38 protein-coding genes are annotated in these 44,777 nt (G+C 45.7%); 15 read left to right on the plus strand and 23 right to left on the minus strand.

Going from position 1 to position 44,777, the window contains the following annotated elements:
- The 4 genes from JGK11_RS11490 to JGK11_RS11505 all read right to left on the minus strand — a co-directional run.
- A partial coding sequence (locus JGK11_RS11490; protein ID WP_293211731.1) for a DUF4347 domain-containing protein occupies nucleotides 1–2,283 on the minus strand: 2,283 nt, incomplete at its 3' end.
- 999 nt (nucleotides 2,284–3,282) lie between these two features.
- On the minus strand, nucleotides 3,283–3,822 hold the full coding sequence (locus JGK11_RS11495; protein ID WP_293190475.1) for a hypothetical protein: 540 nt from the start codon (nucleotides 3,820–3,822) through the stop codon (nucleotides 3,283–3,285).
- A 13-nt stretch (nucleotides 3,823–3,835) separates the two neighbouring features.
- Entirely contained in the window at nucleotides 3,836–4,006 is a 171-nt protein-coding gene (locus JGK11_RS11500) for a hypothetical protein (protein WP_293179102.1), read from the minus strand.
- A gap of 216 nt (nucleotides 4,007–4,222) precedes the next feature.
- Complete coding sequence (locus JGK11_RS11505) at nucleotides 4,223–5,719, minus strand: hypothetical protein (RefSeq protein WP_293211733.1); 1,497 nt, start codon at nucleotides 5,717–5,719, stop codon at nucleotides 4,223–4,225.
- A gap of 74 nt (nucleotides 5,720–5,793) precedes the next feature.
- On the opposite strand from JGK11_RS11505, the gene JGK11_RS11510 reads away from it, so the two are divergent.
- From JGK11_RS11510 to JGK11_RS11530, 5 genes are all read left to right on the plus strand, one after another.
- The gene (locus JGK11_RS11510; protein WP_293211735.1) at nucleotides 5,794–7,455 is read left to right on the plus strand and encodes a glycosyltransferase family 39 protein; all 1,662 of its coding nucleotides are present in this window, start codon (nucleotides 5,794–5,796) and stop codon (nucleotides 7,453–7,455) included.
- Between the two features lie 516 nt (nucleotides 7,456–7,971).
- The gene (locus tag JGK11_RS11515) at nucleotides 7,972–8,583 is read left to right on the plus strand and encodes a Uma2 family endonuclease (protein ID WP_293211738.1); all 612 of its coding nucleotides are present in this window, start codon (nucleotides 7,972–7,974) and stop codon (nucleotides 8,581–8,583) included.
- A gap of 170 nt (nucleotides 8,584–8,753) precedes the next feature.
- Complete coding sequence (locus JGK11_RS11520; RefSeq protein ID WP_106148181.1) at nucleotides 8,754–8,954, plus strand: hypothetical protein; 201 nt, start codon at nucleotides 8,754–8,756, stop codon at nucleotides 8,952–8,954.
- 102 nt (nucleotides 8,955–9,056) lie between these two features.
- A complete protein-coding gene (locus tag JGK11_RS11525; protein WP_293211741.1) occupies nucleotides 9,057–9,332 on the plus strand; it encodes a type II toxin-antitoxin system HigB family toxin in 276 nt (91 codons plus the stop codon).
- On the plus strand, nucleotides 9,316–9,720 hold the full coding sequence (locus JGK11_RS11530; protein WP_293196909.1) for a transcriptional regulator: 405 nt from the start codon (nucleotides 9,316–9,318) through the stop codon (nucleotides 9,718–9,720). The genes JGK11_RS11525 and JGK11_RS11530 overlap by 17 nt, the downstream gene beginning before the upstream one ends.
- Nucleotides 9,721–9,811: 91 nt before the next feature.
- Here JGK11_RS11530 and JGK11_RS11535 read toward each other — a convergent pair whose 3' ends face one another.
- From JGK11_RS11535 to JGK11_RS11545, 3 genes are all read right to left on the minus strand, one after another.
- Entirely contained in the window at nucleotides 9,812–10,108 is a 297-nt protein-coding gene (locus JGK11_RS11535; protein ID WP_293196910.1) for a hypothetical protein, read from the minus strand.
- Entirely contained in the window at nucleotides 10,108–10,518 is a 411-nt protein-coding gene (locus tag JGK11_RS11540; RefSeq protein WP_293196911.1) for a hypothetical protein, read from the minus strand. The genes JGK11_RS11535 and JGK11_RS11540 overlap by 1 nt, the downstream gene beginning before the upstream one ends.
- Before the next feature lie 257 nt (nucleotides 10,519–10,775).
- A complete protein-coding gene (locus JGK11_RS11545; RefSeq protein ID WP_293196912.1) occupies nucleotides 10,776–11,309 on the minus strand; it encodes a hypothetical protein in 534 nt (177 codons plus the stop codon).
- Nucleotides 11,310–11,321: 12 nt separating this feature from the next.
- On the opposite strand from JGK11_RS11545, the gene JGK11_RS11550 reads away from it, so the two are divergent.
- Nucleotides 11,322–11,453, plus strand: a complete 132-nt coding sequence (locus JGK11_RS11550; RefSeq protein ID WP_293196913.1) for a hypothetical protein — start codon at nucleotides 11,322–11,324, stop codon at nucleotides 11,451–11,453.
- A 40-nt stretch (nucleotides 11,454–11,493) separates the two neighbouring features.
- On the opposite strand, the gene JGK11_RS11555 is transcribed toward JGK11_RS11550, so the two are convergent.
- Nucleotides 11,494–13,668, minus strand: a complete 2,175-nt coding sequence (locus tag JGK11_RS11555; RefSeq protein WP_293211743.1) for a choice-of-anchor K domain-containing protein — start codon at nucleotides 13,666–13,668, stop codon at nucleotides 11,494–11,496.
- A gap of 370 nt (nucleotides 13,669–14,038) precedes the next feature.
- On the opposite strand from JGK11_RS11555, the gene JGK11_RS11560 reads away from it, so the two are divergent.
- Nucleotides 14,039–15,649, plus strand: coding sequence for an NB-ARC domain-containing protein (locus tag JGK11_RS11560; RefSeq protein WP_293211746.1), 1,611 nt, complete (start codon nucleotides 14,039–14,041; stop codon nucleotides 15,647–15,649).
- 395 nt (nucleotides 15,650–16,044) lie between these two features.
- Here JGK11_RS11560 and JGK11_RS11565 read toward each other — a convergent pair whose 3' ends face one another.
- A complete protein-coding gene (locus tag JGK11_RS11565; protein ID WP_293211748.1) occupies nucleotides 16,045–20,604 on the minus strand; it encodes a response regulator in 4,560 nt (1,519 codons plus the stop codon).
- 844 nt (nucleotides 20,605–21,448) lie between these two features.
- Entirely contained in the window at nucleotides 21,449–24,550 is a 3,102-nt protein-coding gene (locus JGK11_RS11570; RefSeq protein ID WP_293211750.1) for an MFS transporter, read from the minus strand.
- A 437-nt stretch (nucleotides 24,551–24,987) separates the two neighbouring features.
- Between JGK11_RS11570 and JGK11_RS11575 the strand changes: the two genes are divergently transcribed.
- Nucleotides 24,988–26,364, plus strand: a complete 1,377-nt coding sequence (locus JGK11_RS11575; protein WP_293211752.1) for an FAD-dependent monooxygenase — start codon at nucleotides 24,988–24,990, stop codon at nucleotides 26,362–26,364.
- 16 nt (nucleotides 26,365–26,380) lie between these two features.
- Here the strand turns inward: JGK11_RS11575 and JGK11_RS11580 are convergent, their stop codons facing one another.
- Nucleotides 26,381–27,235, minus strand: a complete 855-nt coding sequence (locus JGK11_RS11580; RefSeq protein WP_293211755.1) for a glycerol acyltransferase — start codon at nucleotides 27,233–27,235, stop codon at nucleotides 26,381–26,383.
- Nucleotides 27,236–27,442: 207 nt separating this feature from the next.
- On the minus strand, nucleotides 27,443–28,789 hold the full coding sequence (locus JGK11_RS11585; RefSeq protein WP_293211758.1) for an NB-ARC domain-containing protein: 1,347 nt from the start codon (nucleotides 28,787–28,789) through the stop codon (nucleotides 27,443–27,445).
- Nucleotides 28,790–29,041: 252 nt separating this feature from the next.
- Between JGK11_RS11585 and JGK11_RS11590 the strand changes: the two genes are divergently transcribed.
- Nucleotides 29,042–29,560 (plus strand): hypothetical protein, encoded by a 519-nt coding sequence (locus tag JGK11_RS11590; protein ID WP_293211761.1) that lies wholly within the window; start codon nucleotides 29,042–29,044, stop codon nucleotides 29,558–29,560.
- Complete coding sequence (locus tag JGK11_RS11595; protein ID WP_293179046.1) at nucleotides 29,547–30,131, plus strand: hypothetical protein; 585 nt, start codon at nucleotides 29,547–29,549, stop codon at nucleotides 30,129–30,131. Before JGK11_RS11590 ends, JGK11_RS11595 begins: the two co-directional genes overlap by 14 nt.
- A 260-nt stretch (nucleotides 30,132–30,391) precedes the next feature.
- On the opposite strand, the gene JGK11_RS11600 is transcribed toward JGK11_RS11595, so the two are convergent.
- From JGK11_RS11600 to JGK11_RS11620, 5 genes are all read right to left on the minus strand, one after another.
- Nucleotides 30,392–30,694: a PIN domain-containing protein gene (locus tag JGK11_RS11600; protein ID WP_366053645.1), complete on the minus strand. Its 303-nt coding sequence runs from the start codon at nucleotides 30,692–30,694 to the stop codon at nucleotides 30,392–30,394.
- A gap of 84 nt (nucleotides 30,695–30,778) precedes the next feature.
- Nucleotides 30,779–31,009 carry a type II toxin-antitoxin system Phd/YefM family antitoxin gene (locus tag JGK11_RS11605; RefSeq protein WP_293179028.1) on the minus strand — a complete coding sequence of 77 codons (231 nt, stop codon included), beginning with the start codon at nucleotides 31,007–31,009 and terminating at the stop codon, nucleotides 30,779–30,781.
- A gap of 73 nt (nucleotides 31,010–31,082) precedes the next feature.
- Entirely contained in the window at nucleotides 31,083–31,325 is a 243-nt protein-coding gene (locus JGK11_RS11610) for a type II toxin-antitoxin system prevent-host-death family antitoxin (RefSeq protein WP_293179025.1), read from the minus strand.
- 12 nt (nucleotides 31,326–31,337) lie between these two features.
- The gene (locus tag JGK11_RS11615) at nucleotides 31,338–31,478 is read right to left on the minus strand and encodes a hypothetical protein (RefSeq protein ID WP_293179022.1); all 141 of its coding nucleotides are present in this window, start codon (nucleotides 31,476–31,478) and stop codon (nucleotides 31,338–31,340) included.
- 159 nt (nucleotides 31,479–31,637) lie between these two features.
- Nucleotides 31,638–35,156, minus strand: coding sequence for a response regulator (locus JGK11_RS11620; RefSeq protein ID WP_293211764.1), 3,519 nt, complete (start codon nucleotides 35,154–35,156; stop codon nucleotides 31,638–31,640).
- Nucleotides 35,157–35,973: 817 nt separating this feature from the next.
- Here JGK11_RS11620 and JGK11_RS11625 point away from each other — a divergent pair.
- Nucleotides 35,974–36,180 carry a hypothetical protein gene (locus tag JGK11_RS11625; protein WP_293179016.1) on the plus strand — a complete coding sequence of 69 codons (207 nt, stop codon included), beginning with the start codon at nucleotides 35,974–35,976 and terminating at the stop codon, nucleotides 36,178–36,180.
- A gap of 576 nt (nucleotides 36,181–36,756) precedes the next feature.
- A complete protein-coding gene (locus JGK11_RS11630; RefSeq protein ID WP_293179013.1) occupies nucleotides 36,757–37,395 on the plus strand; it encodes a GNAT family N-acetyltransferase in 639 nt (212 codons plus the stop codon).
- A gap of 165 nt (nucleotides 37,396–37,560) precedes the next feature.
- On the opposite strand, the gene JGK11_RS11635 is transcribed toward JGK11_RS11630, so the two are convergent.
- Entirely contained in the window at nucleotides 37,561–38,220 is a 660-nt protein-coding gene (locus tag JGK11_RS11635; protein ID WP_293179010.1) for a glutathione S-transferase family protein, read from the minus strand.
- Between the two features lie 237 nt (nucleotides 38,221–38,457).
- Between JGK11_RS11635 and JGK11_RS11640 the strand changes: the two genes are divergently transcribed.
- Nucleotides 38,458–38,934, plus strand: a complete 477-nt coding sequence (locus JGK11_RS11640; protein ID WP_293179007.1) for a GNAT family N-acetyltransferase — start codon at nucleotides 38,458–38,460, stop codon at nucleotides 38,932–38,934.
- A 28-nt stretch (nucleotides 38,935–38,962) separates the two neighbouring features.
- Here JGK11_RS11640 and JGK11_RS11645 read toward each other — a convergent pair whose 3' ends face one another.
- The 5 genes from JGK11_RS11645 to groES form a co-directional block, all read right to left on the minus strand.
- Nucleotides 38,963–39,340, minus strand: coding sequence for a hypothetical protein (locus JGK11_RS11645; RefSeq protein WP_293179004.1), 378 nt, complete (start codon nucleotides 39,338–39,340; stop codon nucleotides 38,963–38,965).
- Between the two features lie 5 nt (nucleotides 39,341–39,345).
- On the minus strand, nucleotides 39,346–39,846 hold the full coding sequence (locus tag JGK11_RS11650; protein WP_293179001.1) for a hypothetical protein: 501 nt from the start codon (nucleotides 39,844–39,846) through the stop codon (nucleotides 39,346–39,348).
- The gene (locus JGK11_RS11655) at nucleotides 39,800–40,294 is read right to left on the minus strand and encodes a hypothetical protein (protein WP_293178998.1); all 495 of its coding nucleotides are present in this window, start codon (nucleotides 40,292–40,294) and stop codon (nucleotides 39,800–39,802) included. The genes JGK11_RS11650 and JGK11_RS11655 overlap by 47 nt, the downstream gene beginning before the upstream one ends.
- A 152-nt stretch (nucleotides 40,295–40,446) precedes the next feature.
- Nucleotides 40,447–42,087 (minus strand): chaperonin GroEL, encoded by a 1,641-nt coding sequence (gene groL / locus JGK11_RS11660; RefSeq protein WP_293178995.1) that lies wholly within the window; start codon nucleotides 42,085–42,087, stop codon nucleotides 40,447–40,449.
- Nucleotides 42,088–42,230: 143 nt separating this feature from the next.
- Nucleotides 42,231–42,542: a co-chaperone GroES gene (gene groES, locus JGK11_RS11665; protein ID WP_194008182.1), complete on the minus strand. Its 312-nt coding sequence runs from the start codon at nucleotides 42,540–42,542 to the stop codon at nucleotides 42,231–42,233.
- A gap of 288 nt (nucleotides 42,543–42,830) precedes the next feature.
- On the opposite strand from groES, the gene JGK11_RS11670 reads away from it, so the two are divergent.
- Complete coding sequence (locus JGK11_RS11670; protein ID WP_293178992.1) at nucleotides 42,831–43,268, plus strand: ferredoxin; 438 nt, start codon at nucleotides 42,831–42,833, stop codon at nucleotides 43,266–43,268.
- Between the two features lie 650 nt (nucleotides 43,269–43,918).
- Complete coding sequence (locus JGK11_RS11675; RefSeq protein WP_293125294.1) at nucleotides 43,919–44,566, plus strand: response regulator transcription factor; 648 nt, start codon at nucleotides 43,919–43,921, stop codon at nucleotides 44,564–44,566.
- Nucleotides 44,567–44,777 lie beyond the last annotated feature (211 nt).

The following is a 44,777-nucleotide window of genomic DNA, read 5'->3' on the forward strand; positions in this document are numbered from 1 at the left end:
AGTCGGCGCGGGTGTTGGTGTCGGCGCCGGAGTTGGTGTGGGAGTGGGAGTCGGCGCGGGTGTTGGTGTCGGCGCCGGAGTTGGTGTGGGAGTGGGAGTTGGCGCGGGTGTTGGTGTCGGCGCCGGAGTTGGTGTGGGAGTTGGAGTTGGCACGACTCCATTGGTGTATTCAAAAGAGCCGCTGTCAACGATCGCCCCTGGAATAGTATCGCCATCTTGAGGGCGAGTCACGCCGCGTTGATCCAAAGCCGGTGCGCCACTTGCAACCCCTTTATCAATTGCTGGACTTCCTAATAGCAGAGGCCTGACGAAAGCGCCGTTGATGTTTTGCAGGGGGCCGAGTTTGGGATCTGCGAGAGTCACACTTGCCGTAGCATTGACATCGCTGCCGTCATTGGGGTTTTTGGGCGGCCACTGAAAATTCCCTCCTTGATCGCTATATTGGGCGGTGACGTGTTGCTGAATTCCCCAAGGGTTTCCTCCGTTAGCCGCTGTATTGTTGGAAAGAACCGTGTTTTTGAGGGTGACATTATTGGCATCGGCGAAGATACCTCCACCAACCCAACCGGCACTATTATCGGCGATCGTCGTGTTGACAATAGTTGTGCGTGCACCAAGAGTCATGGCACCGCCCAGTTTGTTGAAATCACCAGCAGCAAACGCGGTGGAGTTGCCAGAAAACGTGCTGTTAGTAATCGTAGCAGGGGCATTTCGCATCCACAGGCCACCACCTTGATTGTTGGCTTTGTTGCCAGCAAAGCTAGTGTTGGTAATAGTCAATCCCTGGTTGGTGCTGTCGCTCAAAACCGTTACCGCACCACCGTTTCCAGGATTTCCACCGCCGGGACTGCCTGTTAGCGCCATAACTTCGTTATTTTGGAAGGTGGTGTTTTCCAAAATTACATTGTCTTGGCTGCCCGTGAACAGATAAGCTGCACCTCCTTCACCTCGACCTTTATTGTTCTGAAATACGCTATTGGTAATCTTGATTGTGCCGGAAGCTTCATTTAGACCGCTGGCTCTGTCTGTGTAAATAGCGCCACCGTTACCCCTTAAACCAGGATTACCTTGACCTGTTGCGTAAGAGGCTGCGCTGGTGTCGTTGCCGATGAATCGCGAATTGTCAATTGTTAACTTGCCCTGAAGGCTGTTAATTGCCCCACCGTTAATTCCCTTGTTGTTGGTGAAGTCGCTGTTGGTGACAGTAAAAGCTTTGGAGCTCAAAAAGCCGATCGCACCTGCACCGCGTTCGTCATTACCCCCCGTCGCGATGTTGCCGTTGAATTTACTGTTCGATACTGTCAGGGTATTGTTGAAATTACCGAAAATTGCGCCACCGCCTTTATCGGCAACGTTGTTATTGAACTGAACATTGTCTACTGTGAGCCTTACTTCGTCGGTTGTGCCGATCGCGCCACCTGTCCCAGTCGTTTTACCATTGGCAAGAGTGAGATTTTTGACTGCAAAATTTGTCGCAGTCACAACGTTTGCATTGACAAAAAAGGCACGGGATGAGTTGTTACCGCTGATGGTTAAACCCGCTGCACCGGCGCCGTCAATGGTGAGGTTTTTGCCAACGGGAATATCGATTTGACCGCTGGTAAGGGCGATGGTTTGACCAGCTAGACCAGGAGCGAAGGTAATTGTGTCCCCGGCAACAGCGGAGGCGATCGCAGCTCTCAAGGAACCTGCTCCGCTATCGCTATTACTCGTGACGACGATAGTAGCTAAATCACCTTGGTAATTTGCCATCACATCGGAGTTCAAGGCTAAGTCCGATTCAATTTGACCCTTAGAAAATTCTAAATTCCAGTCGCCGTCTTTACCAGTAATGTTGGTGGATGCGGCAACGTCAGCCCCCGTTAATTGGCTTAACTTGTCAACGAAATTAGCGCCTGTACCTGCTGCTACATCGCAGCCGTACAGCATGATGTCGGCTTCTGGAGCTAGTGAAGTCTGCCACTTTTCCAACTGGCTTTTGTATTGATCGATGTTATCTGAACCCAGAGCGGTATTACCGAGTTGCAGGCTGCCAGAACTGCCGTGAGAAATAATGTGTACCGAGTCGATCGCCCCGTTGGTAGAGGCGTAGTTTTCAATTTCAGACGTAATTTGTTGGATGCCATTTTTGGTGCTATCGAGGATTACTACCTGCTGCCCAGGTAGCACTCCCGCTGCAATTGACTCGTAATCTTCCACCCCGGAATCAATGAATACTAAGGAACGTGGGTGCAATTTTTCCAAAGAAGATTGTGAGTTGGTTTGAGCGAATGTAGAACTCATTTGTGATACTCCATTAAGGGCGTTATTGGTAGATACAGCCCAGGAGTGTTCTTATCAGTCTTATTTGAATTCATATTAACACCTATTTTGAAAATAGTGCAACATTTACTAATCAATTATTTAAATGTTTTATTTTCCGGATTGTACTTACTTCCGCTTGTAGTTACTCAATTTTTTGGTGAGGATTGTTGAAATATCTAACAAATATGTGGCGCATATTCAAAAAAATCCAGCTTTTTTGAAGCCGGACTTTTTCAGCATTATTGGCTGCAAATACCGATAATTATAGGCATTAAAAAATGGGTGCAACGGTAATTACTTACTGAGTAACCCCTCTAAATTAGATTTACTATTGTTGATTTTACTCAGATAATTTGCGTAGATAGACACGGTTTAGTCGTGTCCATACCTGTATTAGGTCAAATTTTAAAATGAATTATATAATACATTTTGAATAATTCAGCCAATTAAAACAAAGAATGCAACTTTAGGCGCGATCGAAATTACCAGAAAGAATTGGTTGAAAGCCGGAGTCCCGGGAGTAATTAAAAGAAGACTATTCATTACTCCAATCCTCGGACTTCCCGGTAGAGGTCGCCCTCAACCCAACGACCGGCTTTTCGGGCAAGCTGTCAACTGTCAACTGTCAACTGTCAACTGTCAACTGAAGAGCGACCTCAGTCATCCCCACTTTGAAAATCTAAAATTGTACGAGATAGGCTGCGTGGCTGGCTAGATTTTTGAGACACCAGAATACTGATACCAAGTAGGTTTGGTGGCATTTACTAAGCATCAAAACAGTCTGAGATTAAGTGCCGATTAATCATCGCACTTAAGTTGTTTGCGCGCGGGCACAGGAACTTTGCGGAGTTGGGCCGTCACTACACTACAAAGGCTATGAGAATTATTCAACGGGAGTTGATACGATCGATCGCAGATTCAGTCAGATCGCATCCTCGCGCCCCGTCAGGCGGTTAATGACAATTCCATTGTGGCCAATCACCGTGTTTTACGCTCCACAGCCTCAATTACATTACTCTCCTTAGCAAACAACCGATCGCGCGCGCGGCCGTTGCTGAGTGTGTCGCTATCTCGATCGGCATAACACGAACCCAGTCCGTTTTTGTCACTCAGGGAACTGTGCCATTTTAGCAATTGGCTGTCATCTGGTTCGAGGCAATCTGAACTGCCGCCAAAAATTGTGCAAACTTTGTCAATCTCTCTAATCAGGATAGAGGCATATTTTTGAAGTGCCGAGATAACTTGCTGGATCCCGTCAGACATAGACTTGACTAAAATTACTGCAAGCGTCGCGAAAATCCCAGAGACAAAATATCCGCCGTCAATGATGCTGGAGTCATTAAATGCAAAACTTCTGGATCCGGGATTTTGGTATTCCGAGGCGGGATTGGTTTCCGTCAAAGAAGTGAACATATTCCTTCCTCCAAAAGGGTGTTGGCTGGTAGATGTACCCTTGGAGTCAGAGCGTTGGAAACAGGCAGGAACTAGGTTGGTTTGGCTCGCGGCTATTGCACTCATCTATCAGTTTCGCCTATTTCTCTGGTGCTGCCATCCGCGATCGCACGGAATTTATATTTTCTGTATTTTCCCCAATTGGCGATCGGTCAGTAATTACCGATCTAATCGAGTATCCTGTAGGTGACCGCTTCAACAAAGAGTCCTCCAAACCCCCCGATTCCGATCGATCGACCCCATCTAACATCTCAAACCTCAAATGCTCGCTCGCAAGTTAGGTACGTAGTTGCGCTTCAGCGCTCTTTCAATATATAAGAGCGCCCAAGCGCAACTACATACCTTAATTACGTAGTTGCGCTTCAGCGCTCTTTCAATATATAAGAGCGCCCAAGCGCAACTACGTACCTTATGAAGTACCTTATATTTAATGTCAAAGTTGCCTCCGGCCCGACAACACCACCGTTCACGAGTCTGTAGTAGAGGGCGGTTTCTTTCCCGCATTCCGAATATTAATAATCTTGTTGAGCGCCTCGAACCAAAAACCAGCTCCCATAGAAATCGCTACGCCACTCAACATCCAACCAAACAATTTTGCCATCAAAGCCGGCAACAATACATTCCCCTGGGCGTCTAGTTCTAACCTGTTCGGTTCGCTCCAGCCAAAAGGTAGAGCTACATTATCCAAAGCTCGATCGACCTGATTTTGAACTTTTGTGAGATTGGTTAAATTATCCAATTTTGTGTTAGCATTTTTTTCCACCAATTGCTTAGCGTACAAATTAACAGTCGATCGCAACATCGAATCCTTCGACAACCGATTAACAATATTAATGCTATCAGCGTTAGCAGCCAGGGCGATCGTAGTTCCGAGCAAAATCGCCACCCCTCTAGAATTCCGCTTGTAAACCCCCGAAGCACGCTCCATCGATCGATCGAACCAACCTTCAATTTCTTTCTGAAACCGCTGCAACTGCTCTTGAGTATCTCCACCGCCTGTTTCAGCGCGCTGCGCCAAAATATAAAGACTGCGTTTCAAAGATTCTGGCATACTGTCCAAGGTTTCTTGAATTTGTTTGTAAATCGGACTCTCCTCTTTCTCATCCATAATTTGTGCTACCGTATCCTGAGTTTTCCTAACTTTCCTCACCGTATTTAACAAATTGCTCAAACTCGGTTGCAGTTGCGCCCGCAACGCCGCCCGCTCAAACTCGCTATCAAAACTCGCCTTAATAAAAGCCATCTGTCTCTGAAATTCTCTTCCTCCCTGCTCGGTTTCGGGCAGATAAACCTGAGAATCATTAATATAAAATCCCAACTTTTCCGACATTCGATCCAAACTGTTGTTCAAACTTCCCAAATCGTTTTTATAATCTTCAACAACTCTATTGAACTCCGCAGTCAGCCAGCCAAATTCTTGCTCAATAATTGGTTTAGTAGACTCCGGCAGATTCAGACCCTCTCCAATCACTTGAATTTGTGCCAACTGTAAATCTTTAAATCTTTCCAGTCTGCTTTTAGACAGCGATTCCACCAAAGGAGAAATTTTTAAAGTATCCAAAAGACTCGCAGCAAAACTATCGGCTGGAATATAAGACGGCCCTGTTGATTTATTGCCAAAAACATTCTTAGTACCAGTCATTCGGCGGTATAAATCTCCCATGCGGTGGGTAAACGAACGAAATCCCTGTGATAGAAGACCTTTCGCTCCTTGATTCAAATCCTTGATAATCGGATTGGCATAAATTGAATTTGCCAACAGTCCGACTCGCTGCAATTGCAGCGGATCTTTGGTGGCTTCGCTGCCTCCAGAAATTAGCACCTCGATCGACTTCTTTAAATGTTCCGCCCGCCACTGCAAAACAGTAGCAATCAGTTCCTGAATTTCGGAAGCTAGCAAGCTTAAAGTCAGGTAGATAAACACTAAGCCAATTATAATATCTATGATTACAGGTAAGTTCATGGTATTGCCCCGATCGCAAATAACTGCTGTATAAGTTTACCTTCTCTTTGGGACGCTAAAAACTCTCTTAAGTTATGTCAGAAATCTTTCGATTCCTAAGCCGCAAACCGAAAACTCGCTTCAATGACAGCTTGACAGACAAACTGTGGATGCTGGCTTTTCTGTTGGCTGCGGTGCTGATTTTCGCGCTGAATCTGGGCGGCGTGGCGTTGCGGGATTGGGATGAAGGGATTGCAGCCCAGGTAAGCCGCGAAATTTGGCGCGGTAATTTAAATTGGCTGTATCCGACGATCGGCTCTATGCCTTATTTAAACAAGCCGCCGCTGGTACACTGGCTGATCGGGCTGTGTTTTCGCGTCGGTGGTGTCAGCGAATTGACGGCGAGGTTGGTACCGGCAATGCTGACAGCTTCTTCTGTGCCACTTCTTTACGCCATTGGCAGGGAGTTGTTTCCCAGACGCTCGATCGCCATTTTTTCGGCTCTCGTTTATCTGACGCTGCTCCCGGTACTGCGGCACGGACGTTTGGCGATGTTAGACGGAGCAGTTTTGTGTTTTTTGCTGTTTGCGATGTGGTGTTTGGTGCGATCGCGCCGCGACTTGCGCTACGCTTTGGGCGCGGGGATTGGCTTCGGACTCATTTGCTTGACTAAAGGCGTGATGTTGGGGCTGCTACTGTGCGCGATCGGCTTTGTTTTCCTGGTTTGGGATACCCCGCGACTGCTAACTTCTGGGTATCTTTGGGGCGGATTGGCGATCGGAACTTTGCCAGTAGCTGCTTGGTATTTTGCCCAATGGCTGCACTACGGCCAAGATTTCATCAACGCTAATTTATTTAACCAATCTTTCCGGCGCATTTGGGAACCCGTAGGCAATCACAAAGGCCCGCCCTGGTATTATCTGTTAGAAATTTTAGAATCAGCATGGCCGTGGCAGTTATTTTGGCTGCAAGGGCTGCGCTTGAGTTGGGAAAATCGCAATTTTCCCGGTGCAAAATTAGTATTAGTTTGGACGGGAGTATATCTGCTGGCTATTTCTGTGATGAATACCAAATTACCTTGGTATGTTTTGCCAGTTTATCCAGCTTTTGCTTTGGCAGTTGGTAGCTATCTCGCTGAAGTTTGGGAACAAATGTCAGTCCCGGAAGAATCCGCAAAAGATGAAACAGAAGAATATTTTAATGCTATATCTCTGTTGCCTCATCCGGCAATTTTGGTAGTAATAGCCGTAGTTGGTGTCGTCGGCTGCGCGTACTTCAGTGGCTGGATACGGCTGGGCGGACAAATTGTGTCCCCCCAGGGCGATTTGCAGTTAATGCTGATGTTTGTAGCTTTGACAATGGCGCAAGCCGCCGTATTGCTCCACCGCAAAGACCGACAGTTTCTGTTAGTTTTAATTTGGGGAACTTACGTTACGCTGTTAGTATTTGTCGCTTCCGATAACTGGGTTTGGGAACTCGCGGAGGATTATCCAGTGAAGCCGATCGCCGAAATTGTCCGCCAAGGAACCCCAGCCGGCCAGCAAGTCTTTACATCTCATAAATTACCTCGTCCGTCGCTGAATTTTTATAGCGAGAGACAAGTTATTGTCGCCGACAGCCCGACGCTACAACAGAAATGGCAAACTCTCCCGCCACCTTATTTTTTGTTAGAGAAACCTGTTTTAAAACATCTAGGTTTGAAGAATGCTGAGGTTGTCAAAACAGCAGATGATTGGGTTTTAGTAACTAGAAAATAAGCGATCGTGTTGCCAAAAGATACCGTAGGAGCGGGTTTCACCAACCATATGTACCATTAATTGATAGAATAAATAAACCCGCCCCGCCCGACAAATAACCTCGACCGACATCATTTTTATTTGATTTTCCACAATTATTGTAGGGGCGAGCTCACCAACCATCTGTGCCGCTAACAGACAAAAACAATAAACCAGCCCTGCCCAACAAATAACCTCGATCGACATCATTTTTCTGCGATTTAAATGCGCTAATTCCGCTCTCGGTTAATGAAGATTATTCGTCTGTTTAGGGCGGGTTTATAGAGATAGTCTGTCAATTTTAAATTTGGTTGGTGAACCCGCCCCTACAGGATTTTGGTGAACAGGAATCATTAACCCGCTTCGCCCGAAAAAAAATATCGATCGCCTTTTAGAGGAATGGAATGTTCATTTTTGAAAATATTTTAGAAGTAGTAGAGTTTCCAGAAAAATGTTATACTAAACAAAAGTATTAGTTAAATGATCTGCGATCGAACTATGCAACTTACCGAACAGCGATACTACTCGACCGAGGAATATCTAGCACTAGAGGAGGCTGCTGAGTGCAAAAGCGAATATATTGACGGTGAAATATTTCCTATAGCCGGTGGCTCTACAAATCACAATCGGATTGCTGGCAATTTCTACGCGGCGTTAAATTTTGCTTTCAAGACTGAAGATTATGAAGTTTTCATGAGTGATGTCCGCTTGTGGATGCCCAAGAGGCGCATCTATACCTATCCCGATGTGATGGTAGTATGTGGCAAGCCGGAATATTATAATAACCGCACGGATATGATTACTAATCCCAGAGTGATTATTGAGGTTTTGTCAGAGTCAACTAAAGGATACGATCGCGGCAAAAAGTTTGAGGGATACCGCACGATTCCCACGGTTGAGAAATATTTGTTGCTGGATCAAAATCGGAAATATATCGAACATTTTTCTAAGACGGATAATAAGCGATGGTCGTTTGCTGAGTACAATGAATCGGATGAGTCGATCGCGCTTGCTTCAGTATCCTTTGAAATTTCTGTGGCAGATATCTATAATAAGGTGAATTTTGAAGAGGTAGATGCAGAAATCGCACCGGAAATTGGAGAAGTTTGATTCGGTGAATTTGTGGCAGATTTATTGGCGGGCGATCGCACTTTTTGTCGTAAAGGGCGATCGCCGTAGCCCGTAGCCAACTTGTGTCATTATACGATGAGCCATAATAGACAAGACCGCAACTCTTGTAGTGCGATCGATTAACCAGCAACTATTGGAGAGTTTGATTTATGCTAATTGAGAAGATCGTTCAAGAATTACAAGACATCCCCGAAGACAAACTCGCAGAAATCTATGACTTGATTCACTATTTTCGCCTTGGATTAGGACGAGAACAGCCACAGCCGCGCACCCCTGGTTTACTGACGGGAAAACTCGGTGATGCTTTTTTTGAACCGCTACCATTCGAGGAACTGGAACAATGGGAATAAGCTACCTCATTTCGCGCATACTTGACAAAAAAAATTAGCTTAGCTAAGATAAAGTTTAGTTGAAATTGCCTATAACATATGCACATAATCAGCTACCGGCAGATGCGTGAATATAGCGAAAGTCATGCTGATTGTCTGGAAGCCCTGGATAACTGGTTTAAAATTGCTAACAAAGCTAAATGGTCAAATTTAGTTGAAGTGCAATCTGTTTTCCCTAAAGCTGAAGCCGTGGGAGGTTTTACGGTTTTTAACATCAAAGGTAACAACTATCGATTGATAGTTAGTATCGATTATGAAAGCCAGTTAATTTATATCAAATACATTTTTACTCATGCTGAATATGATAAGGAGAAATGGAAAAATGACCCTTATTTTTAATTCCGATAAATACAAAGAGTTATTGTCTCAATATCAGCCTAAAATAATTAGAAATGAAGCTGATAATGAAAAAGCTTTAGTGGTTGTGGAAGAGTTGATGCACCGTCGCGATCGCACTCCTGAAGAAGATGAGTTATATGAATTGTTGATTGCATTGATTGAAAAATTTGAGCAAGAATACTACGCACCGGGAGCAACGGCTACACGTCGTTCACTGTTGTTGTTTTTGATGGAACAGCGATCGCTAAAACCTGCGGATTTAGTGGGAATTATTGGCTCTGAAGAAGGAGTATATCAACTGGTTAACGGTGAGGGATATTTCAGCAAAGAGCAGGCGTTGATTCTGGGTAGTTTGTTTCATGTAGAGCCGAGTTTATTTACTAATTAGCTGATGGATGTAGTGGGATTAAGGGCGATCGCACTTTTTGTCGTTAAGGGCGATCGCATTTTTTTGAACCACAGACGAGCGCTGGTTTTTGTCAAGATTGCAAAATGTATTGACTGATAATATTTTTGAATTCTTGAGGAGATTCTTTGGCAATCGCCGCTCCTAAATCTGGACGCACAACCCACCACCAAACCAGTTGCTCTAAACGATCGGCAGAATCTTCATTAGGACACCATTCGATCGTACCTTCATTGACACCAATAATGTTGGCACAAAGGTCATTAGCAATGCTAACGCGATCGTCTAGTTTTTCAAACTGTACGATGTCTTGCCAGCTAATTTCATTGGGAATAGAATTTAGAATTGATTGGATATCTAGAGTCAGCATTAAACTGTTCCTCCGAAAGCTATAATAACTCTAATGCCAAAGTCTTGTTGTTCTGCAAAAGATTGAGTGCTGAGCCATCCTCTCACGGTTAGAGTGATCGTACCTGTGAGTTCAGGTTGGAGGGAGTTGTAGAAATTGGTAATTTCCTGATGAATTGACCCAGTACCGTGTTCGAGTCGGACGAGATTGCCTGTATTGTGTATTGCTTGAGCCCCGAATCTCTGTAAATTTGATGTTGTTTGCCCAACTATATGATGCCACGCTAACCCCGATCCTGCCACCCCCATCGTTCTTTTGAATTCACCAAAAGTTTGAAACCCTTGTCCGGGTCTTATAGGTGAAATGATTGTCCTTGATGCTAGTTCTCTAGCTAGTCGTCTCGCTATTTCTCGTCGAGTTTCGTCTGTCATTTATGCGAGTTAGCTTTGACTAATTTGACTTAATCCTATCATGGATGAAGGGCGATCGCTCTTTTTAGCAAGCGCAGATAAACGGAATGGATGCGGATAGATAAAAACGCGATTTATCCGTATTATGACTTACGCATAGGGCCCAGAAACCGGGTTTTTGCGAAAATACTTCGCCGAAGCCAACAGATTCGGTAAAAACCCGGTTTCTTTGTCGGAGCGCATAAGTCCTGCAATACTTATTCTAGGGCTTTAGTGCGTTACTGACATCCGCGAATATTCCTTCTAATTCCTGACCATTCATTAGCTAAACTAGATTGAGAACTAGAAATTTTCCGACCCAACATTTGAGGATTTCTTTCATAGAAAATCAGGTCGGCTTTATAGTCACATATTTTTACTTTGTCGTTGGTGTTTGAAGGTGTACCGTAGTTAGAAAAGTTGGCTAGTTGTTCAATAGACATCATACTCTCATTCGTGCGAGCACCAATTACCCATGTAGGATAGGTAAAAACTCTGGCTCTTTGGCACTGCGAATTAAATTCACCATTTCTACCATTGGGGTAGCATTCAATGTATTGAACTTGGCTGAAGGAATCTCCGAACAATTGCGCCTGTCTTCGAGTGTAAGGACACCAAGAAGCGCCATATAGCTTAGCGCCTGCTTGTTTGAGATGGTAGGCTAGAGATGCGGCGGTTTGTGCAGTGGCTGGTTTTACTAGACTGGTACAATCTATGCCAATTGCACTGATTAGGGCTAGTATTCCTAATATCTTGAATTTTAGTTTAATCATGATTCAAGGTCTATGAGAGGGTTGGGATTTAAGGAAGGTGGTTGTGGGGAAGTGTGGGTATTGGGGATTGTTTTTAAGGGCGATCGCACTTTTTGTGTTAAGGGCGATCGTACTTTTTGTCGTAAGGGCGATCGCACTCATTAATATTGCGATGACGAAACTCTTGGGCGACTTTCCTACAGCATCATCCTATCTGGGTGATTGGGTCATTCAGCGGTATAGTAAACAAGGAATTTTTCACAATGTCTGGCTGCGTGTTGATGACGACACCAAAGATGTTTGTATAGACACCAAAAATTTCATTCGTTTCTGTGTATTGGATAATAGTGTCTGCAATGCCATCTTGATTCACCTCAGTAGGGGTGAAAGTGAGAATGTCTATCGGTACGCCTCCATTGATGCCAATTAGATCGCCTTCACTCGCATTGAAGTCAAGTAACCAATCAGCAGTAGCAGGATTGGTTTCTTCTATACCTGTATCTGTTCTTAAGATAAAAACATCTGTCCCGCTGCCACCAGTTAGCCGATCTGTTCCTTTTTCACCAATTAAAATATCGTCTCCGTCATTGCCAAAAATTTCATCATTGTTTTGTCCACCCCGCACTAAATCATTGCCAGGGCCTCCTGAGATGAAATCATCACCTTCATTACCGTTGAGAATGTCATTGCCATCGTCACCTAAAATGCGATCGTTTCCTTTTCCGCCTCGCAGGTAATCATTGCCAACAGCACCTTCGATAGTATCAGCACCTCTGGCTGCGAATACTACATCAGTTACAGGCGATCCTAAGATTTTCTCATTTTTATCAGAACCTTGCACACCTCCCGGATTTTCAGCCATTATTGCTTGAGTAATCTGAAATGTAGTTCCTGTATCTGTTGGGGGATTGACTTGGCTGGCACTTCTTATTGTTCTTGGAGCACCTATTAGAACATCTACTACAGCCCCTGCTAAGGGGTAAACTAGATCTCTCAAAATTCCATTTTTTGCATCAGCAATTGTGTTTCTAAAGCCCTTAACAGCCTCTTTAATATCATTGCTAAATTGACGAAGCGTCTGTTGATCCTGAGTAAAAATACTCACTGGTACGATTTTACCAAATAAATCAGCGGTAGCTGTGCTATTCTCCGGTGAATCAAACTGTCCTACAGGTTCTCCATTTGAAGCAAACCCATATAGATCGAGGGTATATTCAACATTTATAACCTTAATCCTCTCTTGGGATAAACCCGCACCTGAAAAAGTTAGGCGATCTGCATCCAGAACTGCATCCCCAGTTGTGTTATTTGTTGCTTGATTTTTGATTGCAAAATTAAACGTCTGGGGGATATTTTCTGGTTGGGTTATCGAAAGATTAATGTTAAGAGTTGTATCTATTAATCTGGGTGAGTTTTCGGCATTTACTCCATTCTTATAAGTAAGTTTACCAAGATTAAAAAGCATATTTGTTGGTGTAGTAAAGGGAGCTCCGTCAAACTGCACAAAACTCACAAATTCAGGTATACCTAAACTAAATTTATTGCTGCCGCCTCTAAAAGTACCAGTGGTTGAACCTGTGAAATTTGGGTTGGTAGTATCAACATCTATATTGCCTGTTCCTGGAGAACGCAACCGATTTGAATCCAATCTCGTCCCATCCGCTAGAGTATAAGACCCTCCCTTTCTGAAGAATGTGTCCTGTTTGTAAGAAGAGCCATGACTACCAACAAGAGGGGTTTCTCCTGGTTGCGTCGGTAAATTTTTATTAAAATAGAAATCTCTTGTTCCTATGGGATCTTGGTATCCTAATTTACTGGTATGGAACGCATTCACTTGCTTAGCATCAGTAGGGTCTAGGCGATCGCTTGGAGGAACTGGTTCTTCAATCATATTAGTTCCTCCTTCTATCTGTCTAGCTCTGATCTTAAAACCAGATCCAGCAGGATCTAAAGCGGTGATAAGATTTATCAGATTACCTGTTAGTTCTCGATACTTAGCGCCAGCAGAACCAACGATATGACCCCCTAAACTATGACCAATCAGTTCGAGTTTTTTAGGGTTAACACCAATATTGTTCAGATACTCACCGAGCTTTTGACCTGCTTCTTTTGTATTTGCAGCAGCTTTCGAGTAATCAGTCTTAGCACCACTTTCCCAGTCCATCGCGACAATATTAGCATTAGGATCTTGCTCTCGGATAACTTGAGCTTTCTCTGCTACCCAGTCAGCAGGCGTAAAATTATTCTTTGCGTTACCACCTGTATTATTCCATCCATGAGTTATTACATAAGTATTCTGATTTGGATCAATGGGTCGTGACTGGAAACCGTTATTCCCCCATGTATTAAAGTTAATCTCTCCAAAACTAGCCTGTACCATGATTCAAACTCCTTCTGAATGTCAATATTGAACTAAGCTATTGAAAAAACTGATAACTAAATTAGATCGGTCTTTCACTCATCCCTTACAGGGGAAACAGTATAAATAACAACTATTTACCCAAGAATTTAGAAACCGATACCTAACTGCAAGGCAAATGCTTACTCACCTTGGCTTCACCCCGATCTGTAGCCGCGAGCTAAGCTCATCCTCTGACAATAATCCCTAATCCTTGCTCTGTATCGGCTCAACGGCTCATCATTTGGCTCAACATAAAAAGCTCATTTGGCTCATTTAGCTCATTTGGCTCATTTAGCTCACCAAATCTGGTAAAATTGCCTCAAGGAAAAATCGTAATATGTAAATACCAATGGCAGGCTTGCTCAGAGCATCCGAAGAAGGATTGAAAATCATTGATATGGTGCGACGCAATCTCGAATGGAACAAAACTGAGGATACTTGGTGTCTTGCAGCTTTAATTTCAAAAGCCACCTTAAAGCGTTTTTGGAGTCGAAAAGGAATTAGACGAGAGAACTTTATCAATATTTGCCAAGCAGTAGAAATAGAAAATTGGGAATACATTGCTGAGGGCTACAAAAATATAAAAACAGAACCACTCTTTGTCGCCGCGATCGCAGATATCCCCCTAGACAACCAAAACGATCGCACTTTCCCCCTCCCAGAAAACTTACCCCCCGTCAGAAATTGGGTACAGCGCACCAAAGAAATCGACATCTTAAAAACTACGATCGTTAACTCCGATATCACCGCCATCTCAATTGTCGGATTACCCGGAATCGGAAAAACCACCCTCATCAGCCAACTAATTCGCCAACTCCACACCGAAAAAACCCCCTTCACCTGCGCCGCTTGGCAATCATTGCAATCCGCAACAGGCAAAGCACCCCCCTGCGATCGCACAATTGACTCCCTGCTATTCACCCTCTCCAACGGCGACATCACCACCGCCGTCACTCCTCAAGAAGACTCTTTCCAAAAAATCGAAAAGCTGATAAAAATTATTAAAGCTAAACCTTGCTTAATTGTATTCGATCGCGCCGACACACTTTTGAAAACAGGAGAAGCCAAAGCCGCCGGTTATTTCGCAGACGATTGTGCAGAATATGCTTGGTTATTCAAACAACTATTAGAAACAGAACATCAAAGCAAAATCCTCTTCACCAGTCGCGAAAGCTTGGCAGAATTGCCGCCAACTGTCACCCGCGAAATCCAGCTAAACGGATTGGATCGAGATAGCGCAATTTCCCTATTGCAATCTTTTAATCTGACAGCAAATGCAGAGGAATTAGCGGAAATGGGCGATCGCTATTCAGGACATCCCAAAGCCTTACAACTCGTAGCAGCCTTGATTCGAGATGACACCGAATTTCAAGGAAATGTCGGGAATTTTTTACACCAGAGAGACTGGTTGCTGATTCGAGATATTGAAAGATTGATTGAGAAAATCCTAGCGCGTCTCAGCGAAGGCGAGCAAACTTGTCTCAGCCGAATTTCTGTCTATCAAACCTCAGAATATCCGCTATCTTTTGCAGGAATTAGCGCTCAAATGCCAGAAGTTAGCAAATACGAACTTAAAGAAAATATTATTCAAGCACTCAAACGCCGACAATTGCTATATTACGATCGCCATCTCAAATCCTATCAGTTGCATCCGCTAATTCGAGAAAAGGGCGAACATCTGCTAAATCAAAATCCTGAAAATGTCCGTACAGCGCACAGCCAAGCTTATAATTATTATATCAGCATTCCCCTCAAGCCGGAATCGGAATGGCAAGATATCGAGGATATTCAGCCCTTAATCAGAGCGCACTATCATGCTTCTCAAGCACAAGATTTAGATGCAGCAAATGCGATTATTTCTGAAGTTTGTGAGTATCTGCGGCAGTGGAATTGTGCAGGATTAGTGTGTGGAAATATAGAGTTGCCATTGCTAATCGAAAAACCTTATTTCACAAACTAGACATCGTAGAAACAGCCATAGTTCAAGACCAGTCGATCGAACTTTACTGTCAAAGCAATTATAGCTTTTCTCAAAAAGATGAGGTATGACTGAGAGCTTGTATAATACCATTTTTCAAATATCCGATAGAGTTCGAGGACGACAAGAGATTGCAATTTATCGACTTTCCCTGTTTGCTAAAGTCTGTGATAATACCAGTTTTAAATGAAATAACAGTATTCTTGTCCCCCCTTTACAAGGGGGGGGCTAGGGGGGGTCGAAGGCTGTTGCACAATTTTATAAAAATGGTATAACTTTTAAAAAATGGTATAAGAGGGCTGAAGCCCAACAACGTACCTCATCATGTTTATCGCGTGGATTTGCCCGATTCAGGTTAATTATTATTCTGTGACTGTCTAGCTGTATTCCCGTTCTATTTTCAAGGCCGTTTCGACTCTTTGATACTCGGCCTCAACCTGTTCTAAAAGCCCGGATTCCATCCCAGATAAAGGCTTATTTGCCTCTGTCCCCATCCGGCCCATGATTTCGAGTTCCTCGCACAACTCAAACAAGTGAAAAGCACCGAGAGTACCGCTAATTGATTTCAAAGAGTGAGCAGTTCGCCGCAAAGCTAGCGGATCGGCGTTGCACAGAGCCACGGAGATGCCTTGCAGCAGTTCGGGGGCTGTTTCGAGGTAAAGGTCGATCGCCTCTTCCAAAGCTTCGACATCTCGCAGTCCCTCTATAATCTTGGCACTCAGACAATCGCCGTTTTGTGACAAAGCCCGATCGACATTTGATGCACCCCACCTGACGGCGGAGGACGAATTGGGCATAGTCACTTGTTGATTTTCCCCAACAGCAGCATTCGTTAGCGCAGCCCTCGAAGAGGATCGCACTTCTAATTCACTTGTTCCTACTGTCGGTTCAATCTGCGAGCTCACACAAAAAATCGGCTGCGGGCAATCGAATTCCCCATTTGAGCGAGATTTACACGCGCTCAAAGCTCGCACCAACTCCTCAATGGCGATCGGCTTACTCAAATAGTCGTCCATCCCCGCAGCCATGCACTCTTCGCGATCGCCCTGCATCGCATTTGCCGTCATCGCCACAATCCAAGGCCTCGTCCATTTTAGATTTTGCATTTTGGATTTTGGATTGTTAGATTGCTCATCACTAAATTCGGGATTGGGGATTTTGGATTTTGGATTGTTAGATTGCTCATCACTAAATTCGGGATTTTCGATTTGGGATTTTCCATTGTTAAATTCCTCCTCACTTATTGAAACTTCTGATTCTTCCCTGGCATTTTCTAAGTTCAAAGCCGCTGAAAATCCCTCCCGGATGCGACGGGTAGCTTCCAAACCGTCCATTTCCGGCATTTGCACGTCCATCAGCACAACATCGTAAGGCTGGCGGTGCAAAGCTTCGAGCACTTCGATACCATTTCCTGCCACATCCGCCCGATACCCCATCCGCTGCAAAATTTGCAAAGCCACCTTCTGATTCACCAAATGATCGTCAGCCAACAGAATCCGCAGCGGTAAATTCTCGGCCAGCACGGGTATGCTTTGCAATAAAGGCCCGCTGGTTCGCTGCACTCTAATTTCAGCAGTCTGTTTCCCAAAAATATTGATTAAAACATTGTAAAGCTGAGATTGTTTGATCGGCTTGTTCAAAAAGGCAGCAAAATCCACCTCAATCGTAGGGGTGTTAATTTCTTGTCTGCCGATCGAAGTTAGCATCACTAACGGCAACTTTTGGCACTCGGGATACAGGCGAATTTCCGCAGCTAAAGCCAACCCGTCCATTTGTGGCATTTGCATATCCAAAATTGCCAAGTCAAACACCTCTTTAGCCGCGATCCAATCTAAAGCCAAACGAGCCGAAGCTGAAGCCCTAGGCACCATTCCCCAAGACTGAGCTTGGAGAGTCAAAATTTGGCGGTTGGTTGCATTGTCATCGACAATTAAGACTCGCTTCCCAGTTAATTCAGGTTGAGTAGTGCTCAAATTAACTGGTAAGGAACTGTTGCAGCCTGAAACGATCGTGCTGAAATAAAAAGTAGAGCCTGCGGATTTGGGATTTTGGTCGATCGGCTCGCTGCTGAGTAAAGATTTGCTAGAGCCATATTTTTCGGCAATTTCGCAAGATTCTTCACCTGCGATCTCAAAAACTGCCACTTTAAAATCTCCCGGAGGATTGCCAGCCAGACAACCCATACTTTGCACCCACATCCTGCCGCCCATCATTTCGGCTAAACGCTTGCTAATTGCTAAGCCCAATCCCGTACCGCCGTACTGCCTGCTCGTTGAAGAATCAACCTGGCTGAAAGATTTAAACAACCGATCCATGCGATCGCACGGAATGCCGATACCAGTATCTTTAACCGCAAATTGTATTTCGTATACTTTGTGAATTGCTCGTGGTTCGCCATTAATTGCTGGCAGTTCTTGAGCGCCGATCGTGGACACTGCAAGCTTTTTGGCAGTCACCGAAACCACCACTTCTCCCCTTTCAGTAAATTTAACAGCATTGCTGAGCAAGTTGATTAAAATTTGCCTCAAGCGGGCACTGTCACCGATCGCCGTTGGTGGTACGGAGCGATCGATCAAGTAACCCAATTCCAGTTTTTTTTGTGCCGCCTTAGCAGCTACCAAATCGAGAGATTCCTCAATGCAAGTGCGGATGTCAAACGGATGTTCCTCCAAGTCCAATTTGCCCGACTCAATTTTCGAGAAATCCAGAATATCGTTGATCAGCGTCAGCAAAGCATCGCCACTGCTGCGGATAGTTTCTACAAAATCGCGCTGTTCCCGACTTAAGTGGGTATCCAGCAGCAAACCTGTCATGCCGATGACTCCATTCATCGGAGTGCGAATTTCGTGGCTCATGGTGGCTAAAAATTCGCTTTTGGCTTTCGTAGCTGCCAGTGCTTCGTCGCGAGCTTTTGCCAAATCTACGCCTGTTTGCTGGCGTTCTAGTTCGCTGCCCACCCACTGAGCCATCAGTTTCACCAACTCTCTATCTACAGCTCGGAACGGTTCTGTCAGAGGAGTCGGAGCAAAGAAGCATAGAGTGCCGTAAACTTCACCTGCCACCGTGACGGCAGTGCCCATGTAAGCTTCGATGTTGAAGGCAGGATTGGGAGTATTGAAACACAAACCCGAAAACCTCACCGACTCAAAGTACATCGGTTCTTTTGCCATTGCTGTAGCTACGCAAAAGGTTTTTTCCAGATCGTAGATTTGTGATTTGACGATCGACTCATCGGGACATTCAACAGCAATTATTTGATAGTTGTCGCCTTGAATGTGCGACAAAATTCCCACGGAAAGGCCTAAATGCCGGCATCCCATTGCCAGCAGTTCTTCGAGGCGCAAATCAAAGGTAGAAAGGCGGCCCTGCGGGTCTGTACGGGGAGCAGAAGTCACTTGGTACAAAGCTTTAATTGCAGCTTCGCTTTCTCGCAGTTCTTGTTCTGTTTGCTTGCGTACGCTAATGTCGCGCGAAACGCCGATAATTTCTTGCACTCCACCGGTTTCGGGATCGCGGATCGTGCGGCTGGTGGTTTCAAACCAAATGTATTTGCCGTCTTTGTGGCGGATGCGGTAGCTGACGGTGTAAGTAACTGGCAGCGCCAGGACTTTCGAGTGAGCTTTGGCGACGGTTTCTAAATCGTCGGGGTGAAAATAATCGTTGGGAAGGCGCCCAATCAGTTCCGAAGGTTCGTATCCCAGCAAAGCGTGGCTGGCGGGCGAGACGTAGATAAACACGCCTTTGGGGTCGTGTCTGGTAATCATGTCGGTTGAGTTTTCGGCGATCAACCGATAGCGGTATTCGCTCTCCTTGCGTTCGACTTGAGAATTGCCCAATGCTTCTAACATTTGGTTGATGGTGTCGGCCAAGCTGGCGAGTTCATCGCCTCCTGGCATTATTTGAACGCGCAAGTCTGGATCGCCGTTGGCTGCGATGTTGCTGACGCTAGTGCTCAAGTCGGCCAATCTCGCCAAGACTAAGTTTTCTAACAACAGCATGGCGATCGCGCTAAATATTAAACCTACTGCCAATATCGAGAAAGTAAAGAGTTCTAGGGTAGCCTGACCTTGCCTAGAGATTACTCGGTCTACTTCTACTCGCAGCAGCAGCGCTAGCTTGCCCCGGATGTCCCGAATCAGGGCGTATCCTGCGACTACGCTGTCGCTGAGCGGCTCGATTAAAATTTCTACTGATTTGAGGTTGGAAATTTTGAGTTTGAGATTGTCCAAATCCTGCCTGGAGCGAGCCAGCACCTTAGCACCTTGTCCGGAGTAGTTCGTGGCTCCCACTTTAAAATCTAAACTCGGCAATCTAAAATCCACTGACAGGTGAGTCAGTTCCGAAAGCAAACCAATTTCGGTGTTGTCGAGGTAGCGTGCCAGGATCAGCGTCCCCCGCGGCGGGCCTTGAGCGTTGCTGTTGACGATCGGTTTTGAGGCTATCAGCAGCGTGGCTTCTGGCAGGGTGACGACGCCTGTTTTGGCGGGGTACCCCTCCTCAGAACTTGTCTGGGACTCGATCAGCGCCTCGGTCAAGTGCTGTTGCAAGCTTGCCGGAATTGGGATTTCGGTTTTGGATTTCAGGTCAAAACCTTTGCTGAAGATGGTCTTACCGTCGGAGTCCAGCAGCACCAATAAGTTTAATCTCAAGTAAACAAATGTCGAATTTACAAAATTTGACTTGACAAATTCTTGGTTCCGTGTATCGACAAAAGAGTACGTATCATCCCACTCGGCGTAATCTTGAGCGCTGGTGTCTAAATTCGACAAGTCATCATCTAAGGCGTCCAAAGCCCGCGCGACATCCTGGCGGACGTACTGTGCCTCCAGGTTGTTAAAATCGTGCAGCAAAATGGTTGATGCAGTGGCATAGAGAACCACAATCAGGCCGATCAGAGCTGCACCGATGATTAATAGTGTTTTTTTTCGGAGTTGCATGGCGTCGCCCCCCTCACGGTGTTACTAGGCAACTAGCCTGGGGAGGTGTGAGACGTAGGTGGTTTAGCATTGGCGATCGAGCCTGGCCTGCGTGTTTTGACTGTTGTGGGCTCATTTGCAAAAGCCCTCGGTATTTCCAAGGTATCGGGTATCTAGCCCCCCACAGTCAGTGTAGTATTTTCACATCTTTAGTTCCCTTCATTATGCACAACCGATCGCCTGCGAGTCATGAGCTAACCGCGATTTTCAAAAGAAACGGGCGATCGCGCCACGAAAAAACTTCGCGTTTGATACTCGCCCCGCCCTGGGCGGGGTGCCGGTGGCGGTTGACACAACAGGCGTGCTGGATTGAGAACCGCTTTTGATTCGCCCGATCGCAATTCTGTTTTGCTTTACGGTTCGATCGTTCGGAATGCAAGTCCTTCTTCTGGAGGACTTGCATTCCGAACGATCGAACCAGTTGTATAATAGTGAATCGAGGCGACACGAACTTACCAGAAACACCTCACCGCCCTTGAGAATCCTGATAACAATTTTGTTTTGCTTTACGGTTCGTAGTGAGGACTTTAGTCCTTCCTAAATGCGGACTAAAGTCCTCACTACAAACCTGTTTTACAATGGTGAATCGATTTGCTTTACGGTTCGTAGTGAGGACTTTAGTCCTTCTTGAATGCGGACTAAAGTCCTCACTACGAACCTGTTTTACAATGGTGAATCGAGGCGAAATGCTCTTAAGCAGAAATACCTCACCGCTTTTAAGAAGGTCGATAAAAATAGTGCCTGATGTGAGTTTCTACTAACATCAGGCACTATTAGAAATCCGAGCGCACAAATTGACTCTTGTTTATCGGATAACAGCTAAAGCACCAGCACCCGCAGCCGCAGCCGCCGAGGTAAGAGCCGTGAAAAACAGCCACCAAGAGGCAACTTCCGCTGCTTTCCGAGTTTCTTCAGCTTGTTTTTCAGCTTGCAATCTGATGTTTTCGAGGCGAAGCTGCGCTTCTTGCTGCAAGCGTTCTGCTCTTTGCAAGACGCTGTTGCGGCTTCTTTCGATTTGGTCGATCAAACGGTTCGCATCTGCTTCAGAAATGTCCTCGCGCGAACTAATTAAAGCCACTAAAGTATCGCGGTTGAAATGACCGAGGCGATCGCGCAAAGCATCAAATCCGGCTTGCGGATCGTCAAATAACTTCCGCACATCCCGCGTGATACCTTCATAATTGAGTTCCGGGCGATCGAGCGAATTGAGATAATCGCGAATTTTTCCAAGAATTCCGTCAATTACCGATTGAATGCCCTCCTGAATTTTCTGGATTTGCAGTGCGAATTGGTCGCGCACCGACAAAATTTGATCGACAATCCGAGCAGCTTCTGCTTCGGAAATATCCGGCCGCTGAGACAGCAGAGAAATCATAGTAGCTCGATCGATATGCGACAGTCGTTCGCCCAAGCTGTAAGCGCCGACTTTTGGATCGTGTAGCAGCAGTTGCAAGTCCCGCTTGATGGCTTCGGGATTTAATTCATCCTTGCCCGTATTTCGCAAATAATCCTCTAAAATGCTCTGAAAATCCTGGACTTGAGTTTGCACCCGCTTCGCCAAACGGCGCGGCGCTTTCACGATCGATCCTAGAGTTTCCTGCACTTGGTCGATAATTTGATTGACTTGTTCCTCGGTCAAATCTTCTCTCTGAGAAAGCAGCTTGACCAAAGTATCGCGATCGACCTGAGATAGCCTTCCGCGCAGCGCTAAAGCCCCTTCCTTGGGATTTTCTATCAATTTGGTCAAATCCCGCTTAATCCCTTCAGGATTGAGTTCTTCCTTGCCAGTCTTCCGCAGGTAATCTGCCAGGGCGGTAGTAGTTTGGTCGTACTGATCCTTGGCTTTTTCAGCCAACTTTTGCGGTGCTTCCAGCGCGCTGTGCCAAGTTTCTTCGGCACTGTCGAGAAGCTGGTTTACTTGGTCTTCGCTGAGGTCTTTGCGCTGAGATAGCAATTTTACCAAAGTTTCGCGATCGAACCGAGAAGCTCTAGCTTTTAGCGCCCACATTCCCGCTTCCGGGTTGTCCAGCAGCGTTTTGAAATCGCGTTTGAGTCCTTCGGGATTGAGTTCTTCTTTGCCCGTAGACTTCAAGTATTCTTGTACTTTTTGCCACTGATTGTCTAGTCGGACTTGCGCTGCTTCTTGCAGACCTTTAGCATCTGCTAAAACTACATCTCGCGTCCTTTCCAACTCTTTAACAATCTGGTCTACTTCCTGGAAGCCGAAGTTTTCGCGGCCTCTGAGAATTTGCACGAAACTATCGCTGGTGAAAGGAGAAAGCCGATCGCGCAACTGTTCGTAAGTAACATCAGAATCCTCTAAGATTTTCTTAAAATCGCTCCCGATACCTGCTGCTGTCAGTTCTGCTTTGGGCGTCAGCTTCAAATAAGTTTCCACGCGCCACTGCAAATCGCGAGCTTTTTCTTGCTCCTCGGCAAAGATCGCAGTTTGTAAAACTCGCTGTCTGATTCCTTCTAATTCCTGGGAAATTTCTTTAATTTTGTCTTGGGTAAAAACGCCTCGACTTGCCAGGATTTCCGCAAACTTGGACTGATTTAGTTTTTCCAATTCGTGGCGCACAGTTCCCGGATCTGCCGTTGGATCGTAGAGCACGTCACGAAATTCGCGCTCGATCGCGGTAGGGTTCATCTGCCACGAATAAGTGTTGAGCAAGTAGTTTTCTACGTCAGCACGAATTGGGCTGTAAGTTTCTGGTTCGCCTTTGACTTGAGCGGTAATTTTATCAGCTTGTTGGCTAACTTTGTCCTTAGCTGTTTTAAGCTGACCCATTACTTTTTCGACATCTAAGTCGGAAATATCCGTGCGACCCAAAACTACTCCCATTAAAGCATTAACTGCCATTGACGTTGCTTGGGACATCATTGTGGAGTTTTGTCCAGAATTTTGAGAACCCAGATTGCCGAGAACTTTTTCTACCCTACTTGTCAGCGTATCTGAGAGCAAATCTCCCGATTTTGCTGATTTGAGATAATCTATTAATTGGGCGATGCCGTCTGATTTTTGGTCTGGTTTTCCTACTTGTTTCCAAGCATCTTGGAGTTGGTCTACAATCCGGTTGACATCGCGTTTTGACAAGTCCGATCGCGAACTGACTAAATCTACGAGAGTTTGTCGATCGAGATTCGGCAAATTTTCGCCCGCAATGCTTTTGAGTTGCGGATCGTTGAGCAATTTTTCAAACTCGCTACGCATCGCTTTGATGTCTAATTCCGGCGGTTTGAGGGCTTGGATGTAGTCTTCGACGTTTTCCCGCAAGCTTGTAGGGTCGATCGCGCTACCGAGTTCGTGGCCCACCGCTGCTGCTGCTGCTTTCGCCGTGGCGACTACTTGATTGCTAGCTGCTTTGGCGCCGAGGGCTGCGGCTGCGGTGCCGAAAATAGCTTGAACGCCAGATGTTGCGGTGTTAACCACGGAACCGATCAGGGAACCGACGGTGGTGGAGCTCACCCAGACGAGGAGTGAGAAATAGGCCGCCCACACGACTAAACCGACGATCGCACCTAAACCAGGACTGCTAATCAAACTAAGCTTAACTGCTAGCAAGCAAGCGAAGAATAGGGCGACAGTGACGGTGATTAGAGTCCAAGTACCGACTTTGCGGCCGATGTGGCGGACGGGACTACTGCTATCAGATTTGTGTCCATCGTCGTGGGATTGTCCGATGTAGGAAAGGCCTGCGGCTACTGATAAATTTGTCAGCAAGAGTTGGAAAGCACAGGCTAGTACGACTCCAGATATTAAGGCGATAAAAAATTGTGGCCCGGAATAAAGGAGTGCTGCATCTTCTACTCTGCTTGTTGTTGTTGTAGTCTGTTCTACAGGCACTTGGGCTAGCCAGAACCCGATGTTATACAGTTGTGGATTTATTGGCAAATTTTGATACATAGTATATTCCTCGTTAAAGGGTGGGTGCGCGCGTTCATTGGCGCGACTTGACCAATGTATAGTGTTAAACTCGTACCCCTAAAGGCAAGCATCGCTTTATTGACGAGCTAAAGCATCCCCCTACAGTCGGAAGTGTATAAATATGTCTGCGGCCTGCTGTTGATTCAGGGATAATTGTGCTATGTCAGTTTTCTGTCCGTTGTCAAATAGACTTTGTTTAACGAACCGCAGAGGACGCAGAGAACGCTGAGGAAGAGAAGAGAGAGAAAAAAATTGTGAGTCGTAGGGTGCGGATACATCAAAAATCCCTAAATAAATATCGACAATCCGATCGCGACGCACCTATTTAATCGCTTGTAGACTGTAAACAAACGCCACACTTGTTTGGTCGAAAACTTTGTAAACATGGTATTAGTTATTAACCTTTAAAGGATGGGATGATGCAGCGAGAAAGTCATGCGATTATTATGGGCGGGAGTTTAGCAGGACTGTTGGCCGCTAGAGTATTAGCGAAACACTTCGATCGCGTAAGTATTGTTGAACGAGATTTTTTTCCCGAACAAGCTGCGCCCCGCCCCGGTATTCCTCAATCCCGTCACCTGCACATCCTTTTGACTCGTGGAAAAATCATCTTAGAACAGTTGTTTGCCGGCTTAGAAAACGAACTAATAGCTGCGGGTGCTCCGAGGTTAGATCCGAAGTCAATCGCCTGGTTTAGCCCGGCTGGTTGGGCGACACATTTTACCCCGGATCCAGATGATTTAGTTATGTTCAGTCGGGATTTACTCGATCGCCAAATTCGCCACCGCTTGACTGAAAATACCAACGTGCATTTCCTGGAAGGAGGGACTGTAACAGGGTTGCTGGCGAATACTCAGGGCACGGCGATTGCTGGTGTGTCGGTGAGGAAGCGCGATCGCCAAAACCCAGGTAACATTAATGAAGAGAATTTGAATGCAGATTTAGTAGTCGATGCTAGCGGCAAAGTTTCTCAAACGCCTAAATGGTTGAAAAAACTCGGCTATGAACCGCCACCTGAAACGGTTATCAATGCTTTTGTCGGCTATGCGACGCGCATCTATGAATGCAGCGGTAAATTGTCAGATACAGCGCCTGTATTTGTGTCAACTGCACCGCCATTTCGCACTCGCGGCGGTGCAATTTTCCCGATCGAGGGGAATCGCTGGCTGGTGACTCTCGGTGGGGGCGATCGCGATTATCCGCCCGCAGACGCAGCAGGTTTTGTAGAATTTGCGCGCAGTCTGCCAACTCCGATGATTTATGATGCGATTAAAGATGCAAAGGCGATCGCACCTGTGTATAGTTATCGAGGTACAGAAAACCGTTTGCGCCACTACGAACGCCTCTCCCATTATCCTGAAAATTTGGTAATTGTCGGCCATGCAGTTTGCGCTTTCAACCCTGTTTACGGCCAAGGAATGACGGTTGCTGGATTGGATGCTCAGATGCTGGATGAATGTCTGCAAAAACAGCGGCAGCGCTATCCTGAAGGCGATTTAACAGGCTTTGGGCGACATTTTCAACAAAAACTCGCAAAATTACATACTATTCCTTGGACGTTTGCTATCAGCCAGGATTCGCGCTATCGGGGAAGTGAGGGTGCGAAACCAAACCTGGCTACGCGACTGACAATTAATTACATGGATCTGGTGTTAAAAGCGTTGACCACAGATGCGAAAGTTTGTCAAGCTTTTTTGGAAGTTCTGCACATGATTGAACCACCGACTTTACTTTTTCATCCTAAAATTGCGGTAAAGGCGATCGGGCAATTAGTCACCAGTCGGCCGAATTAATAAACTTGTGCAATGCTCAATTGCCAATCAAACAATCTAATTCCCGTTGCATTTGAGTTGTAACTAGATCGAAACAAGCATCGACATAATCGCGATCGCCCGCAGCTTCCTTACCGTACCTCTCAAATACAATTGGTTCGCACACGCGAGTCCGAATTTGCACGGGAAAAGGCAGATTTGGCAAAGGCCCAATACTCAATCCCCAAGGCAATCCCAAATACACCGGAAACACTACCGGATCGATGCCCAACAACCACGGCATCCCCAATTCATGCAATTGCTTAACTTCTTCGTACAAATCTGCCAAAACTATTAAAGTATCGTGGGCACCGTGGGATATAATTGGTACAATTGGCACTTCTTCTCGCAATGCTAACTTAATAAATCCCTTGCGTCCGGCAAAGTGGATTTTATTGCGTAAGTGATAGGGACGAAAAGTATCTTCGGCACCACCAGGATAGACTAGAACCGGGGCATTTTTTCGCAAAGCTGCGATCGCCATTTTTGGATGTGCTTTGATCGCGCCGCATCGCACCGCCATACCAGCGACATCAGGAGAAACTTGCCAAACCGTCGGGTGCATCAATCCGTAGGCCAAGCGTTCCGTACCGTATCTGTGGAACCATTCGTATAGGAACATAAACATATCAGGAGCGGCGATTCCCCCGTTGTGAGAGCCGACAACGAGCATTTTTCCGCGTGCGGGGACGTGGTGCCAGCCGTCGCTTTGTACGCGAAAATAGTAGCGGTACAGCCATTCCCAGAGTGGCAGCATTAGTTTTATGAAGTCGGGATTGCGATCGTCCAAAGATAATCCGTCAAAGCGAGATGTTTGGCTGTTGTTTCTGGGGCTGGATGCAGAATATTTCATTGATTGGTGCTTAAGTGCGATCGGCGGGAAAAAAGTATTGTTTTAGTATTGCAAATTCTGGCGAATTGACATATACTTTATTTATAATGGGAATTGGCGCATTAAAAATAAAAAACTCACTATTTCCATTATTCTATATACATTCTCATAGTACAGTAAAAGACCGAGAAAAGTCAACACCAGATCAGGCAATTTTTAACAGTTAAATCATAATTCTTGGACATACTGCCTCAAGACAGGTGGCAAAGTATAAAAACTTCCTGTTTTGTCAATGAAGCAACGCCGCGATAAAGATTGCAGCGCATTGAGCAAATCTGGCGATCGCACTGTGCCATATTCGAGTAATTTTGCCAGGTTAACTGGTTCACTTTCCCGACAAAACAAAGAGAGGACTTGTTTTTCTATTTCCGATAAGCGACTAAACTGCTGGTGTAAAACATCTTTCAAATCTTCGGGTAACAATACGGTATCATTTAATAATAACTCAGTCGCGCCAATTCCCAACTCTTGCATCAAAGTCGCCACGCTTTTTAACCATAAGGGATTACCTTGGTAGCGGTGAATGAGTGTTTCGCAGTAATCGATTTCTGCTAATCCTTTATCTCGGAGTATTTCCCGCGCGGCCGCAGTGTCTAAGCCTGTGAGTTGTAAAATACGAATGGGAGTATTTTCGCTGGTGAGTTGAGGAACTTCTTTGGGTGGTTCCCAACCGATTAGCAGGAAGCAACTTTGATGGGATAATTTTTCTATTTGTTTAAATAAAGAGCGATATTCTTCGTATCCTGGTTTATATTTTCCTGCTAATTCGCCGCTGCTGAACAGGTTGTGAATATCATCTAAGACTACTAAACACCGATGTTTTTGTAAATATTTAATTAGGGGTAATGCTTTCTGGTTGGTTGTGGGTGATTCTTGCTTTTGGGACTGCGATAAAAACTGGATTAAGTTGGCTTCAAATTCACCGAGGGTGGGGGATGTGTCGAGATTGCACCAAATGACGCATTCAAATTCGTCTTTTATTTGTTGTACGAGTTGTATTGCTAGGGATGTTTTGCCGATGCCGAGTCCGCCGGTGATGGTTATGAGGCGACTGTTTTGTTGTAGAATCGAGGTTGTGAGGGTTTTGAGTTCGGAAGTGCGATCGTAGAAAGCACCTAATTCCGGCATCTCGCTTAACTCTTGATGCGATGTTTCTTGATTTTGTGAGTGTGGGTTTGGTACGTTTGGCGGGTGTCTAGCTTCTCCACAGGTGTTAAAACTACTAATTGCTACGTTTTCAAAATTAGAGACATTTTCAAATATAAACCTTCCCATTGCCGATCGAAAATTAGTTTTATTAACCTCTTCGCCTAATTCCTCTGAAAGTGTTTGCCATAATCTTGAGCCAATATCCCTGACATAACTCTCGTTACAGTGAATCTCATCGGCAATTTTGGTGTATTTCTCACCTTGCATCGTTCCCCGCAGAATCGCCTCTTGTAAGTCATCAAGATGCTTACCGGTTTTGGCAAATACCATCTCATCAGCCATTTGTAACACTTCCTTAAGATTCATGCGGCATCGCAGATGTTGTGATTTTCCGTATTATACCCAACATTTTCCAACATTTTTTGGCATTTGCCAACATGTTTCATGCGGGGGAGTTGGAGTAGCAAGCAAAATTGCCAGCAAAATAGAGCATTTTTTGCTTGACATTTTTTTGTTTTAAATTAATCATTGGTAAAAGTATTAAAGTATTAATTTATAAATTAATCATCAGAAGGTAGTCCCATTGTGTCTAGCTGCTTGCCGATACAGAGGTAAAATATGTCAGGTCAAGAACCAAGAAAGATCGCTTTTCTGGCTAATCAACTCCAGAGTAGATCGATCCTAAAGCAGGAAACTCTATCTGATATCCAAGTTTATAAAGATACTCTTGCCGAAAGGTTTGCACTAGCGCCAACATCCGAAGAATTAGATAGGTTAATACAGCAGAGACGGAAAATCCAGGAATTAGATAGAGAAGCCAGCCAATTGAACCACGCAAAAGAATTGGCAAAAATTCAGATTCAAGACGCGAAACAAAAAGCTATTTTCCAACGCAGCCAACAAGTTGTAGCAAGTGTTGTTTCAATTATCATTGGTCTTTATTTTATGCAAGCTTTTCCTTTGGCATCTTTGTTATTTTTGGTTTTAGGTTTAGCCAGACCTTTAGGTTATTCTTTAGGAGAGATAAGTGAGCTTTTCGGTGGATTAACAGGATTTTCTAAAGAGTCAGATGAACTTCTATCTAATGGAAACGAGCAGGAAATCAGGTCTGAGGAGCTTACAAATGAAAGATACTAAACTAGATTTAATTAGTACGTTCAAATTTGAAAAGCGACTTAAGCTTTTTGTTGCTGTATATCTTTCGTTAGTTTTGCTTGCCGTAGCTGTTGTGTTAATCCAGATTGAGATGGCTACTGAGTTACAGCAGGCTTTGATAATTATTCTCGGCTTAATTACAATTGCTACTCTTGATGCGTTCAGAAAAGCTCTAGATAGTACAGGATCTTCTTTGGCTAATCAGTTGAGCCAGATTATTGTTCGCGAGGGAGGGCTTTACATTAGTGGTAATTATAGTGGCGATTATTACTTTAATGGAGACATTAATCAAGGAGGTGAAAAAACTAAAACTCTTGCTGAAGCTGCTGCTGAAATTCAGGAGCTTCTAATACAACTAGAGAAGTCAAAACCTAATGCTACTGAAGCTGAGAAGGTAGCCTACATTAACGATGAAACCCCTCCTGATTTAAAGTCTCGTGTAGCTAGTGCAGCCAAGGCTGGTGGTGAAGCTGCTGTGGATACTATTTTGGATAATAGTCCTTACGGTAACATTGCTAGAGCTGTTCTCAGAGCTTGGATATCTCTTCCTTAGTTTAGTAGCTAGGGCAGAATAAGACGGACATTTTTTACTCACAATCTTATCTCTTGCTTTGATGAGCGATCGCCCCACCAAGCATATTCCGTTAACCCTCCTGTCACCCCAACCTCTCTTTCCACTGACAATCCGATCCATTTCCATCATTTCAAAGGGCGATGATTGCAGACAGGGGCGTGAAGCGTAGCTATCCCGTAGGGATCTCACCCCAGCAAACAAACAAAAGGGCGATCGCCCACAAAAATATAGAATATTGCCTAACTGAGTGTTTGTACCACCGAATTACCTGTAAGGTGGGCATCAACTGTAGCTAATCTTAACCCATAGTAAATGGCTGTGGCTGCAATAAATCGGTCTCCGGGGTCTTGATGGGGTAGTGCAATCTCGCGACTTAAAATGGCAATGGCGTGATTCATTGGGGCTTCATGAGTTTCCAGGGTTTTTAAAGCTAAGTTAACCCATGTAACCGGATCGGGCTTTAAAGATATTTGTCCTTTTTCTGCAAGGATGAGCGTCTCCCAAATGCTAATTGGACGAGCGCCAAAGTTCAGTATTAGGATCGGCGATTACCGTTTGAAGTTGAAGCGATAGTCGTTCATTACCAAGTAAATACCAAAGCCAAATGTGGGTATCGAGTAAAAGTTTCATTCTAAAACTTCCCAGGGTTGGGCGACAGGAGCAATTAAATCTCCTAATATTTCACCGCTTCCTTTCATTGTGCCAAACGTGGGGCGTGGGGTTTGGGTAGTGGCAGGATAGATAATCACTAATGGTTTCCCTTCATGGATGATGGTGAGGGGGGTTTTAGTACGTTCAACCTCTATAAATAGAGTCTGGAGGGTTTGGGGTAATTCAGTCGTGGTAATTTGTATCATTTTTCGACCGTAAATAGTTTTTGATAGTTGATATCTGAGCCTGAGCAATCAGCAAGCGTTTTTATAAAGCATTTCAATCTCCGATCTCGAATGCTGCCATAATCTCTTTTGGCAAAGGAGCGTTAAAGTCTTCTGGTACAATAAATCTCCCTCGATCTTGCCCTAAACTAGCTCGTCGATTAGATGAATTGCGAAACGGAACTAACTTCGCTATTGGGATAGATCCGTTTGAAATAATAATTTCTTCTCCAAGCTCCACGCGCAACAATAGTTCTGAGAGATTTGTCTTAGCTCGATCGATATTTACAGTTTCCATAATCTTAAAAAACTAAGTCCATAAACTAAGTTTACTCCGCTTGTGATAGTTATGCAAGTTGGTAGCTTTCCCCTTGAGCGATCGCCCTAGCAAAAAAGGGCGATCGCCCTTCTTATTCTTTCCGCTCGGAGCGATCGCCAATTCCCTACTCATTCATAGCGATCGAGACTCGTATTGAACAGGCAGGATGCCTGTTCCACAATAATTATTAGAGATGGCTATTAGATATTGAGCGTTGGTCGCAAACAACAAACAACAAATAACCAATAACTAATAACAAACAACTAATAACCAATAACAAACAACCAATGACTAATCACAATTCAGCATAAAAGTCAACACAGTTTCATCAATTCCCTTGAGTTGCAGCGGCTTATATTTAACAATTCGATTCTCCTCAACATAATCTGCAACCGCCGCCGAAATCAGCACAGAGTTTGGTTCCGCCACTTCTTGCAAGCGGGCGGCAATATTCACGCTTGGCCCGATCGCAGTATAATCCGATCGATCGGGCCCGCCAAACATCCCCACCACCGCAGTACCCTGGTGAATACCGCAGCGAAACCGCACCGGAGGCACCCCATTTTCCCCCACAATTCCCTGCTCCAACCAGCGCTCGTTAAGTTGGTTCAGAGCTCGCAGCATAAGCCTTGCAGCAGCTATAGCGCGGCGTACTTGCTCGTTTGGCGTTAGTTCCTCCGGCGCGCCAAAGAGAGCCATTACCGCATCTCCCACAAACTTATCCACCGTACCGCCGCTGTCAAAAATAGCCTTAGTCATTGTCGCCAAATATTCATTCAACAGCTCAGCTACCCGGCGCGATCGCAGCGTATTTGCCATTTGAGTAAAACCGACAATATCGCTAAACAAAATAGTAATCAATCGCGGTTCCGGGCGCAAATCCAAGGCCAAATCTCCAGCCGCAGCGGCTTTCACCATCGACGGCGGCAAAAATCGGCGCAGCACCGACTCAGTTAAATAATTGTTCAACTGCTGCACTCGCCGCTCGTTTTGCTTGAGGGCGATTAAATTCCGCACTTCTGCCAACAATTCGCGATCGTTAAAAGGCTTCGATAAATAAGCATCAGCACCCCGTTCTACTCCTTCAATCCGAGTATCTGCGTCGGCTTTAGCAGTTAGCAAAATTGCCGGAGTTCCCCGCAAGTCTTCATCCTGTCGAATCATCCGAATCAAATCCAAACCCGAGATGACAGGCATCATCAAATCCGTGAGAATTAGATCGGGACGGCGGTTTTTTGCCACGGCAAATCCTTCTTCTCCGTTGCGGGCGAGCAAAACTGCAAAGCCAGACTCTCGCAGAATTTCCGACACATAAAAGCGCAAATCTGGATTGTCGTCAACCACCAAAACCGTGCCAGCTACTGTTTCGGAATTTATCGGTTCTAAAGCCTCAAAGTTATGATTTTCTGCTTCATCTTCCGACAAATCAGCTTCCACATCTGCCAGTTCCACCGCTGCTTTGGATGCGTGAAACTCGGCGGGGATTTCCAGTACCCGTTCTGGGGGCAAATGAGTCGAACCGAAGTGCAGCCAAACGGTAAAAGTAGTACCTTCGCCGTAAACAGAATCGACGGAAATTTGACCGCCGTGGAGTTCGACTAATTCTTTGACAAGTGCCAAACCTAAACCGCTGCCTTCGTAGGAACGGCTCGCAGAACCTTCGGCTTGGTGAAAGCGCTCGAATAAATAGGGAATTTGTTCGGTGCGAATGCCGATGCCGGTGTCTTTTACTTGCAACAAACAGTGAGCGCCGGCTGGTTCAACTGTCAGCGTGATTGTTCCCCCTTCTGGGGTGAATTTGACAGCATTTGATAGCAGGTTGTAAATAACTTTGTCAAATCTTTCAATATCTAAATAAAGTAAAGGACAGTCTTGCAGTTGGGTAATTAAGTGCAGTCCTTTTTTGTCGCAGTAGGCGCGGAAAGACTCTGCCGTAGAGTAACAAAAACCGACTAAATCGCACGGGCGAAAACTCGGCTGCATCCGTCCTGCATCGAGGCGCTGCAAGTCCAGCAGTTGATTTACCAACCGCAGGAGGCGGCGGGAATTACGCAAGGCGATGACGGCTTGTTCGTAGGGTAAGTCTTCTTTGCGGCCGCAAGCTGATTCTAGAGGGCCGATAGTTAGGGTGAGAGGGGTGCGGAATTCGTGGGAGATATTTTGGAAAAATTCGGTTTTGAGCCGATCGGCTTCCAAAAGCCGTTCCGCCTGCTGTCTGGTAGTCTGGTAGAGGCGCGACTGCTGCACCGCCAAAGCAGCTTGAGTTGCCACTATTTGAGCCAGGTCAATGTCTGAGAGGTTCCAGCGGCGGGTGCTGCAATTTTGGCGCAGCGAAATGCTGCCGATGATTTTGCCTTCGGAGATTAAGGGCACGACTAACAGGGCGCGGGCTGGCGATCGCACTTGCAGTTCTGTAACATTTAAATCGGGGCGTTCGTTGAGGTCTTCAATCGCCACGGGCTCTTTTGATACCATAACTTGCAGCAACACCGGATTGCCGCGAATCGGCACCAAAGACTGCGGCAGGGAAGGATGGGCAAAAACCCAGCCGGGAGGGTTCGCAGCAGCACTCTCAGCAGCAGTTTGAGGGCTTGGAGGATTCGCAACTACCTCTGAATTGTTAAAACCCTGTTTTACAGCCACGGTATCCCTATTTGTGTCGTAGAGACCAACGCACTGGACATATTCATCATCTTCTGTCCACAGAGATAGGGCGCAGCCGTCAACTTGCAAAGCTTGGCCGAGTTGTTGAGTAATCGCTGCAAAAATATTTTGGGGGTCGAGGCTCGATCGAATTGCCGTAGTAATAGTATTGACTAAGGTCTCGCGCTTTGCCAGCGCCCGCACCTGTTCGTAAGCCCGGGCCTGAGAAAGGGCCAAAGCCGCTTGGTCGGCCACCGTAATTACTAACTGTACCTCGTGGTCTTCCCACTGGCGCGGTCGATCGAACTGGTGCAGCGCCAAGACTGCCATCAGTTCCATTTGGTAAAACAGCGGTACGATTAAGCTCGATCGAATATTCGCAGCTTGGTAAGCCTGCAATCGCTGCTCATTGTCCCAGCTTAAAACTCGATCGTCAGTTTGAGCATCTTGAATCACCTCCACATCCAGAGTTTCCCAAACCAAATCCGGCAGCAAATCCGGCGAAAGTCGGGCGCTAGAAGCCTCTCGTCTAGCTTCAGAATCGCCCCGCAACCCTTTACTTTCGGCCTTCTGGTAAACGAACCACTCATCAGCCACCCGGCCGTCTTGGAACGGCCGCAGCAAACAGCAACTCACCTCAAACATCTGCCCGACAGTTTCCACAATTCTTTGCAGCATTTGCTGGTAATTGGGAGCCGATCGAATAGTATTGGTAACGGCATAAAGCAGCGATTCTTGCGAGAGAGCCCTACGCAGTTCATTCGTGCGGGCTTTCAGGACATTGTGAGTATCAACAGCTTGACTGACAAGAGCTCTGAGTTCTTCAGCATCCCAAGGCTTAGTAACGAATTTGAATACTTTGCCAGCATTAATAGCTTCAACTAAATCTTCAACATCCGTATAGCCAGTTAAAATAATTCGGATCACATCAGGATATTGAGCCGCAGTCAGGCTGAGAAACTCCGTACCGCTCATTTTTGGCATTCGCTGATCGGAAATAATCACAGCAACCTCTCCCTCTTTTGCCAAAATTTCGAGGGCGGCGGGGCCAGATTCGGCTCTGAGCACTTTATAGTCTCGATGGAAGGTGCGGTAAAGCAAATCGAGGTTATCCGGTTCGTCATCGACGATTAGAAGTTTGAGCTTAGGATTTGATTGGGAATTCATGCACCGTTCTCCTGTGCCCCGGGGCAGTTCGATTTAATAAGTCTGTTGAAAAAAAGAATTCGCAGGTTTCAATTGCACGAGTCATACGACAGTTGACAGTTGACAGTTGACAGTTGACAGTTGTTACCTACTACTAATGACTGATGACTGATGACTGATGACTGATGACTGATGACTGATGACTGATGACATAAGGGTTTGGAGTTTGCCGGCAGTTGCATTATTTTTTGAAACTGGTGTCACACAAATTCGTGAATCTGAAGTTGTTGTGAGTGGGTCGAGGCAAGAATCAACCTTGATTTTTAATTTATGGGTTTTCAATTCCGAATTCTTCGATCGCCACAGTTGCCTGTAGTGCACCCCAATTTTATTATTTAATGATATTCACAAAAATCTCGTCTTGCGGGAAGTGTCCTTAACCCCTCACCTCTATGTTGAGCGTGAAAATAGGAATCCGCAACTTTTAACTGCCCTCTGGATATCTCATAATACATAGGAATAATCGTCCTGATTGTGAGTGGATTTGCCTTTCTTTATGTGTTATTATCGCTCATCTTCCTGTTTTATTTGGTGTGTAAAAACTGTCTGTAGCAGGATACAATAGACAACCAACATCTTCCCCTGTGTTTTTGCTGCCTAGGTGACAGCAACTTTCACATTCTGCCAAGGATATGGCTTTCCTCTCCGGCCCCTGTGTCCCTGACTGATATTCGGGGGGGGAGACAGACAGACAACACAGGCGGGGAAGTGCGAGTGACGCAATTGCTGTACCATTTTAGTGAGACTGGCACTTTTTGGGCAGAGCGCGGCATTTTTTATGCCTCGTCCAGACCAACGCCCAAGGCAATTACTGCGGCGAAACACCGCTATCTTGAGCATCCATCTGTTAATCTTAGCTAGGGATGTACTCTGTGGAAACCGATCGAGCCGCTCGATCGAAGTTTTGAAGCTCTCGATCGCCCGCAGCACAGTATCGCAGCACAATATCGCTGGACAATATCTAGCCCTCCGGCGCAACAGGTAAGGCCTGTTCGCGAGGGGACGGGCTTCCTGATTGCCCAGCACTGCTGAAAGCTGGGTTGTCGGGTTCTGGGACAGGCAGCCAACATCCGACTTGCGATCGCGCCCGGTATTAGTCTAGTAGATACTTGATATTGTCAATTACCGCTAGACGGATAAATTATATTCGATCGGGTATTTCTGCAAGCAGAGAGCGGTACGCTTCCGGGAACCAGACGTTAAAACCTTTTTGATTGTTTTTAATAACTTTCCCGCTACCCACAAATCTAGTATTAAGGGATGGGTTTTCATTGGAAATAAATTTAGTCTAAAATACTGAATATCTCCAATTTACATCAGATAATAGTTAGAGGAAAGTACAAAAAGAATGTGACTGAATCGCATTCATAAACTCTGAGTATAAGTCATACAATTTAATCTCTTAAATTTAAGATTCTCGATGACGAATATTATGATTGGGAGTTGGTCTAAAGTTACATTCTTTTTTTAAAAGTGATATTACATTATCACCAGAAGTGAAATTTCTCAGATGGGCAGATCGGTAACCCGCGTAGAAAAATTAATATAGTGACCTGGAATTGTGAATCCTTCCTTTTTTTCCTCAGCTTCTCACCAACAACAAACTCCCGGACTTTCTGGCTTTTCGATCCGGGTGGCTGCATCAAATGACTTGACGCAACTAGCGGATATTTTGGCCATGAGCTTTCACTCCCGCGAGGGGTTTGTAGAATGGGTGTATCCAGTGTTGCGTTTAGGCATTTACGAAGATTTAAAAAATCGACTCCGTTCTAAAGCAGAACACTATATTTGTCTCGTTGCTGAGCTAGTCTCGCGGGAGTCAGGAATGCAGAATTATCGATCGCACCAAACTCAGTCTATAGCAGGAACAATAGAAATGGCTCTGCGTTCTCGATTCCCTTGGCAAATACCGAATTCCGACTATCCTTACTTGTCAAATTTAGCAGTTCACCCGGAGTATCGGCGGCAGGGAATTGCTCAACAACTGCTCGACAACTGCGAGAATACAGCCCGAGAATGGGGATTTTCGGAGATTTACCTCCACGTTTTGGAAAACAATCACGGGGCGCGACAATTGTACTATCAAGCAGGCTACCGCTTGCAACAAGTGGATTGGCATTGGACTTATTGGCTGTTCGGCCAGCCGCGCCGGCTATTTTTACGCAAGCAGATTTCCCTCTCATCAACTAAGTATGGGTAGTGGTGCATAAGCGCCTGCTTTTCGCACGCTCAATCGTTATGGAGAAAGGCTTGTATCAATTGCATCATTCAAGAAAGCAGCACTACCCAATTTCTACCTCCTGCTTCACTTCTAGTTGAACTTGAGCCTCAACAAATAGCGATTCCTTGATAATGAATTGGTTCATCAGGCTTGAGATTGTTCGAGAAATTTTTGTCTCCGAGAGGCGTAAACTGCCAAATCTGCCTCGGTGAATCGGGTTTTTTGCCATGAGGGACGAGACATTAGCCGATCGCACCAAGCTTGAATTTTGGGATATCCGTCTGTGGATACATCAACCCAAGATAGCAGAGGGACGACCGTACCAGCAACGCATTCAGCATATGTTAAGGTGTTGCTACCGAAAAAAGGGCGATCGTCCAACAAACCTTCAAAAAATGTCAGCACAGTATCGACTTTTTCCTTAGCCTTTGCGATTACCTGCGCTTCAGGAATTCCCCAGCCCATTTTTTCACTGCTGAGGGGGTAAAGTGCCGGCCCAAGTTCGTTAATCGTGACCAATTGTACCATTTTCACAATTGCCAAATCTTTCGCATCTTTGGGTAGCATGGCCGGTTCGGGATACTTCGCTTCTAGATAGTCAAGAATTGCCAGAGACTCGACGACGGTGAAACCATCATCGACCAAAACAGGGACGCGATGAAAAGGATTCATTGCGACAAATTCAGGCTCTAAATGATCGCCGTCCAAGTAGATTGTTATTAATTCAAAGTCGAGGTTTTTTTCGATGAGGGCAACCCACACGCGGCTGGAGTTGGTGGAAATGGGAGTATGGTAAAGTTTCATAAATTTTGTGCCTGTTTGTTGAGAGAGTCAGCTTTTGAGGATTGAGTTGCCGATCGGGCTACTGAAAATATTTAGATTTTAGTCAATTTTACACGCACAGGGGGCGATCGTACTTCTGGCACAATCGGACATCATTACCTGTAGTGCGATCGAGCTTGGATAGCATTTGATAACTTACGCTGCTAAACTGGTACAGCACACAGCGGTTGATCGCTTGTCAAGTTTCGAGGCTGTATTATGACCGTTAACTACCGAGTTGCAGCGATCGCTGATATTACGCTTCTTTTAGAACTTGTTAAAGAGTTTCATAAAAAAGAACAATTGGAATTCGACGAAAAAGTCGATCGTGATGTTTTAGCAAATCTTTTGGCTGATGCGTCTTTGGGACAAGTGTGGCTGATTCAGCAAGAAGATGAGGCGATCGGCTATATTATTTTGACGCTGGGTTACAGTTTAGAATACCGAGGCAGGGATGCCTTTATTGACGAGTTTTATATCCGACCCAACTATCGCGGACAAGGCATTGGAACTCAGACTTTAGCATTTGCAGAGGATACCTGCCGAGTTTTGGGAGTCCAAGCTCTTCATCTGGAAGTAGATTTTGAAAATCCCGATGCACAGCGTCTTTATCACAGAGTAGGTTATCAAAGTCATAACCGTTTTCTGATGACTAAAAATTTGGCAGTCTCTGAAGACAAGGATTTGGGCAATTAAGAATGTTCTCACACTCTTGATGGGCTGATTATTGATTGATAGTGACTTCCTGGCGCACAGACGAGGTAATCGCCTCTACTAGAAATAATCGCTCGCTAAGTGACAAATTAAGCGTTAATTTCATTAATTCTTGAAAAGATAATTCTTCTTTTGCATATTCGGAAGAATTATCATTCCGATCTGGCGAAAAAACCTCATCAGAACTTAAAGGCTTGACTGAAGTATTATGCTCTAAACTTTTCTTCATATCTGCGAGTAGAAGCTCTAAAAATTTAATATCGTTCCCTAGATCCGCAGCCTCATCCTCTTCTATATCTTCAATTACCTGCAAACGTTCTTGATAGGCATTGATTTGATGTTCGATCGCTTCTATAATAAACCTTAAATCTTTAAATGATAAATTCATATTGCTTAGCTGTCATTTGATTTATTTTCTCCAAGTTTATCCTCGACCGTTTCACCGTCTCCACTATCGGCTAAATTGTTACTTTCATCTGAAACTTCATAATTATCCATAATTTCAAGCAATAAATGCTTTAAATTCTTATCCGGTGGTCGTTTCTCAAATTCTGCGTGTGTGTAAATCCAAATTAACACAACTTCTTTTTTTGTAATATCTAACAAATAGATAAGTCGCCCCTGTTCAGCGGCTCCCCGAAGCTGAGGCATTTTAAACTCAAGCTTCCAAAATTCCAACCCCTCACGGCTACAGCCTTTGGGCCAAGGTTCTAAATGTCCCAACGGTGGACGGGGACGGGGGTCAACACTCAAAATTCTGAGGAATTTTTGGATTAATTCGACAAATTTCACTAATCCTACCTGATTTTTACGATAGTGATCGCGGATTAGTTTTTGCTGAGTTTTATCAAAGTTCTTCGAGAGCTTGATATGAAATTGCTCTGATTCGTTCACAGGCCTCCTCCGCTGTCATCGCCTCGATAGTTTCTAACTCTTCAAAAGTCTGTTCCAGGGCTTCAGATAGTGCTTTTTGATAAGCAATATCTTCCCGTTCTACTCCACTCAAGATCGCATTAAGAAGACGTTGAAATGCTGCACCGTAAGCTATAAAAGCGTCTTGCTCACCTTTGATTGCAATTGAAAATAAAGAAAAAGCCAAATAAAAACGCCCTAAAAATTCACTAAAAACTCCCTTAATTCCTTGAGGGGGTTCAATTAAGGCATAGGCAAAAATTTTGAGTAATTCTCTAGTCTCAGGGGGAATCTGCTCCCAACGAGCGTCAATTATGACAGCTAAATTGTTTGCTTTTTGAGCCAGTTCCCAAAACCTTGAAGCGCTGGATGTGCGCGGCTGAAATATCTGCCGAATTTCGCTGGGGCTAATTGTAATAGTGGCTGACATTGGCCTGACCTCTTGCGATGCGATCGCTTTACGGATACTCAATCATTCTTAGTATATCAGTCAGGCCATACAAAAATTTAGCTGTCCCCTGGGAGCGACAGCTATTTCTATGAAAAAGGCGGACCCGAAAGCCCGCCCTCTCAAACTATCGATTAATAATCGAAGTCGCCGCCGCCCATGCCGCCGCCGCCGCCAGAAGCAGCGCCTTCTTTGGGTTCAGGCTTGTCAACGACGATGCACTCGGTTGTCAGCACCATGCCGGCAATAGATGCGGCATTTTGCAGAGCAGAACGAGTTACCTTCGCAGGGTCAACGATACCAGCTTCAAACATATCGACAAACTCATTTGTCGCTGCATTGAAACCAACGTTAAACGGCTTTTCTTTGACGCGCTCAGCGATGACAGCGCCATTCAAACCAGCATTTTCAGCAATCCGCTTCAGGGGAGCAGCCAGAGCCCGTGCCACAATCAAAGCACCGGTTAACTCTTCGCCCTTCAGATTGGCATTCGCCCACTCTTCCAATTGAGGAGTTAGGTGAGCCAAAGTTGTACCGCCACCAGGAACGATGCCTTCTTCGACAGCAGCTTTGGTTGCGTTGATCGCATCTTCAAGACGCAGTTTGCGATCCTTCATTTCGGTTTCAGTCGCAGCGCCGACTTTGATGACTGCGACGCCGCCGGCCAATTTAGCCAAACGTTCTTGCAGCTTTTCTTTGTCGTAGGAAGATTCGGTTTCGTCCATTTGACGGCGAATTTGTTCGCAGCGAGATTTGACTGCGACTTCGTTACCTTCGGCAACAATTGTCGTGCTGTCTTTGGTGATGGTGATGCGGCGGGCTTTGCCGATCATGTCCAGCTTGGTGTTTTCCAGTTTCAAACCGGCGTCTTCGGTGATTAGTTGACCGCCGGTCAATACGGCGATATCTTCTAACATGGCTTTGCGTCGATCGCCAAAACCAGGTGCTTTGACAGCAGTTACATTCAGCACACCGCGCAGTTTGTTGACAACGAGGGTAGCTAGAGCTTCTTTCTCAATGTCTTCTGCAATGATCAACAGCGGGCGGCCGGAACGAGCTACTTGTTCGAGCACTGGTACTAAGTCTTGTACCAAGCCGATTTTCTTGTCTGTCAGCAAGATGAAGGGTTCTTCTAGAATCGCTTCCATCCGTTCGGTGTCGGTGACGAAGTAGGGAGAAATGTAGCCTTTGTCGAAGCGCATCCCTTCGGTGATTTCGAGTTCGGTGGTCATAGACTTCCCTTCTTCCAGGGAAATTACGCCTTCCTTGCCCACTTTGTCCATTGCATTGGCAATCATTTGGCCGACTTCATCGTCGTTACCAGCAGAGATTGAGCCGACTTGAGCGATGGATTTGGAATCTTCTACTTGTTTGGCGTGTTCGGCAATCTTTTCTACCAAGAAGCCGGTTGCTTTGTCAACACCGCGCTTGAGGGCGATCGCATTTGCACCAGCAGCTACGTTACGCAGACCTTCTTTGACCATTGCGTGAGCCAGAACGGTAGCAGTTGTGGTGCCGTCGCCTGCTGCGTCGTTGGTTTTGGAAGCAGCTTGACGGATCAAGGCAACGCCTGTATTTTCTACGTGGTCTTCGAGTTCGATTTCTTTGGCGATGGTTACGCCGTCATTGACGATTTGAGGAGCTCCGAATTTCTTTTCGAGAACCACGTTACGACCTTTGGGGCCGAGGGTAACGGCGACTGCTTCGGCGAGAATGTCCATACCGCGTTCGAGGGCGCGACGTGCATTTTCGTTGTAGATTATACGCTTAGCCATAGTTTTTGGGGATGAGAGGGTTTGAGATTTTAGATTGGGGATGGATGGCGAGTCATTTGTCTTGTGTCATTAGTTTTTTGGCGGCGTTCGCTTTAAACTAATGACTGATGACTGATGACTGATGACTGATGACTAATGATTAATTAGTTGACGATCGCCAGAATATCTTTTTCGGCCAACAAGACGTATTCGTCAGTGCCGAGTTTGATGTCGGTACCGGCATACTTCGAGTAGAGAACTTTGTCGCCGACTTTGACTTCCATTTCAACGCGCTTGCCGTCGTCGTTGCGCTTGCCGGGGCCCACGGCCGCAACTTCGCCTACTTGGGGCTTTTCCTTAGCTGTGTCGGGTAGAAGGATGCCGCCGGCGGTTTTTTCTTCGCTAGCGCTTACTTTCACGAACACGCGCTCGCCTAGCGGTTTAACGGTAGAAACACTCAGTGATACTGCTGCCATAAATAAATCTCCAGATTACAGATCCTAGTCAGTTAGCCGTCAGTGGTCGCGATGAAAGCAACGGCTGACTGCTTACACTGACATATTAGCACTCTCGACTCCTGAGTGCTAATTTAGCTTTAGTAAGGGGCGATCGCAACTTATCTGTCTGTACGGGTTCCCGAACCGAGGATGAGTGGGAGAGTGGGGGAATGGGAGAGTGGGAGAGTGGGAGAGTGGGAGAGTGGGAGAGTGGGAGAGTGGGAGAGTGGTGATGAGTTTCGATCGCTAATTAATTATTATTAACGAATGAATAAAATATCTGAAAATAACAACGATGAATCTTGCAGCCAAGGCTTGAGCGCTTGCGTCCAAAGCCTGGGAATAGAGCGAATTGAACGGCATATTTTTATCTGTGCCGACCAAACCGTGCCCAAGTGTTGCGATCGAGAAAGCAGTCTGGTGGCTTGGAATTACTTAAAAAAACGCTTGCAAGAATTGGGGTTGGACAAGCCAAAAGCCGATCGGCAAACCTGCATTTTTCGGACTAAAGCTAACTGCCTGCAAGTGTGCGCGTCTGGCCCGATTATGGTAGTCTACCCAGACGGAGTGTGGTATCGCGATGTTACTCCCCTCGTCATGGAGAGAATTATTCAGGAACATCTGATCGGCTCACAGGTGGTTGAAGAATACGCTTTTTTGACTCATCCTTTGCCGGAGCCGGCTGAGGCGAAAGCAGATATTTAACTATAGCGCGGTGAAAAAGCACAGCAGGATAAGTAAGGTGTTAGGTTTAAGACGGTAAAGTAGAGAGCGTGAGCGCGTTGGGCGATCGCACCTGTGGATCGATCGAACAACTGTACTCTCCTACCTGTTTCTGGTAGTCTTGCTTGTCGCTGTGTGTTTTTTTAAGAGGTGTATCGAAGCAGTTCGATCGCCCTCTGGCGAGAGTTTGCCGAAAAGTTTCTCAGTAGCAGACATCCGGCAGTTTGCCAAACTACACTAGAAATAGTTAAATACGTAAGTAGGGAGCCTGCTTAAATTTCTCTATATCAGAAGTATCATTTAAAACCGGGGCATCAACTTGCAATTGAACCGATCGAGATTAAATATTTAACTTGGGCTCGGGAGCGTGAGTCTTCCATCAATCAAGGCCGATCGTGACAGGCGATCGTCCATTACAGGTTTTGGCTCCGTTCCACGTCGCAAGACATTCACAAACGGGCATCGAACACTGGGAGAGGAAGCGGTAATACCCGCCCCGCTTTCCCCTCACCGCCATCCCTTCACCCCACCGCCGTCCTCAACCCCCAACTTTCCCGGGCTGACACTGGACTGACGGAAAAAACAGGAGTGAAAAACAAGGAATTGTGCGGGATACTCTAGCGGGAAGAAACATGAAGGACAATAATTCAGGAGAGCAAAAACGGCTGATGCTGGTTGACGACGACCCGAACTTGATCTTGCTAGTCAAGGATTACTTAGAGTTTCGGGGCTACAACGTCATCACAGCAGAAAACGGCAGACACGCTCTAGAAAAACTCGAACAAGAAGTCCCCGATTTGATCATCTGTGATGTGATGATGCCAGAAATGGACGGGTACACTTTAGTCAAACACATCAGAGAAGACCCGCGCACGAGCTGGATTCCGGTTCTTTTCTTGTCCGCCAAAGGTCAAAGTTCCGATCGAGTAAAAGGCTTGAGCACTGGAGCTGATGTTTATATAGTTAAGCCTTTTGAGCCCGAAGAACTGGTAGCCCAAGTAGAATCTTCTCTGAAAGCAGCATCCCGCTTGATTCGTCACTCAAATCCAGGTATAGAGAGCGGCCCGAAAATTAAGGCGCGCCGCAATGTCGAATTGACTCCCACTGAGTTAAAGGTGGTACAGTTGCTAGCGCAGGGTATGGCAAACCGCCAGATCGCAGACGTGATGAATGTCAGCCAGCGCACTATAGAGAGCCACGTTAGCAATATGCTGGGCAAAACAGGTCTGCATAACCGGACAGAGCTAGCTCGCTGGGCCCTGGAAAGCAAAAAGGCTTGAGTTTAGGCTCTAGCGCTGTGAAATTAGGGGAGAAAAAGATACTGCAATCCGATTCGGTATGCTTGCTGGGCGATAGGGTGGTTGGCGTGGTAGTTTCGATCCCCATTAAGCTTGACCGAAAAACGAGGCGCAAGCCCCGTCCTTTTAAGGCTGGGGTCTAGCCGATTAGCGACTTCAGTCGCCTTGGAGCGAGTGCGCGGCTTCAGCCACA

It is taken from the genome of Microcoleus sp. PH2017_34_RAT_O_A (assembly GCF_020737885.1).
In the GTDB taxonomy this organism is placed as follows: Bacteria; Cyanobacteriota; Cyanobacteriia; order Cyanobacteriales; family Microcoleaceae; genus Microcoleus.

Bases quoted from the DNA above. Each gene is read 5' to 3' on its own strand.
- JGK11_RS11495 (WP_293190475.1), bottom strand. From the start codon at position 3,822: ATGAGTGCAATAGCCGCGAGCCAAACCAACCTAGTTCCTGCCTGTTTC.
- JGK11_RS11500 (WP_293179102.1), bottom strand. From the start codon at position 4,006: ATGTTAGATGGGGTCGATCGATCGGAATCGGGGGGTTTGGAGGACTCT.
- JGK11_RS11505 (WP_293211733.1), bottom strand. From the start codon at position 5,719: ATGAACTTACCTGTAATCATAGATATTATAATTGGCTTAGTGTTTATC.
- JGK11_RS11510 (WP_293211735.1), top strand. From the start codon at position 5,794: ATGTCAGAAATCTTTCGATTCCTAAGCCGCAAACCGAAAACTCGCTTC.
- JGK11_RS11515 (WP_293211738.1), top strand. From the start codon at position 7,972: ATGCAACTTACCGAACAGCGATACTACTCGACCGAGGAATATCTAGCA.
- JGK11_RS11520 (WP_106148181.1), top strand. From the start codon at position 8,754: ATGCTAATTGAGAAGATCGTTCAAGAATTACAAGACATCCCCGAAGAC.
- JGK11_RS11525 (WP_293211741.1), top strand. From the start codon at position 9,057: ATGCGTGAATATAGCGAAAGTCATGCTGATTGTCTGGAAGCCCTGGAT.
- JGK11_RS11530 (WP_293196909.1), top strand. From the start codon at position 9,316: ATGACCCTTATTTTTAATTCCGATAAATACAAAGAGTTATTGTCTCAA.
- JGK11_RS11535 (WP_293196910.1), bottom strand. From the start codon at position 10,108: ATGCTGACTCTAGATATCCAATCAATTCTAAATTCTATTCCCAATGAA.
- JGK11_RS11540 (WP_293196911.1), bottom strand. From the start codon at position 10,518: ATGACAGACGAAACTCGACGAGAAATAGCGAGACGACTAGCTAGAGAA.
- JGK11_RS11545 (WP_293196912.1), bottom strand. From the start codon at position 11,309: ATGATTAAACTAAAATTCAAGATATTAGGAATACTAGCCCTAATCAGT.
- JGK11_RS11550 (WP_293196913.1), top strand. From the start codon at position 11,322: ATGAGAGGGTTGGGATTTAAGGAAGGTGGTTGTGGGGAAGTGTGGGTA.
- JGK11_RS11555 (WP_293211743.1), bottom strand. From the start codon at position 13,668: ATGGTACAGGCTAGTTTTGGAGAGATTAACTTTAATACATGGGGGAAT.
- JGK11_RS11560 (WP_293211746.1), top strand. From the start codon at position 14,039: ATGGCAGGCTTGCTCAGAGCATCCGAAGAAGGATTGAAAATCATTGAT.
- JGK11_RS11565 (WP_293211748.1), bottom strand. From the start codon at position 20,604: ATGCAACTCCGAAAAAAAACACTATTAATCATCGGTGCAGCTCTGATC.
- JGK11_RS11570 (WP_293211750.1), bottom strand. From the start codon at position 24,550: ATGTATCAAAATTTGCCAATAAATCCACAACTGTATAACATCGGGTTC.
- JGK11_RS11575 (WP_293211752.1), top strand. From the start codon at position 24,988: ATGATGCAGCGAGAAAGTCATGCGATTATTATGGGCGGGAGTTTAGCA.
- JGK11_RS11580 (WP_293211755.1), bottom strand. From the start codon at position 27,235: ATGAAATATTCTGCATCCAGCCCCAGAAACAACAGCCAAACATCTCGC.
- JGK11_RS11585 (WP_293211758.1), bottom strand. From the start codon at position 28,789: ATGAATCTTAAGGAAGTGTTACAAATGGCTGATGAGATGGTATTTGCC.
- JGK11_RS11590 (WP_293211761.1), top strand. From the start codon at position 29,042: ATGTCAGGTCAAGAACCAAGAAAGATCGCTTTTCTGGCTAATCAACTC.
- JGK11_RS11595 (WP_293179046.1), top strand. From the start codon at position 29,547: ATGAAAGATACTAAACTAGATTTAATTAGTACGTTCAAATTTGAAAAG.
- JGK11_RS11605 (WP_293179028.1), bottom strand. From the start codon at position 31,009: ATGATACAAATTACCACGACTGAATTACCCCAAACCCTCCAGACTCTA.
- JGK11_RS11610 (WP_293179025.1), bottom strand. From the start codon at position 31,325: ATGGAAACTGTAAATATCGATCGAGCTAAGACAAATCTCTCAGAACTA.
- JGK11_RS11615 (WP_293179022.1), bottom strand. From the start codon at position 31,478: ATGAGTAGGGAATTGGCGATCGCTCCGAGCGGAAAGAATAAGAAGGGC.
- JGK11_RS11620 (WP_293211764.1), bottom strand. From the start codon at position 35,156: ATGAATTCCCAATCAAATCCTAAGCTCAAACTTCTAATCGTCGATGAC.
- JGK11_RS11625 (WP_293179016.1), top strand. From the start codon at position 35,974: ATGCCTCGTCCAGACCAACGCCCAAGGCAATTACTGCGGCGAAACACC.
- JGK11_RS11635 (WP_293179010.1), bottom strand. From the start codon at position 38,220: ATGAAACTTTACCATACTCCCATTTCCACCAACTCCAGCCGCGTGTGG.
- JGK11_RS11640 (WP_293179007.1), top strand. From the start codon at position 38,458: ATGACCGTTAACTACCGAGTTGCAGCGATCGCTGATATTACGCTTCTT.
- JGK11_RS11645 (WP_293179004.1), bottom strand. From the start codon at position 39,340: ATGAATTTATCATTTAAAGATTTAAGGTTTATTATAGAAGCGATCGAA.
- JGK11_RS11655 (WP_293178998.1), bottom strand. From the start codon at position 40,294: ATGTCAGCCACTATTACAATTAGCCCCAGCGAAATTCGGCAGATATTT.
- groL (WP_293178995.1), bottom strand. From the start codon at position 42,087: ATGGCTAAGCGTATAATCTACAACGAAAATGCACGTCGCGCCCTCGAA.
- groES (WP_194008182.1), bottom strand. From the start codon at position 42,542: ATGGCAGCAGTATCACTGAGTGTTTCTACCGTTAAACCGCTAGGCGAG.
- JGK11_RS11670 (WP_293178992.1), top strand. From the start codon at position 42,831: ATGAATAAAATATCTGAAAATAACAACGATGAATCTTGCAGCCAAGGC.
- JGK11_RS11675 (WP_293125294.1), top strand. From the start codon at position 43,919: ATGAAGGACAATAATTCAGGAGAGCAAAAACGGCTGATGCTGGTTGAC.